This window comes from Pantoea conspicua (genome assembly GCF_002095315.1).
Taxonomy (GTDB): Bacteria; Pseudomonadota; Gammaproteobacteria; order Enterobacterales; family Enterobacteriaceae; genus Pantoea; species Pantoea conspicua.
Map to the genome: position 1 here is coordinate 1 of NZ_MLFN01000026.1, position 53,597 is coordinate 53,597.

Sequence of the window (53,597 nt, forward strand, 5' to 3'; positions counted from 1 at the left end):
AATACAAAGAGGATGAGAATTTCTGCGGGAGATTGGGGTAGGGTGCAGAGGGACAGCGTAGCTGTAAGTTCGAGCCTGCGAAGGGAATATGGTCAGATGGGAAAGGCGCTAATGCCATCCATGGCCGCTCGGCCCGCGCGATTACGCACCTCATCCCTGAGGTGCGCCCGTAAACGGGCCAACGCTTTGCGTTGTTCAAAAACGCTCCCGGCGTTTGTGTCCCTGGCGCGGGACGCTTTCCTCCTCTGACCGTATTCCCTGCGCGTTGAGCATTTGCATTGCGAGCAGATTGACTCTGGTTTGGGCTAGCAGCCGTCTGGAGAGCTAATGTAAGTACCTGATGTGTCTGCTTCCTGAAGTGAAGCCTGCCCAAGGGTAAAAGCGTGTCTGCGCGTTGAGCCTGTTCATTGTAGCCAGATTCATCTCTTTTCATTTCGCCAGCAGTATGAGCAGGATCGGCAGCGTCGTGAATTGCCGACAAATAAGTCATTGTTTTTATTGCGTTCACAGTCAGTTCATTTTAATTGTCTCTATTTAGAGACAGAGAAAGTCACCGATGTCGCTGGACACCTACACTTCCCGGCAGGTCTCCCGGAGGAAGCTTTCAGTTAATTCTTTAACCTGCTGATTTATTGATGTTTTAAAAATAATCATAAACCTGGCATGAATTATGCAATAATGAATTTGTAGATGCTCATTCCACCTCTTATGTTTGCTGATGCAACATAAACCTGGGAATGATGCAGAGCCAATTTTTAGGTACCTGTTGTCTGCCTGCCTGTATCGCGTAAGTCTTACAGGGTTAACGGACACCACGTTGAGTCAGGTACCTCCCGGTTGTCTTACCGACCTGATCTTACACCTGCCAATGGCAGGTGTTTTTTTATCTGCGCTTTACTGCCGACGGGTGGTAAATGACGGGCACAAAAAAGCCGGGCAGGCCCGGCTTTCATACTCCGTTAAACCCGATCAGGCGCCGGGATTATTCTTCAGCGTCAGCAGTAACCCTTCACGACGCATTTTCGCCGCTTCTTCCGGACGATGCAGACGATCATACACATCCGCCAGCCAGGCGTAGTCGAACGCATCAGGACGTTGCGCCAGTGCCTGCTGCAGCGCCTCGGCCGCCTGTTGCCATTCGCCATGACGCATCAGTAACTGACCCAGCGTGCTGTGCAGCAGCGGCGTCGCACCGTGTTGTTTGATCTGCTGGCGTAACGCTTTCTCCAGCGCTTCCGGATTGCCGCTCTTAATGCGCGGCATCAGCAGCACCAGCCGATCGTCATAGTGACGTTTCAGCCCTTCCAGCACGATTGACTGCGCGGTATCGTGATCGTCACACTCAATCAGGTGGTCAGCCATCGCCACCTGCAGCGTCGTTTCCTGGCGGGTTTTACGGCTCAGATTGCCCCACCAGCGCTTCAGTCCATCGCTACCCTGGTCGGCCATCGCCTGACTCATCAGGCCCAGCCAGGCCTGCTGCTGCAGCGCAGCGCGGTGTTCATCATCACCCACCTGCGCTTTCTGCATCGCCGGCAGAATATCCAGCAGGGCGCTCCAGCCGCCGGTACGGATATAAGCCTGTTCGGCCAGACGCAGCACTTCAGGATGACGCGGGGCGACTTCCAGCAGGCGATCAATACTGTGACGGGCGGCGTGATCTTCGTTACGCGCCAGCTGAATGCGGGCGCGGGCAATTTCTACCGGGATGGTATTACTGTCTGACAGCTCAGCCGCCCGCTCCAGATGCTGATTGGCGCGAGCTTCATCACCACGCTGTTGCGCCGCTTCCGCTGCCAGCAGGTAGTTAGCGACTGGCACATCAGCATGATCGGCATCCTTAGAGAGCAGCTTTTCAACCTGACGATGGTCGCCTTCTGCCAGCTTCATCAGCGCCGACTGGGTATGACGCTGGGCGCGACGACGTTTACGGCCGGTAAACCAGCCACGGGTACGGGCACCGGTACGCAGCACGCGACGCAGCAGCCACTCCACCGCCAGAATCACCAGCAGGCTGATGATCAGGATAATCACCAGGCCGGTGACGCTGGTTTCGATATTCCAGTTGTCGGTCTGAATCAGCACATAGCCCTGATGACCGGCGATCATCGGTCCCAGCACCACGCCCGCAATCAGCAGGATAAAGAGGATAAATACCTTAAGCATGCTTAGCCTCCCTGCTGATTAGCTGCGGCAGAGGGTTGCGCTAACAGGTTCCGCACGCGGGTTTGCATCAGCTGCTCAAGTAACGGCTGGCTTTCCAGATTATCTGGCAGATCCATATTGATGCTCTGCTGGCTCAGCTCATCCAGCTGGGCAAGAAACGCTTTGGTGGCGGCATCATTGGTGTCGTACCAGGCGCGGACCCAGGCAGAGACGGTATCGATCGACTGTTTGTAGATTTCGTCCTGATGGCGCGGAACCGCCTGGGCGGCGATCAGCAGGCGGGAGCGAATGTTCTCACGCAGATAAACATCCTGATTAGGTGCCAGCAGCGGTTGTGCGGTATTGTCGCGGCGACGGATGGTAATGAAGTCATCCATAAAATTGTGCCAGCTCTTCACCAGATTCTGCCGCCATTCGCGTACCGAACCTGACAGTTCACCGCCGTCGCTATCCATCGGCGCATCGTCGCTGTCGTTATCGGCCAGACGCAGGTTATCGACGTTGTTCGACAGCTGATTCAGCTTCAGGATCACACCGTCATAATCGACCTGAGTGACCGAAGAGAGGGTGCTGATATCCTGGGTCAGGGCGCGACGGACATTCATCACGCTCGGGTCGTTCATATCGGCCAGACTGGCATCGGCGCTTTTCAGCAACGCGGCGGCAGTGGTGACATCCTGATCGCTCCACAGTTTGCGACCCGCCAGCTTCACCAGATAATCGGCCTGCGCCAGCAACCAGCTGCGGACATCGTTGCCTGAAATCACGGCGACTTTTTCACGCAGCGTTTCCAGTTCTTTTGCCGATGCGCCCTGTTGTGCCTCGGCTTTTTGCAGGGCCGTTTCGGTGCTGCTCAGCTGTTGAGTGAGCTGCTGCTTATCGCTGCTGGCCTGCTGCTGGAGCGCGCTAAGCTGCTCGCTCAGGCGCTGGTTGGTCTGTGCCTGTAAATCAGCCTGATGTTTCCCATTAAGGTATAAACCCGCACCAATTGCCAGCGCAATGACGATCGCAACCGCACCCAGCACCATGCCACCGTTTTTTGTTTTACGGGGTGGGGGGGTGTTAAGGGTCGCAGAGCGGTCAACCGCTGGGGTGGTTTCTTCAACCATGGCGGAGGAGTCTTTTTGTTCCGTCATATGTGGCACATCCCATTGTTAAAGTTCAGCGTAACGCGCGCAACAGCGCATCGTTATCGGCACCATCGGCTACCTGAATATCCTGCCAACCCAATCCTGCGGCCAGGGTAGCCAAACGTTCACTGACGACAATCAGTCGGCAGTTGAGCAGCCATTCCTCACGATCAACTGCGGGGAATAGCGAAAACAGCTGTTGTAACATTTCACCGCTGGTGACCACCAGCACTGAGACGCCGCGATCGCGCCATCTCCGGCCTTCTGTCGCGCCGTTGTACTGTTTCTGACAGCGCTGATAACAGGCCGCAAATCTTACCTCTGCGCCCCGCTGAGTTAATGTTTCCGCCAGCAGTTCACGCCCAGGGTCGCCCCGTAAAATAAGTGCACGTTTATGGGCAACCTGCTGCAGCGTGTTTAACCGGATCAGCTCTTCACTGGTTTCCTGCGCGTGTGGCCAGGTCACCTGATGACCACTGGCGGTATGAAACGCCAGTGCAGTAGAGCGACCAATTGCATAATAGTCCAGCCCGGCGGGCCACGCTGTGACAGCGTGCTGAGCGTAGTGGATAACCTGCTGTGAAAGGATAAAAACCAGATCGCCAGGCTGCAGCTCCGCTAACTTTTGCGGCAGCTGAGGCAGATCGACGCCCGGCGCGAACTCAATCAGCGGCAGGCTCCAGGCCTGCTTACCCAGCGCATGCAGACGTAACACCAACTCTGCTGCGGCGGGTTCCGGACGCGTCACCAGGATCGTCATGCCGGCGGTTGCCCTGATAGACCTCTCGCAGGATTTCACGCGCGCCGCCGTTCAGCAGTTCATCCGCGAGTGAAACACCCATCTGTTCGGCCTGAGTACGCGGTCCACGGCGCTCGCCGCTGACCATTACGCTGCCATCCGGTGCGCCGACCATGCCACGCAGCCAGAGCTCATCGCCTTCCAGCACGGCAAAACTGCCGATAGGCACCTGACAGCCACCCTCTAAGCGGGTGTTCATGGCACGTTCCGCTTTGACGCAGACGGCAGTATCATCGTGGTTTAATGCCTGTAACAGGCTGATTAAGGTGCCGTCATCTACACGGCATTCAATGCCGACCGCACCCTGGCCGACCGCGGGCAGTGAAATCTCGGCGGGCAGCGCCTGACGGATGCGATCTTCCAGGCCCAGACGCTTGAGACCGGCGACGGCCAGGATAATGGCGTCATATTCACCGGCATCGAGTTTGCCGAGGCGGGTACCGACATTACCGCGCAGCGATCGAATCACCAGATCCGGGCGACGCGCGCTGATCTGGCACTGACGGCGCAGGCTGGAGGTTCCGACCATCGCACCGTGCGGCAGAGCATCAATCGAATCATAATGATGAGAAACGAACGCATCGCGCGGATCATCGCGCTCGCAAATGGTGACCAGGCCCAGACCCAGCGGGAAATCGACCGGCACATCTTTCATCGAGTGCACCGCCATATCGGCACGGCCGTCCAGCATGGCCTGTTCAAGCTCTTTGACAAACAGCCCTTTGCCGCCCACTTTAGCCAGGGGGGTGTCAAGGATAATGTCACCTTTGGTGACCATCGGCACCAGCTCAACGCGCAGGCCAGGATGGGCACTCATCAAACGTTGCTGTACATAATGTGCCTGCCATAAGGCCAGCGGACTTTGTCTTGTAGCAATTCTGAAAATTTTGTCTAACATGCTGTTAACCATTTTGATCGTTCACTGAATATCCTATCATCTATGAGGGAATGCTGTCAGTTTCAACGGATTGAAAACGGCCTGCTCGCTAATTAGGCCCGATTTATCAAGCGTTAACTTTGATACCGGTGCTGAAAAGGCGGGAAGCCAGTAAGAACGTGCTAAACTGTTAAGTAGCGCAACTTTCTTTACGGTCAATCTGCCGGGTGTTAGATTGATCACGTTTCCAGCAATAATCTGCCCACTTTTACACTTTATAAGCGGCAGATGGTGGAAACAGGGTGCTTAAACACTGGGACAATCAGGCGAAACGTCTTGTACCTCTACATTGAGACACTGAAACAGAGACTGGATGCAATCAACCAGCTGCGCGTCGATCGTGCACTGGCTGCCATGGGACCCGCCTTTCAGCGCGTCTACAGTCTGCTGCCAACCTTATTACATTATCAACATCCGCAGATGCCGGGTTACCTTGAAGGTAGCGTTCCACATGGCATCAGCTTCTTCACGCCTGATGAAAATCAGCGTCAGCTGCTGGCCGATTTGACCGGCGACAGCGACCTGCGTCTGGCGGATGCGCCAAAAGGCGAAATGCCGATCACCGCCATCTATTCGATGGGCAGCACCTCGTCGGTCGGTCAGAACAGTGTGTCGGATCTCGACATCTGGGTCTGCCATCAATCCTGGCTGGACAATGAAGAGCGCCTTAATCTGCAGCGTAAATGTACCATGCTGCAGAAGTGGTGCGTCTCCATGGGTGTGGAAGTGAGCTTTTTCCTGATCGATGAGAACCGGTTCCGCCATAACGAAAGCGGTAATCTGGGCGGTGAAGATTGCGGCTCGACGCAGCACATCCTGCTGCTGGATGAGTTTTATCGTACTGCGGTGCGCATGGCAGGTAAACGCATCCTGTGGAATATGGTGCCGGGCGAAGAAGAGCACCATTACGACGACTACGTGATGTCGCTGTATGCCAAAGGCGTGTTGACGCCGAATGAGTGGCTCGATCTGGGCGGCCTTGGCACGCTGTCGGCGGAAGAGTATTTCGGTGCCAGCCTGTGGCAGCTCTATAAAAGCATCGACTCACCGTACAAAGCGGTGCTGAAAACCCTGCTGCTGGAAGCCTACAGCTGGGAATACCCGAATACGCAACTGCTGGCAATGGACATCAAACAGCGTCTGCATGACGGCGAAATCATCTGCTTCGGACTTGACCCCTATTGCATGATGCTGGAGCGCGTCACCCATTATCTGACCAGCGTGGACGATCAGCCACGTCTCGATCTGGTGCGCCGCTGCTTCTATCTTAAAGTGTGCGAAAAACTCAGCACCGAAGAGCATCAGCACCGCACCGGCTGGCGGCGTGAAATTCTGCTGCAGCTGGTGAAAGAGTGGGGCTGGGATGAAGAGAAAATTGCCATCCTGGATAACCGCGCTGAGTGGAAAATCGAGCGGGTGCGTGAAGCGCACAATGAACTGCTGGATGCGATGATGCAGAGTTATCGCAATCTGATCCGCTTTGCCCGCCGCAACAATTTAAGCGTCAGCGCGAGTCCGCAGGATATCGGTGTGTTGACCCGTAAACTGTACGCCGCGTTTGAAGCACTGCCGGGCAAAGTGACCCTGGTGAATCCACAGATTTCGCCCGACCTCTCTGAACCGAATCTGACCTTTATCCATGTGCCGCCTGGCCGGGCCAATCGCTCTGGCTGGTACCTGTATAACCAGGCTCCGGATATGGATTCGATCATCAGCCATCAGCCGCTGGAATATAACCGTTACCTGAATAAGCTGGTGGCGTGGGCGTGGTTTAACGGTCTGCTGACCCGCAAAACCCGACTGCATATTAAAGGCAATGAGATCTGCGATCTGGCGCGCCTGCAGGAGCTGGTCAATGACGTTTCCAGTCATTTTCCGCTGCGCCTGCCGGCACCGACGCCGAAAGCGCTCTACAGTCCGTGTGAAATTCGTCACCTCGCGATTATCGTCAATCTGGAGCACGATCCGACCTCGGCGTTCCGCAATCAGGTGGTGCATTTCGACTTCCGCAAGCTGGATGTGTTTAGCTTCGGCCAGCAGCAGCAGTGCCTGATCGGCAGTATCGACCTGCTCTACCGTAACTCGTGGAATGAGGTGCGTACGCTGCACTTCAGCGGCGAACAGGCGATGATCGAAGGGCTGAAAACCATCCTTGGTAAGATGCATCAGGATGCCGCGCCGCCCGATACGGTCGAAGTGTTCTGCTACAGCCAGCATCTGCGAGGCCTGATCCGCACCCGCGTGCAACAGCTGGTCTCGGAATGCATTGAGCTGCGACTCTCCAGTACGCGTCAGGAACCGGGGCGCTTTAAGGCGCTGCGCATGGCGGGCCAGACCTGGGGACTGTTCTTTGAACGCATGAGCGTGTCAGTACAGAAGCTGGAAAACGCGGTTGAATTTTACGGTGCCATCTCCAATAACAAGCTGCACGGACTGTCGATCAAGGTGGAAACCAACCAGACGCCGCTGCCGCCAGTGGTTAATGGCTATGCCAGCGAAGGCATCATCCAGTTCTTCTTTGAAAACACCACTGATGAGCGGGGTTTCAATATCTACATTCTGGATGAGACCAACCGGGTAGAGGTTTATCATCATTGTGAAGGCAGCAAAGAGGAGCTGGTGCGTGACGTCAGTCGCTTCTACTCCTCATCGCACGATCGTTTCACCTACGGCTCAAGCTTTATCAACTTCAACCTGCCGCAGTTTTATCAGATCGTGAATACTGGCGAACGTTTTCAGGTGATTCCGTTCCGCAGCCAGACGCTAACCCAGCTGTGCGCTTCACAGCCTGACAACGACAACGGCGACTATCAGCCGCGCTATCAGGTGCATTGATAGCGATCGGCCACCTGCCTTCGCAGGCGGCCGTCAACTTCTGTCCTGACACTCTGCTCACGCTATTTGCGGGCATTTCCTGTTGCTTTTCCAACTTCAACTGCGATGATAAGCATCCAGGTAAAGGACATGAAGAGCATAAAGAATGAAGAAAGTGATAAGCCTGTTGGCGATGGCGCTGGCCGTGACCAGCCTTGCCGGTTGTGGCCTGAAGGGGCCGCTCTACTTCCCGCCAAAGGACCAGCCAAAGGACCAGCCGAAGAAACAGCAAGCGCCGACTGAACGCCAGAAAGCTGACGCATCCAAAGCGGATGTGAACGGTCTGGTGACCGGCGATTCGAGCGCGCAAGCGAACTAATATCATGGCTTATCCGGCGGAGCAAAAAATGCAGTTCTCCAAAATGCACGGTCTCGGCAACGACTTTATGGTGGTCGATGCGGTGACGCAAAACGTCTTTTTCTCGCCGGAACTGATCCGCCGGCTGGCCGATCGCCATCTGGGGATCGGTTTTGATCAACTGCTGATTGTTGAGCCGCCTTACGATCCCGATCTCGATTTCCACTATCGCATTTTCAATGCCGATGGCAGTGAAGTCGCCCAGTGTGGCAATGGCGCGCGCTGTTTTGCCCGCTTCGTTCAGCTGAAAGGGCTGACTAACAAAAGCGACATCCGCGTCAGTACCCAAAATGGCCGGATGGTGTTGAGCGTCACGCCGGACGATCAGGTTCGCGTCAACATGGGCGAGCCCAATTTTGAGCCGCAGCAGGTGCCGTTTCGCGCCAATAAAGCCGAAAATCTCTATCTGCTGCGCGTTGCCGAACAGACGGTGATGCTGGGCGCGGTCTCAATGGGCAACCCTCACTGCGTGATTCAGGTCGAAAGTGTGAAAACCGCGCAGGTTGAACTGCTGGGCCCGATTCTGGAAAGCCATGAACGCTTCCCGGATCGCGTTAACGTCGGCTTCATGGAAATCCTCAATCCGGAACATATTCGTCTGCGGGTGTATGAACGCGGCGCAGGGGAAACGCAGGCGTGCGGCAGCGGTGCCTGCGCTGCTGTTGCCTGCGGCATTCAGCAGGGCATTCTGGCGCCTAAAGTGCGCGTTGATCTGCCCGGTGGAACGCTGCATATCGCCTGGAAAGGGGCGGGTCAGCCGCTCTATATGACCGGACCCGCCACACACGTCTACGATGGGTTTATTCATCTATGAAAAATATCGAAGAGCAGACTGACACTACCGTTCTGCTGGACGATCAGGCCGTCAGCGATTATCTGCGGCAAAATCCCGATTTCTTCATCCGCAACGCCCGCCAGATTGAACAGATGGCGGTGCCGCATCCAGTGCGCGGCAGCGTGTCACTGGTTGAGTGGCACATGGCGCGGCAGCGTAACCATATTCAGCAGCTGGAAGAAGAGATCACCCTGCTGATGGAGCAGGCGACCGCCAATCACGAGCTGTTTGATCGCTTGCTGGCGCTGCAAAGCCATCTGGCGGCGGCCGATTCGCTGCAGGAGATGCTTAATCGTCTGCACCGCTGGGCGCGTGAACTCGGCCTGGCCGGTGCTAACGTGCGCCTGTTCAGTGATAAATGGCAGCTCGGCGCGCCCTCTGATTTCTTCCAGCTTAGCCTGTCGCGTCAGGCATTTGAGCCGCTGCGGATTCAGCGCTTCGGCAATCAGCAGCACTATCTGGGTAATATTAATGGCCCGGAATTACTGCTGCTGTTGCCGCAGGCCAAAGCGATCGGTTCGGTTGCGATGTCCCTGATGGGTGAAGCCGGCGATCTGGGCGTGCTGATCTTCAGCAGTCGCGACAGCCAGCATTATCAATCCGGCATGGGGACGCTGCTGTTGCAGCACCTGTCGCAGATGATGCCTGATTTGCTGACCCGCTGGGTTGAACGCGCATGAGCAGCACGCTGCAGGAGGCCGTTGACGGATTTCTGCGCTACCTGAAAGTGGAGCGCCAGCTCAGTCCGCTGACCCAAAGCAGCTATGCCCGCCAGCTGGCGGCGCTGGTGGCCATCGCCGATGAGATGAAGCTCAGTAGCTGGGCGCAACTGGAGCCAGCGCAGGTGCGCAGCATGGCCGCGCGCAGTCGTCGCGCCGGCCTGGCCGCCAGCAGCCTCGCGTTACGCCTCTCCGCGCTGCGCAGTTTTCTCGACTGGCAGGTCAGCCAGGGTTTACTCAGCGCCAACCCGGCTAAAGGGGTGATGACGCCGCGTAAGGCGCGCCATCTGCCAAAAAATATTGATGTGGATGACGTCAACCAGCTGCTGGAGATCGATCCCAGCGACCCGCTGGCGGTGCGCGACCGCACCATGCTGGAAGTGATGTACGGCGGCGGACTGCGTCTCTCTGAACTGGTGAATCTGGATTGTCGCCACGTCGATCTTGATTCCGGCGAAGTGTGGGTGGTGGGTAAGGGCAGCAAAGAGCGACGTGTGCCGATTGGCCGCACCGCTGTCAGCTGGATCCAGCACTGGTTACCGCTGCGAGCAGCCTTTAACGCTGAAGATGACGCGTTGTTCCTCTCTACGCGCGGCAACCGGATATCGACGCGCAACGTGCAAAAGCGCTTCGCCGAATGGGGCATTAAGCAGGGCGTCACCAGCCATATTCATCCGCATAAACTGCGTCACTCCTTTGCGACTCATTTGCTGGAGTCGAGTGGCGATCTGCGCGCCGTGCAGGAGCTGCTGGGTCACGCCAACCTCTCGACCACCCAGATTTATACCCATCTCGACTTCCAGCATCTGGCTTCGGTCTATGATGCTGCGCATCCCCGGGCCAAACGAGGAAAGAACGAATGAAGTTTTATCGTCCGCTGGCTGCCATCAAAGCGATCACCTTCGACCTTGATGACACGCTGTATGATAATTATCCGGTGATCCGCCGGACCACCGCTGAGTCATATGCGGCGTTGCAGGCCTTTCATCCGGCGCTGCGCGATTTTACGCCGCAGGCCTATCAGGCGCTGCGTGATGAGTTGTTACAGCGTGAGCCGGAGATCTATCACGACGTGTCGGAATGGCGTCGGCGTTCTGTTGAGCTGGCGATGCTGAATATTGGCTTGTCGGCTGCTGAAGCGACGGCGGGTGCAGAGCAGGTGATGGCGGTGTTTCATCAGTGGCGTAGCCAGGTTGAGATGCCGGATGAGACCCATCAGACGCTGAAAAAACTGGCGGAAAAAGTGCCGCTGGTGGCGGTCACCAACGGTAATGCCTGTCCGGAAAAAATGGGGCTGGCCGATTACTTTCAGTTCACATTGCGGGCTGGACCGGATGGTCGCGCGAAGCCGTGGCAGGATATGTATCAGCGGGCGGCGCAGCGGCTGAACATTGCGCCACAACACATTCTGCACGTTGGCGACGATCTCACCACCGATGTGGCGGGTTCGCTGCGTTGTGGGATGCAGGCCTGCTGGATTAACCTGCGCCAGGGCAACCTGATGCAGATCGCGGATGCGCGCCTGCTGCCACACGTCGAAATTTCGCAGTTGGCATCACTCACCTCACTGCTATAATGGCTGTAAATTTATCCAGTCGTCTTCCTCATTTTCGCGCTGCGGTTCTGATGGTCGCCGGGTGTTAACCCGCCGGCTGCATCAACCGGCTGCCGCAACGCGCGGCCTGACATCAGGCGGACCAGACCGGACGACGACGCTTCTCTTCTTTGGTAAACGGGGCTTATGGACGTTTCTGAACTGCTCGACGGTTTGAATGACAAACAGCGCGAGGCCGTTGCGGCTCCGCGCAGTAACCTGCTGGTGCTGGCAGGCGCGGGCAGCGGCAAAACGCGGGTACTGGTGCATCGCATCGCCTGGCTGCTGTCGGTCGAGAACTGCTCGCCTTACTCGATCATGGCGGTAACCTTTACCAACAAAGCGGCAGCCGAGATGCGTCACCGTATTGAGCAACTGATCGGCACCAGTCAGGGTGGTATGTGGATCGGCACCTTCCACGGCCTGGCGCACCGCCTGCTGCGTGCGCACCATCTGGACGCTAACCTGCCGCAGGATTTTCAGATCCTCGACAGCGAAGACCAGCTGCGCCTGCTCAAGCGCCTGATCAAATCGATGAACCTGGATGAGAAGCAGTGGCCAGCGCGTCAGGGCATGTGGTACATCAACGGCAAAAAAGATGAAGGCCTGCGGCCAAAGCATATCGAAAGCTACGGTAACCCGGTCGAACAGACCTGGCTGCGCATCTATCAGGCCTATCAGGAAGCCTGTGATCGCGCCGGTTTAGTCGATTTTGCTGAACTGCTGCTGCGCGCACATGAGCTGTGGCTCAACAAGCCGCACATTCTTAATCACTATCGCGAACGTTTTACCAACGTGCTGGTGGACGAGTTCCAGGATACCAACAACATTCAGTATGCGTGGATCCGTATGCTGGCGGGTGACAGCAGCCGGGTCATCATCGTCGGTGATGACGATCAGTCTATCTATGGCTGGCGCGGCGCACAGGTTGAGAATATTCAGCGCTTCCTGCAGGACTTTCCTGGCGCGGAAACCATCCGTCTGGAGCAAAACTATCGCTCAACCAACAACATTCTGAAGTCTGCCAACGCCCTGATCGCCAATAACAACGGGCGTCTGGGTAAAGAGCTGTGGACCGACGGCAGCGATGGCGAGCCTATCTCCATCTATTGCGCCTTTAACGAGCTGGACGAAGCGCGTTTTGTGGTAAACCGCATCAAGACGTGGATGGAAAATGGCAACGCGCTGAACGATTGCGCCATTCTTTATCGCAGCAACGCCCAGTCGCGCGTGCTGGAAGAGGCGCTGCTGCAAAGCAGTATGCCGTACCGGATTTATGGCGGTATGCGCTTCTTCGAACGTCAGGAGATTAAAGATGCGCTTTCCTATCTGCGTCTGATGGCCAACCGCAATGATGATGCAGCGTTTGAGCGCGTAGTGAATACCCCGACGCGTGGCGTCGGCGATCGTACGCTCGACGTGGTGCGTCAGACCGCGCGTGAACGGCAGATGACGCTGTGGCAGGCGACGCGTGAACTGCTGCAAACCCGGGCGCTGGCGGGTCGGGCTGCCTCGGCGCTGCAACGCTTTTGTGAACTGGTTGATTCGCTGGCCACTGAAACCGCAGAGTTGCCGCTGCACGTCCAGACCGATCGGGTGATCAAAGATTCCGGCCTGTGGCTGATGTATGAGCAGGAGAAAGGCGAAAAAGGTCAGGCCCGTATCGAAAACCTTGAGGAACTGGTGACCGCCACGCGCCAGTTCAGCTATCAGGATGAAGATGAAGACTTAATGCCGCTGCAGGCCTTTTTATCGCACGCGGCGCTGGAAGCAGGCGAAGGCCAGGCGGACAAATGGCAGGATGCGGTGCAGCTGATGACGCTGCACTCGGCAAAAGGGCTGGAGTTCAGTCAGGTGTTTATCGTCGGGATGGAAGAGGGGATGTTCCCGAGCCAGATGTCGCTGGATGAAGGCGGCCGGCTGGAAGAGGAACGTCGTCTGGCTTACGTTGGCGTCACCCGTGCGATGATCAAGCTGACGCTGACCTATGCCGAAACCCGCCGATTGTATGGTAAGGAAGTGTATCACCGGCCCTCCCGTTTTATCGGCGAACTGCCGGAAGAGTGCATTGAAGAGGTGCGCTTACGCGCCAGCGTCAGTCGTCCGGTGAAGCACCAGCGGATGGGCGCGCCGGTGAGCAAAAACGACAGCGGATTCGCGCTCGGCCAGCGGGTTCACCACGCAAAATTTGGTGAAGGCACCATCATTAATCTGGAAGGCAGCGGTGAGCACAGCCGGCTGCAGGTGGCCTTTCAGGGGCAGGGAATCAAGTGGTTAGTGGCGGCTTACGCCAAACTGGAAACCCTTTAGCTGCGGTTGACGACTTTTTCGTCTCAGCGTAACATGCGCCCACTATTATCATGAGAGGACAATGCCTTGGACACGCCCAGTCGATGCTGGCTCACTAACCTGGATAACAGGAATAACATCTAAGGCTACCTCTCTACGCGGGTAGCCTTAGCGGTTATCAGCGACCTCCCTTTCCTAATCCCGTCGCCCGAGTCAGCACTGATTTACCCTTGAAACTCTGTTTCCGTGTTCAGGTTGCCCGTTCCGCTTTGCGGAACGGCGAACGGTCTTGTCCCATTTAGTCTGCAATGGGGAGTATTGCTATGCTGAGCGCATTTAAACTGGATCACAGCCGCCTGACGCGTCTGGAGCTGGAAGACGAAAACGACAAACTGACCACCTCCGTCTGGGTCGATCTGATCGAACCGGAAGAGGGTGAGCGTGACCGGGTGCAATTGGAGCTGGGCCAGAGCCTGGCAACCCGACCTGAGCTGGAAGATATCGAGGCCTCAGCACGTTTCTTCGAAGATGAAGATGGCCTGCATATTCACTCCTTCTTCTTTTATGAAGATGCGGAAGATCACGCCGGTAACTCCACCGTGGCGTTCACCATTCGTGAAGGCCGTCTCTACACCCTGCGTGAACGGGAACTGCCGGCGTTTCGGCTCTATCGTATGCGTGCCCGTAACCAGACTCTGATTGACGGTAATGCGTTCGAACTGCTGCTCGACCTGTTTGAAACCAAAATTGAACAGCTGGCGGATGAGATCGAAAATATCTACAGCGCACTGGAAAAACTCAGCCGGGTGATTATGGAAGGCCAGCAGGGCGAAGAGTACGATCTGGCGCTGTCCCGCTTAGCCGAACTGGAAGATATTGGCTGGAAGGTGCGTCTGTGCCTGATGGATACCCAGCGCGCGCTCAACTTCCTGGTGCGCAAAGCGCGATTGCCGGGCAATCAGCTGGAGCAGGCGCGTGAAATCCTGCGCGATATCGAATCGCTGCTGCCGCACAACGAGTCGCTGTTCCAGAAGGTAAACTTCCTGATGCAGGCGGCGATGGGCTTTATCAACATCGAACAGAACCGCATCATCAAGATCTTCTCGGTGGTCTCTGTGGTGTTCCTGCCGCCGACGCTGGTCGCCTCCAGCTACGGCATGAACTTTGAGTTTATGCCCGAACTGAAGTGGAGCTTTGGTTATCCGGCCGCCATCGGCCTGATGATTCTGGCGGGTCTGGCACCCTATCTCTACTTTAAACGCAAAAACTGGTTATAAAGCACGCAACGGGCCGTCTGATACGGCCCGTTTTGCTGGTCCCGCTCTGCATTTCTGCGTAATCTACTCCCCTCTTTTTACAAATTATTAACTTCTTATGGACGCTCTCTCGTTGCGCGCGCAGTGGACACTGCTGTTATTAAGCTCGGTGCTGTTGGGCGGCGTACTGCAATTTTTTCACCTGCCCGCCGCGCTGTTACTGGGGCCGATGATTGTCGGCGTGGTGATGGGGCTGTCAGGCGCCACGCTACGGATTGATAAACGGCTGTTTCTGCTCGCTCAGGCGATACTGGGCTGCATGATTGCGCAAAGCCTGTCGCCTTCGATTCTGACGCCGCTGATTCAGGACTGGCCGGTGGTGCTGGCGGTGCTGCTGCTGACGCTGGCCGCCAGCGGGCTATCTGGCTTTCTGCTGGTGCGCTTCAGTCATCTGCCCGGCCCGACCGGCGCATGGGGATCGTCACCGGGCGGCGCCTCAGCAATGGTGGCAATGGCCGGTGACTTCGGTGCTGACGTGCGGCTGGTGGCGTTTATGCAGTATCTGCGGGTGCTGTTTGTCGCGACGGCGGCCGCGATGGTGGCGCGAATCGGGCTGGGCGATGCAGCCCACAGCATTTCGACGATCTGGTTCCCACCGCTGAATCGCGGTTTTGCGGTGACGCTGGGGGTCATGCTGATAGGGGCGTGGCTCGGCACCCGGCTGCGTATTCCTTCTGGTGCCTTATTGCTGCCGGCGCTGGCCGGCGCGGCATTGCACAGCAGCGGAATAGCAATTTTGCAGGTCCCGGAATGGCTACTGGCGCTGGCTTACGCGCTGATTGGCTGGAGCGTCGGGCTGCGCTTCACCCGACCGGTCTTTTTGCTGGCATTGCGTACGCTGCCGCAGATGCTGGCGTCGATCTTTGGATTGATGCTGCTGTGTGGTGGGCTGGCGTGGATGCTGACGCGGGTACTGCATATCGATCTGATGACGGCGTACCTCGCCACCAGTCCAGGCGGGCTGGACACGGTGGCGATTATTGCTGCCGGCACCCAGGTCAACATGGCGTTTGTGATGGCATTACAGACGCTGCGGCTGTTCACCATTCTGCTGACCGGCCCGGCAATGGCGCGCTTTATCTCACGCTATGCGCGCCCGACCACGGAATGAAAATGCCACGGCATCACAGACAAACACCAGCAGTGCCAGCCAGATAAAGCCAAAGGTCACCATTTTGTCTGGCGTAATGGTCTCGCCGTAGAACACCACCGCCAGCACGAACATCAGCGTCGGGCCAAGATACTGAAAGAAGCCGACGGTGGAGAGACGCAGGCGACTGCAGGCGGCGGCGAACAGCATCAGCGGAATGGTGGTCACAATACCGGCTGCAACCAGCTTCAGGTTCAGGCTCAGTGGGTTGGCGGATAAATGGCTGGTGGCGCTGTCGGCAAAGCCAAACAGGTAGATGGCCGCCAGCGGAAACAGCCACAGGGTCTCAATCAGCATCCCGCTCTGCGCATCCACCTGAATCTTTTTGCGCAGCAGGCCATAAAAGGCAAAGCTCAGCGCCAGACCCAGCGCGATAATCGGCAGCGAACCAAATTGCCAGAGCTGCACCAGCACGCCAACGGTAGCCAGCAACACTGCCAGCCACTGTAAGCGGCGAAAGCGCTCCCGCAAAAACAGCATGCCGAACACCACGTTAATCAGTGGGTTGATAAAGTAGCCGAGGCTGGCCTCCAGCATATGCTGGTTATTCACTGCCCAGATGAACAGCAGCCAGTTACCGCCGATAGTGAGTGCGGTGAGTGCCAGCAACAGCACTTTTTTCGGCTGGCGCAGCACGCTGCGCACGCCTGGCCAGCTGCGGGTCAGGGAGATCAGGATCAGCATAAACAGGGCTGACCAGATCACCCGGTGCGTCATGATTTCGGTTGCCGGAACATTTTTTACCAGTTTGAAATAGGCCGGGGCGATTCCCCAGATAAAGTAAGCACCCAGAGCAAAGCCAACACCCTGGCGAGTTTGTTGCGTGTCCATGTCTGTCCTGTTGTGAGGCGAAATTAGCCGATCAGATAAGTGGCGGTTGCCGTAGCGATATAATCACCCTGCTGGTTGTGTAATTCGACGCGGGCCACAGCGACTTTGTTACCGGCACGCAGCAGACTGCTGGTGGCGGTAAAGCGTTCGCCGCGTCCCGGACGCAAATAGTCAACGCGCATATCGATGGTGCCCATGCGGGAGAGACGCTGACGCAGCTCCTCTTCGCTGATGCTCTGCTGGCGGGTCAGGGCATTGCTGACGCACACCATGCCCGCCGCGACGTCCAGCACGGAGGCGATCACTCCGCCATGCAGAATCTGCTGGGCAGTGTTGCCGACCAGCATGGTTTTATTGGCGAAACTGATTTCGGCATAGTCGGCATCCAGCCGCGTCAGCTCCAGACCTAACGCCTGATTAAACGGCATGTGATAAACGAAAATTTCGCCAACCAGACGGCGAGCATCCTGCTGCGTCAGCACGAGTGATGACATGATGAAGTGTCCTGAAAATTCGGGCCAGAGGGCGCGTAATGTTAATGAGATGTGTATTCTATGCCGCGCGCGAGGGGGTTTCCAGTTTAAGAAATCAGCTCTCATCTTCACTGCCATTTGTGTGTAGAATGGCCTGCTTTTTAATACACCCTTTCGGTACTTTTTACTACGCAGCGCTCACCGGAGAATTTTATGCGTAAGCATCGCGCCTTGCTGGCGGCTATGGTATTACTTCCTGCACTGGCGCAGGCGGACGAAGCTCAGGTTAAAGAGGTTCATGACGCGCCGCAGGTACGTGGCAGCATCATCGCTAACCTGCTGGAGAAGCATGATAATCCCTTTGTTCTCTATCCTTACGAGAACAACTATCTTCTCTATACCTATACCAGCGATCTTAATAAAGAGGCGATCTCCTCCTATAACTGGGCTGAAAATGCCCGTAAGGATGAGGTAAAATTTCAGCTCAGCCTGGCGTTCCCGCTGTGGCGCGGTATCCTGGGCGATAATTCGGTGCTGGCTGCCTCGTATACGCAGCGTTCCTGGTGGCAGTTGTCGAATCGCGGTGAGTCATCCCCGTTTCGTGAAACCAACTATGAGCCGCAGATTTTCCTTGGCTGGGCGACCGATTACTCGTTCGCGGGCTGGACCCTGCGTGATATTGAAGTGGGTCTGAACCATGAATCCAATGGCCGTAGCGACCCCACTTCACGTAGCTGGAACCGCGTCTACACGCGTCTGATGGCGCAGAACGGCAACTTCATGGCGGAAATCAAACCCTGGTACCGCATTCCGGAAGGGGAAAGCAGCGATGATAATCCCGATATCACTAAATATATGGGTTACTACCGCGCCAAATTGGGTTATATGGTCGGCGATAGCATCTTCAGTGTGGAAGGCAACTATAACTGGAACAGTGGTTATGGCGGCGCGACTTTTGCCTGGAGCTATCCGATCTCGGAACATGTTCGCTTCTATACGCAGGTATTTAGCGGCTATGGCGAATCGCTGATCGATTACGACCATCGTCAGACCCGTCTGGGTGTCGGCGTAACGCTGAACGATTTGTTCTAATCATTTACGTAAGACAGGAATAGCGTGGCAACCTCGGCAGTCCTTAATCAGGAAGCGCTGGCGCAGCAGGTATTGCAGGATACCTTCGGCTATCAGCAGTTTCGTCCCGGTCAACAGACAATCATTAACCAGGCGCTGAGCGGGCGCGACTGTCTGGTGGTGATGCCGACCGGCGGCGGTAAATCACTCTGCTATCAGATCCCGGCGCTGGTACGCGACGGGCTGACGCTGGTGGTTTCGCCGCTGATCTCGCTGATGAAAGATCAGGTGGATCAACTGCTGGCCAACGGCGTGGCGGCGGCCTACCTCAATTCCACCATGACGCGTGAGCAGCAGCAGACGGTGATGGCGGATTGCCGCACCGGTCGGGTTAAGCTGCTCTATATCGCGCCAGAACGCCTGATGATGGATAACTTCCTCGAAAATCTGGCGCACTGGCAGCCGGCCATGCTGGCGGTGGACGAAGCGCACTGTATTTCCCAGTGGGGCCACGATTTCCGTCCGGAGTATGGCGCGCTGGGGCGGATGCGTCAGCGCTTCCCGGACCTGCCAGTCATGGCGCTGACCGCTACCGCCGACGAAACCACCCGCAACGATATCGTCAACCTGCTGCATATGCAGGACCCGTTGATTCAGATCAGCAGTTTTGACCGCCCCAATATTCGCTATACGCTGGTCGAGAAATTCAAACCTACCGAGCAGTTGCTGCGCTACGTGCAGGATCAGCGCGGTAAGTGCGGCATCATTTACTGCAATAGCCGGGCGAAGGTCGAAGACACCGCCGCACGACTGCAAAGCCGTGGATTGAGCGTCGGTGCCTACCATGCCGGGATCGACAGCGAACAGCGCGCCCGGGTGCAGGAGGCTTTTCAGCGCGACGATCTGCAAATCGTGGTCGCCACGGTGGCATTCGGGATGGGCATCAACAAGCCCAACGTCCGCTTCGTGGTGCATTTCGATATTCCGCGCAACATCGAATCCTACTATCAGGAAACCGGGCGAGCAGGGCGTGATGGCCTGCCTGCCGAGGCGATGATGCTCTACGATCCGGCGGATATGGCGTGGCTGCGCAAATGTCTCGAAGAGAAAGCGCCAGGTCCGCTGCAGGACATTGAGCGTCATAAGCTCAACGCGATGGGGGCTTTTGCGGAAGCGCAGACCTGTCGCCGCCTGGTGCTGCTCAATTATTTTGGTGAAGGCCGGCAGCAGCCGTGCGGAAACTGCGATATCTGTCTCGATCCGCCCAAGCGCTACGACGGTCTGGTTGAGGCGCAGAAAGCGCTCTCCGGTATCTATCGCGTCGGCCAGCGTTTTGGCATGGGCTATATTGTCGAAGTGCTGCGTGGGGCCAATAACCAGCGCATTCGCGAGCTTGGGCACGACAAACTGCCGATTTACGGGCTGGGCAAAGATCAGAGCCATGAGCACTGGGTCAGCGTGTTACGTCAGCTGATTCATCTGGGACTGGTCACGCAAAACATCGCTATGCACTCGGCGCTGCAGCTGACCGAAGCGGCGCGACCGGTATTGCGTGGCGAAGTGCCGCTGATGCTGGCGGTGCCGCGTTTGATTACCGCTAAGCCAAAGAGCAGCAGTCCGGCGAAATTTTACGGCGGCAACTACGATCGCAAACTGTTCGCCAAGCTGCGTAAGCTGCGCAAAGCGATTGCGGATGAAGAGAATATTCCGCCATACGTGGTGTTCAATGACGCCACGCTGATCGAAATGGCCGAGCAGATGCCGGTCAGCGCCTCAGAGATGCTCAGCGTCAATGGCGTCGGCCACCGTAAACTGGAGCGCTTTGGTAAACCTTTCCTGGTGATGATTAAAGAGCATCTTGATGATGAAGAGTAAAGGATACTGCATATGCTGATGTTATTCGCTACCGTAGCGCTGGTCCATCTGGTGGCACTGATGAGCCCCGGCCCCGATTTCTTTTTCGTTTCGCAAACTGCCGCCAGCCGTTCCCGCAAAGAGGCGATGATGGGGGTACTGGGTATTACGCTCGGCATTGTGGTCTGGGCGGGTGTGGCGCTGATGGGCCTGCATCTGATTCTGGAGAAAATGGCCTGGCTGCATCAGATCATCATGGTCGGTGGCGGCCTTTATCTGCTGTGGATGGGCTGGCAGCTGATGTGTTCAGCGCGTCAGCGTCACAAACAGCCGCAGCAGGACGAGCCGGTGGTTGAGCTGCCGAAACGTGGCATGAGCTTTATCAAAGGGCTGCTGACCAACCTGTCGAATCCGAAAGCGATCATCTACTTTGGCAGCGTATTTTCCCTGTTTGTCGGTGACGATGTCGGTGCGGCTGAGCGCTGGGGGCTGTTTTTACTGATTATCGGTGAGACCTTTGCCTGGTTCGCGCTGGTTGCCGCTATCTTCGCGATGCCGTGGATGCGCAATAAATATCAGCGGTTAGCCAAGTGGGTGGATGGCTTGGCAGGCGTGCTGTTTGCCGGCTTTGGTATTCATCTGATTATCTCCCGTTAAGCCCTGTTTCATTCCGTTATGCCGGAGTGCGCCTGGCGCATCCGGCATAAGCTGCACGTCTTATCCCGCTGTCATTTCATCTGACTGACGGCTGTCACACCCGGCGCATGCCGCTGGAACCGCAGATAAATATTCACCATTCGTTAATTTAAGAAATCCTCACCTCCGGTAAGGTCGTATCGACGGACTATTTTTTCATGGAGAGGATGATGAGAGTGAACACCGCATTACTGCTGGTAGTGACGGCCTGTCTCAGCGCCTGCGCCTCGCACGATGCTGCCGATTACCGCACCTCTGAACCGGTTAAAGTGGATAACGTGTCGGTTATCCTGGCGCAGGGAGATCCTGCATCAGGTCAGCCGCAGGGTGAATGGATTAGCCAGATCTCTGCAGCTTTTCGCAGTACCCCCTATCAGGCGAATACGCTGCCAGTCTCACCCGATACCCCTGAAGCGCTGGTGATCAATTTCAATGGTGTGGATTGTTTCACGCTGCTGGATTACGTGCAGGCGCTGAGCCGCAGCCACGATCGCGCCAGCTTTGAGGCTAACCTGATTCGAACCCGCTACGTTGACGGTGAGGTGAGCTACCTGAAGCGCCGCCACTTTTTCTCCGACTGGTTCGCTGACAGTCCGCGCAATGCCAATGACATCACCCGCACCCTCAGCCCACAGGCGGTGACGGTAGTGAAGCAACTCAATCGTCAGGCCAACGGAACAGAACGGGTACCGGGCCTGGGTGTAATTTCACGCCACATTACCTACATCCCGGCCCGGGCGATCACACCTCAGGTGCTGGAGCAGATCCAAACCGGCGATTATGTGGGCGTTTACGCCACCCGTCAGGGGCTGGATGTCTCCCATGTGGGGATTGCTGTCCGGCATGATGGCCAGTTGTGGTTCAGGAACGCCTCCTCACTGGCCGCCAATCGCAAAGTTGTCGATGCGCCATTCAGGGAATATATGCGTTCAAAACCGGGCATGATGGTATTGCGTGCGGTGCCACTGACAGCGCCGTAGCGGAGAAGGGGAAGAAGGGATAATCTTTCGCGCCGACCTTAGTGCGTCGGCGCGTCAGGGATTAAGCGATTTTTCTGGCGCTGGCCAGCAGCGCACCCACCGCCATAAACAGCCCGCCAAAAATACGGTTCATCAGCTTCATCTGCTTCGGCCCTTTGATCCAGCCTGCAATGCGCGTCGCTAACGTGGCGTAACCAATCATCACGATAATATCGACCACCACAGTGGTGACGCCCAGTACCAGGTACTGCATCAGCAGCGGCTGGTGTGGCTGGATAAACTGCGGAAACAGCGCGGCAAGAAAGACAATACTTTTCGGGTTGGTCAGGTTGACCAGCACCGCGCGCTTAAACAGGCGACGGCGTGGCATCGCTTTAGCCACTGCATCGAGATCGATACCGCCCGCTGACCGCCATTGCTGAATACCGAGCCACACCAGATAGGCGGCACCGGCCCATTTCAGAATTTCAAACGCCAGCAGTGACTGGGAAAACAGCGCACCCAGACCGATACCTACCAGCACGATGTGCAGCGCCAGTCCCACCTGCAAACCGGAGATAGACGCCACCGTGCCGCGATAACCGTGGCTGATGCCGGTACTCATAGTGTTGATGGCGCCGGAACCGGGTGACAGGCTCAGGATTGTGGTGGTCAGCAGATAGGTCAGCCACCATTCGATGGTCATGGGTTGCGCTCTCTTTGGCGGCAGAATTGTGACACAATACGCCAGAAATAAGCGCGGCGCTATGGTCGACGCATTGCATTAAAGACTCTTTTTCCGGTCATCAGGGGGGCGAATGAATCAACACAAAGCCAGTTGGTTGCGACGAGAAAAAGCCTTTGCTGCCTTTGCCACCGGGCCGCTGCTCGACTTCTGGCACCGTCGTGAGGAACGTGAATTTATCGGCGTCGGTAATCTCACCCTACGCTATGTGCGTTTCACCTCACCGCAACACCAGCGTGTCATTCTGATCGTGCCTGGCCGCATTGAGAGTTACATAAAATATCCTGAGCTGGCGTACGATCTGTTTCATTGTGGTTTCGACGTGGTCATTCTCGATCATCGCGGTCAGGGCCGATCCGATCGTCTGCTGGAAGATTCACACCGTGGCCATGTGGCTGAATTTACCCACTACGTCGACGATCTGGAAACGCTCTACCTGCAAGAGATTGTCAGCGGTCACTACCAGCAGCGTTACGCGCTGGCTCACTCGATGGGTGGGGCGATTTTAACGCTGTTTCTGGCGCGCCAGCCGCAGGCTTTCCATGCGGTTGCGCTGGTGGCACCGATGTTTGGCATTGCGTTGCCGTTGCCCTCTTTCCTGGCGCACCGGATCCTCGACTGGGCCGAGAAACGCCCGGCGCTGCGTGATGGTTATGCGCTGGGTACCGGTCGCTGGCGTGCGCATCCGTTTGGCATTAACCGGCTAACGCACAGCGCCGAGCGATATCGCCGCAGCCTGCGTTTTTATGCGGACGATCCAGCGATTCGCGTGGGTGGCCCGACTTATCACTGGGTGCGTGAAGGCATTCATGCGGGGCGCAACATCATCAGCCAGGCCGATAAAATCACCACGCCGCTGCTGCTGCTGCAAGCCAGTGACGATCGGGTGGTGGATAACCGCTCGCAGGATCTCTTTTGTGCTGCCATGGCGGCGGCAGGTCATCCATGCGAAGGAAATAAACCGCGCGTGATTAACGGTGCGCGTCATGAGATCCTGTTCGAAAAAGACAACATGCGCGCCGAAGCGCTTAATGCAGTGATCGATTTTTTTCATCGCATCGCTGACGTTCATTATCCGACTGGCTTCGGCCAGCAGAATCAGATACCCGAGGTTTTCATGTACCACATCGTTGCATCCGATTTGGATGGCACGCTGCTTTCTCCCGAACATCGCCTGACCCCTTTTGCACGTGAAACGCTACAACAGCTGGTCGCAAAGGATATTCATTTCGTGTTCGCCACCGGTCGCCATCATATTGATGTCGGACAGATGCGCGACAGCCTGGCTATCCCGGCGTATATGATTACGTCAAATGGCGCGCGGGTACACAACGCGCAGGGCGAGCTGGTGTTCAGCCATAATCTGGATGAAGACATCGCGAATGACCTGTTTGGTCTGCAGTATCATCACAGCGATATTCTGACTCACGTCTACCGTGATGATGAGTGGTTTGTCAGCCGTTCCCGCCCTGCTGAGCAGGATTACTTCCGTGAATCGGTATTCAACTATCAGGTCTATGAACCGGGCCTGTTGCCGACTGATAACATCAGTAAGGTCTTTTTTACCTGTGAAGATCCTGAGCATCTGATCCCGATGGAGCAGGCGATTGAAGCGCGCTGGGGCGATCGGGTCAACGTCAGTTTTTCATTGCCGACCTGCCTCGAAGTGATGGCGGGTGGCGTATCGAAAGGCCATGCGCTGGAGGCCGTGGCGAAGCAGCTGGGCCATACGCTGCATAGCTGTATTGCCTTTGGTGACGGCATGAATGATGTTGAAATGCTGAGCATGGCGGGTAAAGGATTCATCATGCACAATGCGCATCAGCGGCTGAAAGACCGGTTGCCGGAGCTGGAAGTGATCGGCTCCAATGCCGATGATGCGGTGCCACAGACGCTGCGTGCGCTCTATCTTTCCTGAGGATGCCGCGTAAAAAAAAGGGCCGGTTAACCGGCCCTTTTTAATTGCCGTCAGGCCAGTTTTTGCTTGTGTTTATGCTCGCTGACCATGGTGAGCAACAGCAGGATCACCGCCAGGACGCAGCCGACAATCATCACCAGAAAACCGCCGTCCCAGCCAAAGTAGTCAACGGTGTAACCGACAATGGCGCTGGCCGCAACCGACCCCCCCAGATAACCAAACAGGCCGGTAAAACCCGCGGCGGTGCCAGCGGCTTTCTTCGGTGCCAGCTCCAGGGCGTGCAGACCGATCAGCATCACCGGACCATAAATCAGGAAGCCAATCACGATCATACAGGCCATATCAACGCCAGGATTGCCCGCCGGATTCAGCCAGTAAATCACCGTGGCGATCGTGACCAGCGTCATAAAGAACACGCCGGTGGCCCCGCGGTTACCCCGAAACACTTTGTCCGACATCCAGCCACATAACAGCGTGCCCGGAATACCGGCATACTCATACAGGAAGTAGGCCCAGGAGGACTTATCCAGCGTAAAGTGTTTCACCTCTTTCAGATAGGTGGGCGACCAGTCGAGAATGCCGTAGCGCAGCAGATAAACAAAGACGTTCGCCAGCGCGATATACCACAGCAGTTTGTTAGGCAGTACATATTTCATGAAGATCTGCTTAGCACTTAACTCCTCTTCGTGACTGGCATCGTAGTCTGGCGGATAGTCATTTTTGTACTCTTCGATTGGCGGCAGGCCACAGGACTGGGGCGTGTCGCGCATCAGGGCAAACGCGAAGAGCGCAATCAGGATGGCACCAAAGGCAGGCATATAGAGCGCCGCTTTCCAGTCGTTGAACCACGCCATACCAAGCAGGAACAGCAGCGGTGGCAGCCCGCCGCCGACGTTATGGGCGCAGTTCCACACCGAAACAATGCCGCCGCGCTCCTTCTGTGACCACCAGTGCACCATAGTACGTCCGCACGGTGGCCAGCCCATGCCCTGGAACCAGCCACAGATAAACAGCAGCACGAACATCACCATAATGCTGGAGGTGGCCCAGGGCACGAATCCCATAAACAACATCACCGCAGCGGCCAGGATCAGTCCAGCCGGCAGGAAGACGCGCGGATTCGAGCGATCGGAAACCGAGCCCATGATGAATTTCGAGAAGCCATAGGCGATTGAAATGCCGGACAGGGCGAAACCGAGATCGCCACGCGAAAAGCCTTGCTCTACCAGATAGGGCATCGCGAGCGCGAAGTTTTTTCTGACCAGATAGTAGGCGGCATAGCCGAAAAAGATCCCGATGAAAATTTGCCAGCGCAGGCGACGGTAGAGCGGATCGACGCGATCCGCTGCCACCTGCGGCTGACGAGGTGCAGGTTTAAAAATACTCAGCATCAGTGAGGCCCTCCAGGGCACATTATGGTTTTTTACATTCCCAGCGGTGGGGTCAAAAAAAGACAAAAAGAAATGGCGACGTGATGTTCCATTTCGCGCAAAGAATAAAATTAGTGACCTGACGTTACTGTGATGCGTGACACATTTGTTACAGTTTTATTACAGCGGAGAGCGAAAGTGATCACCATATGGTTTATTTCGCGCATTTGGGGAGAAAAGTCGCCAACAGGAGAGGGGAATGTTACAGCGGCGTTGATCTGTTGCAGCGGTAGCAGTTTGTTTGCGCTAAAAGTAATCGGATGTAAACCAGATAGTACAGCCGATCGGCAGCACATTGTTTACACTGACGCTCTGTTAACTTCGGGATTGTTACCGTGTTCTTATTGATCATTACCACTATTCTGTGGGCTTTTTCGTTCAGCCTGATTGGCGAGTATCTTGCCGGCCAGGTGGACAGCTGGTTCTCTGTGCTGATGCGCCTGGCGCTGGCCGCGATAGTCTTTTTGCCTTTCCTGCGCTGGCGTGGTTACCGTCCCTCAACCCTGCTGCTCTATATGCTGGTAGGAATGTTGCAGTTAGGGGTGATGTATCTGCTGAGCTTTGAAGCCTATCTCTACCTCAGCGTGTCGGAATTCCTGCTGTTTACGGTGATGACGCCGCTCTATGTGACGCTGATCTATGACCTGATCAGCCGCCGTCCGCTGCGGATCGGCTATATCTTCAGCGCGCTGCTGGCGGTCGCCGGGGCGGCCATTATCCGCTATGACAAGGTCAGCGATAATTTCTGGGTTGGCCTGCTGCTGGTGCAGCTGGCGAATATCTGCTTTGCTGCCGGTATGGTGGGATACAAGCGTCTGCAGGAGACCCGTCCGATGCCGCAACACACCGCATTTTCCTGGTTCTATCTTGGCGCAGTAGCGATTGCGGTCATCGCCTGGTTCATCTGGGGCAATCCGCAGAAACTCCCGACCACCTCGCTGCAGTGGGGCATTCTGGTCTGGCTGGGCGTGGCCGCGTCGGGTCTCGGCTACTTTATGTGGAACTATGGCGCGACTCAGGTTGATGCCGGCACGCTGGGCATCATGAATAACATGCACGTTCCCGCTGGACTGCTGGTTAACCTGGCGATCTGGCAGGAGAAGCCGCACTGGCCGAGCTTTATCGCCGGCGCGCTGGTGATCCTCGCCTCGCTGTGGGTGCATAAGCGCTGGGTGGTGGGGCGCAGTGACCGATCATAAACAGGGCTGCAACAGGGGTGCGGCCTCCCGCACTGGCGCGTCCGATCGCGAAGGGATCTCACTTCCCTGTGCATCGGCCATCTCATCCCTGGCCAGGACGCTTCGCTCTTCTGACGCGCCAGCCCTGGAGGCGTGACAGCATCATCGCGGTTAAACCCTGGGTTCAGAGCGAACATGAAAGAGGAGAGGGCGGGCCGGGAACTCAAGCGTCCGCCCGCTTGCGGGCGAGCCTCACGGATGAGGCGAGTAAACCGGCGGCCGAGGCTCCAGGGATGCATTGACGCCGACTTTACGCAGCAGCGCTCTATTGCCGACGGGATGGCACGATATCAGGCAGGCTTCCCACTCTTCGGACGCTGAATCATCGCCAGACCTTTCAGGAAATTACGCAGAATCTGGTCGCCGCATTCACGATAATTTTTGTGGTCAGGCTTGCGGAAAATTGCACCGACTTCCGCCTGCGAAACGGTGAAACTGGCGCGTTTCAGCACCTCTGGAATATCTGTGGTTTTCAGATCAAAGGCGATGCGTAACTTCTTCATAAAGATGTTGTTATTCATCTTGCGCTCAATGGAAGGGGCTGGCATCTCTTCACTTTTGCCACGACGGTAAAAAATCAGGCCGTTGAGGAAGTAGCCCATCAGCACATCGGGGCAGGGGCGAAACGCGGCATCTTCATCTTTTTTCAGCCACGCCTGGATATCCGTCTGCGGGACTTCACACTGCGCCAGCGCAAAAATTTCCACCATTTTGGCATCGCTCAGATCGAGCATATAGCGCACGCTGCGCAGAATATCGTTGTTAGTCATGGTGAGATCTTCTCATGGTCAGTCGACAGGCTGCGCATTATAGGGGATTTTACGGTTGCTCGCGCAGGTTTGTACCTCGTGACTTACCGCTGCAATAACGCGCCAGGCTGCAGTGCATCGCGAACAAAGGGCAGATGTTCGCAGGCATGCTGGCGGGCAAAGCGGATAAAGGCTTCCAGCACCGGCTGACGCTGCTCGCCATCCCGCACCGCGGCATAAAGACGGCTCCACAGCCCGTCGCCCAGCGTTTTGGTCACCACCAGTCCCTGCTTCTCAAAACTCTCCACCACCCAGTGCGGCAGCGCTGCAATGCCCATCCGCGCCGAGACCATCTGGATCATCAGCAGGGTGTTATCGACGTTTTTCAGCGCCGGGCTGACGCCTGCCGGTTGCAGAAAGTGACGCCAGATATCGAGGCGCTGACGCTGTACCGGATAGATCATCAGCACCTCGTCGGCCAGATCCTCGGGGGCGATATGTTCAACCTGCGCCAGCGGATGATCCGGTGCCAGCACCAGACGGACTTCAAAATCAAACATTGGCGAATAGAACAGCCCGGAACGCGCCAGGATATCGGAAGTCAGCACCACATCCAGCTCGCCCTGCTGCAGTGCAGGCTGGGGATCAAAAGTGACGCCTGATTTGAAATCCATCACCACCTGCGGCCAGCTCTGACGGAAATTATCCAGCGCCGGCGTCAGCCACTGGATGCAGCTGTGGCACTCAATCGCCACCCGCAGGGTGGTCTGCTGTGGCTCATGGCAGGCCTGCAACGCCTGCTGGATCTGCGGCAGCACCTGTTCGGCCAGCTGCAGCAGAATGTCGCCCTGTGGCGTGAAGCGCAGCGGCTGACTTTTGCGCACGAACAGGCGGAATCCCAGCCGCTGTTCCAGATCGCTGAACTGGTGAGACAACGCCGATTGCGTCTGATGAAGCTGGGATGCCGCCGCCGCCAGCGAACCTGTATTACGCAGAGCCTGAAGCGTCCGCAGGTGCTTGAGTTCGATCATGAGAGTCCTTCACATCGAAAATGAACATATTGCGCTTGAGGAACATACAGTACCCGCAGATTATAGCGGTGTAAACATCTGGACGGCTAAACATCTTTGGCTGTCAGCCAAAGTGAAAGATTATCTGGAGAACAGCGAATGACAATCCTCAACCATACCCTCGGTTTTCCCCGTGTTGGCCTGCGTCGTGAACTGAAAAAAGCGCAGGAGAGCTACTGGGCCGGTAACAGCAGCCAGCAGGATTTGCAGGCGGTGGGCCGTGAGCTGCGGGCGCGTCACTGGCAGCAACAGAAAGAGGCGGGTATCGATCTGCTGCCGGTGGGTGATTTCGCCTGGTACGATCATGTGCTGACCACCAGCCTGATGCTGGGCAACGTGCCGGCGCGTCATCAGAATAAAGACGGTTCGGTTGATCTGGATACGCTGTTCCGTCTGGGCCGTGGCCGGGCACCCAGCGGTGAGCCTGCGGCGGCGGCCGAGATGACCAAATGGTTTAACACCAACTACCACTACATCGTGCCAGAGTTCACCCAGGGCCAGAGCTTCAGACTGGCCTGGACCCAGCTACTGGAAGAAGTCGACGAAGCGCTGGCGCTGGGCCACAACATCAAGCCGGTGCTGCTGGGACCGGTGACGTATCTGTGGCTGGGTAAGGTGAAAGGCGAGCCGTTTGACCGTCTGTCGCTGCTTAACGATATCCTGCCGGTCTACCAGCAGGTGCTGGCGGAACTGGCGAAACGTGACATCGAATGGGTTCAGATTGATGAACCGGCGCTGGCGCTGGAGCTGCCGCAAGCGTGGCGTGAGGCGTTCAAACCCGCCTTTGATGCGCTACAGGGGCAGAGTAAACTGCTGCTGACCACCTATTTCGACAGTATCGGACAGAACATTGAGGTGATTCGTGAACTGCCGGTGCAGGGACTGCATGTCGATCTGGTGCATGGCCGGGATGATATTCAGCAACTGAATCAGCAATTACCGGCCAGCTGGTTGCTGTCGCTGGGGGTGATCAACGGACGTAACGTCTGGCGCGCCGATTTGAGCCGCTGGTTTGCGCGTCTGCAGCCGCTGATCGCTCAGCGCGCGCAACTGTGGATTGGTTCCTCCTGTTCGCTGCTGCACAGTCCGATCGATCTGAGCGTGGAGACCCGGCTGGATGAGGAAGTAAAAAGCTGGTTCGCCTTTGCGCTGCAGAAATGCACCGAGCTTTCGCTGCTAACCCAGGCACTCAACCACAACGATGCCGTTTCACTGGAGGCCTGGAGCGCGCCGATTCGTGCCCGTGCTCACTCCAGTCGCGTGCATAACGCCGCGGTCAGTCAGCGTTTGCAGGCCATCACGCCGCAGGACAGCGAGCGTCACAGCCGCTACAGCGAGCGGGCAAAACACAGCGTCAGCGGTTTAATCTGCCTGCCTGGCCAACCACGACTATCGGTTCTTTCCCGCAGACGCCGGACATTCGCGGCCTGCGTCTCGATTTCAAACAGGGCCGCCTCGACAGTCATCATTACCGCACCGGCATCGCTGAACATATCAGACAGGCGATCACAGAGCAGGAGCGGCTGGGACTGGATGTGCTGGTGCATGGCGAAGCGGAACGCAACGATATGGTTGAATACTTCGGCGAGCATCTGGATGGGTTTGTTTTCACCCAGAATGGCTGGGTACAGAGCTATGGCTCGCGCTGCGTGAAACCGCCGGTGATCATCGGTGACGTCAGCCGGCCGGAAGCGATTACCGTTGAGTGGGCGAAGTATGCCCAGTCGCTGACCGACAAACCGGTGAAAGGGATGCTGACTGGCCCGGTGACGATTCTGTGCTGGTCTTTCCCGCGCGAAGATGTGTCGCGTGAAACCATCGCGAAACAGATTGCACTGGCGCTGCGTGATGAAGTGGCCGATCTGGAAAAAGCCGGTATTGGCATTATCCAGATTGATGAACCGGCGCTGCGCGAAGGGTTGCCACTGCATCAGTCTGACTGGGCAGCCTATCTGAGCTGGGCGGTGGAGGCTTTTCGCCTGAATGCCGCGGTGGCCCGGGATGAAACCCAGATCCACACCCATATGTGTTACTGCGAGTTTAACGACATCATGGATTCTATCGCTGCGCTGGATGCGGATGTGATTACCATTGAAACCTCGCGCTCCGACATGGATCTTCTGGCGTCGTTTGAACACTTTGACTATCCGAATGAAATCGGTCCGGGCGTCTACGATATTCATTCACCTAACGTACCGAGCGTCGAGTGGATGGAAGCGCTGTTACGCAAAGCGGCGAAGCGTATCCCGGAAGCGCGTTTGTGGGTGAATCCGGACTGCGGGCTGAAAACACGCGGCTGGACCGAGACGCGACAGGCGCTGGCAAACATGGTGACGGCGGCGAAGAAGCTGCGTGATGAAACAGCATAAAAACGGGTCAGAACGGCGAGGCTGATACGATATCGGGGCGCACAGGCGCCCCTTTTTTTGCTTATTGCGACGCGACGCCATACTGCCTGAACCAGGCCAGCATCCGCGCCCAGCCATCACTGGCTGATTCGGCATGGTAGCTCGGACGGTAGTCAGCATTAAACGCATGTCCGGCGTCGGGATAGACGATGATCTCCGCGGTGGCATTGGCAGCGTGCAGCGCCTGACGCATCTGCTCAACACTCTCCAGTGGAATCCCCTCATCCTGGCCACCGTATAAGCCTAAGACCGGGGCGCTAAGATCGACGGCGACATCGATAGGATGCTTCTGCTGCTTCATGGTGCGATCGCCGAGCAGTCGTCCATACCAGGCGACGGCCGCGCGCAGCTGCGGATTGTGTGCCGCATAGAGCCAGCTGATGCGGCCGCCCCAGCAGAACCCGGTAATACCCATGCGCCGGATATCACCGCCGTTACGCGCCGCCCAGTTGGCAGCATGATCAAGGTCGGACAGCACCTGTGTGTCGGGGACTTTGCTCACCAGCTCGCTGAACAGGGTTGGAATATCGTGGTAATCGTTGGGATCGCCTTCGCGGAAGTAGAGTTCCGGGGCGATAGCCAGATAGCCTTCCAGCGCCAGACGGCGGCAGATATCACGGATGTGCTCATGTACGCCAAATATCTCCTGCACCACCAGCACCACCGGCAGCGGACCTTCGGCGGATTTCGGTCTGGCATAAAAGGCGGGCATGTTTTCGCCCTGGCTTGGCACTGAGGTCTCACCGGCGTGAATCGCCGGACTGTCGGTAATAATGGTGGTGGAAGCGGTGGGCAGAACGGCAGGCGCAAAGGTCCCTGCCGCGGCTTTTTGTGTCATATTATCACTGGTTTTCATTATTCTCTCCGTGCAAGCAATGGCGCAATCACGTAACTATAGCCTGGCTGGATACCGTGCGAGCCAGGCGTCGGGTAACAGAGTCAGCAGCGGACAATACCATCCACCTCTTTAACATTGTGATGATGTCGACACAGCCCCGACGAACGCAATGTCAGCGAAACCGATATGATATTGTGATAAGCATCACATTGTTTTTAGTGATAAATGTAACTTTCATTTTCTTCGGTGAATGCTGTCACATATTTATTGGGCGCGCTGACGTAGAGTGACGCGCTATCTTCCCTTAACAGGAGTCTGAAATGACACAGTCTGACGTTTTCCATCTGGGCCTGACGAAAGCCGATCTGCAGGGCGCCACCCTGGCGATTGTACCCGGCGATCCGGAGCGCGTGAAGAAGATTGCCGGACTGATGGAGGATGCCACGCATCTGGCCTCACACCGCGAATTTACCAGCTGGCTGGCTAAACTGGACGGCAAACCGGTGGTGGTCTGCTCAACCGGCATCGGCGGGCCTTCAACCTCTATTGCGGTTGAAGAGCTGGCGCAGCTTGGCGTACGCACCTTCCTGCGCGTGGGCACCACCGGCGCTATCCAGCCACACATCAATGTCGGTGATGTGCTGGTAACCACCGGGTCAGTGCGTCTCGATGGCGCCAGCCTGCATTTCGCGCCGATGGAGTTCCCGGCCGTGGCCGACTTTGCCTGTACCACGGCACTGGTAGCGGCGGCAGAAGCCTGCGGCGCGAAGACCCATATCGGCATCACCGCCTCCTCTGACACCTTCTATCCGGGCCAGGAACGCTATGATACCGTCTCTGGCCGCGTAGTCAGTCGCTTCAAGGGATCAATGAAAGAGTGGCAGGAGATGGGCGTCCTCAACTATGAGATGGAATCCGCTACACTGTTAACCATGTGCGCCAGCCAGGGGCTGCGAGCTGGCATGGTGGCGGGCGTGATCGTTAACCGTACCCAGAAAGAGATCCCGGATGCGGTGACGATGAAACAGACCGAAAGCGATGCGGTAAAAATTGTGGTTGAAGCGGCCCGCCGCTTGTTATAACCCTTACTGTCAGGCAGCAGGTTAACGGGCCAGACATAAGGCCTGCCTGCTGCCGGATAGCTCCGGCGCAGCCTTTCAACGGAATCTGAGAGTGCCCGATGCGCAAGACTATTCCCGTTCGTCGTCCCGCCGTTAACCTGAATCCCGTTGCGCTCAATGCCCGTCTTGAGAGCAGTGCCGCACAGTTTCGCGCCGCCATGCAGCAGGGCGATTATGCGCAGGCTGCCCGCTACTGCGAAGAGGTGCTGCGCTATCAGCCCCATCAGATGCAGGTACTGAGCGACTACGCGCTCTGTCTGATGCGTCTCGGTCAGCATCACAAAGCCTACAAAACCTACCAGAAAATTTATCAGTCACCGCCGGCGGTGCGCACCAGCGCGTCAGACACCTGGCTGGATGGCCTGACAGAAGTGTGTGGCTGGCTGGATAAGCAGGATGAGGTGGCGCGTTACGGCCTGGAATCGTTGCAGCAAGCGGACGCCCGTTTTCGGCAGGGCACGCGGGTTGCGTTTCCCGCTGCGCAGCCCGAGCCGATCGACCTCAGCCAGCCGCAGCAGAATGTGATCGCCTTCAGCCTGTACGGCGACCAGCCGCGCTACTGCGAGACCCTGATCAAAAACGTGGAGGTGACGCCCGAGCTTTATCCGGGCTGGCTGTGTCGCATCTATCTGGATGACAGCGTGCCACAGCATGTCTGGCAACGGCTCGATCAACCGCACGTTCAACGGGTCGATATGTCCCGGGAAAAAACGCTGTTCCCGACGCTGTGGCGCTTTCTGGTGATGGACGATCCCGGCGTGAAACGCTTTATCGTCCGCGATGCCGACTCGTTGCTCTCCGAGCGTGAGGTGGCGGCGGTCAATGCCTGGCTGGCATCGCCTTACTGGTTCCATCATATGCGTGACTACTTCTCCCATACCGAGCTGCTGCTGGCAGGCATGTGGGGCGGCTGTCACGGTGTTTTTCTGCAGGTCGAACAGACAATGCGCGAATTTATTGCGCAATACCGCGGTAGCGAACGCTTTACCGATCAGTTTTTTCTCAAGACGGCGCTGTGGCCAACGGTGCGTGAAAGTGTTCTTAACCATGATGAACTGTTTCATTTTCATCAGGCGCAGCGTGGCCAGCACATCCACCGGTGCGCTGGCAGATGCCGCGATTTCACGTCGGCAGCAATGTTGGCTTTGCCAGCCTGACCGGCCCATCCCATGCCGCCAACGGTGCCCGTCAGCATATAGAAATTAGCGGTGACGGCAAAAGCTGGCACTACCCGGCCCAGGTAAAAAACGGTCAATGGCTGCTGCCCATGCCCTATTTCCTGATTGAGGAGTGGCAGGCCGGAAAGCTGTCGGTGACCGTGCGGTAAGTGTTTGAGTGCCGGTAAATATATCTGGACATTCATACAGTGCGACTCTACCTTTTCCCTCAGCAGCTTGAGTCGCGGGGAAATCATGGATCAGCATATCATTATCAGCCTCTGCCTGGCGCTCGCCGGAGCAGGGATTGGCTGGATGCTGGCACAGTTACGTGCCGGGCATCAGGCCGCCAGTTTCTTAACTGAGCGCCGTCTGCTGGAAGAGGCGCAACAGCGCCAGCAGCAGCAGATGGAACAGCTTCAGCAGCAGGCACAGCAGCGTGAACAGGAGTTACGCCAGCTGCATGGCGCACTGAGTGGCGCCAATGAACGTCTGCAACAGCTCGACTACTGGCGCAACGAAAGCGAACAGCTTAATCGGGAACTGCGCAACCAGCTGGAGGTTAACAGTGCTCAGGAAGCGGAACTGCGAGAAGTGACCATCCGCCTTGAAGAGACCCGCTTCGCTGCCGAAGCGAAGCAGCGTCTGCTGACCAACAGCGAGCAACGCCTCAGCGCCCAGTTTGAAAATCTTGCCAACCGTATCTTTGAAAACAGCGGCCGCCGCGTCGATGAGCAGAATCGCCAGAGCCTGGACGGGCTGATTGGCCCGCTGCGTGAACAGCTGGATGGCTTCCGGCGTCAGGTGAATGAGAGCTTCGGCGCAGAAGCGCGTGAACGGCATACCCTGACCCACGAAATCCGTCAGTTACAGCAGCTCAACGCGCAAATGGCGCAGGAAGCGCTCAACCTCACCAAAGCGCTGAAAGGCGACAATAAGATTCAGGGCAACTGGGGTGAAGTGGTGCTCAGCCGGGTGCTGGAAGCCTCCGGGTTGCGTGAAGGCTATGAGTATGAAACCCAGGTCAGCATTCAGTCTGAGCAGCAGGGCAGGATGCAGCCGGATGTGATTGTTCGTCTGCCGCAGGGTAAAGATGTGGTGGTGGATGCCAAAATGACGCTGGTCGCCTACGAACGTTACTTCAATGCGGAAGATGAGGTTGAGCGTGAGCAGGCGATTCAGGAACATGTCAGCGCGATGCGCAGTCACATTCGCCTGCTGGGGCGTAAAGATTATCAACAATTGCCCGGTTTACGCTCGCTCGATTATGTGTTGATGTTTATCCCGGTCGAGCCAGCCTTTTTGCTGGCGATCGATCGCCAGCCAGAGCTGATTGGCGAGGCGCTGCAGCAAAATATCATGCTGGTCAGCCCGACCACGCTGCTGGTGGCGCTGCGTACCATTAATAATCTGTGGCGTTACGAGCATCAGAGTCGCAATGCGCAGCGTATCGCTGACCGGGCGACCCGGCTGTATGACAAGATGCGGCTGTTTGTCGATGACATGAGCGGCATTGGTCACAGCCTGGATAAGGCGCAAATCAGCTACCGTGAAGCGATGAAAAAGCTGGCCGAAGGGCGCGGCAACCTGATTGCGCAGACGGAAGGTTTTCGTGCGCTGGGGGTCGAGGTTAAACGTTCGATTAATCCTCAGCTGGTGGAGCGGGCAATGCCGGAACGTCCGGCTGCCGATGAGCAGGATCATGACGACGACACGGATGACAGTGACATGCGTGTGAGACGCCTCCACGAATAGTATGGGCGTAGCGTGCCTGACTTCCGTGACTCTGATACACTTCGGGAAGTATTGTTTGTGGAGCAGGTAAAACCGATGGCAGATGAATCACAGCAGGAAACCACCCATTTTGGCTTTCAGACGGTCGCCAAAAGCGAAAAAGCCGACAAAGTTGCGGATGTGTTTCACTCCGTAGCGGCAAAATATGACCTGATGAACGATTTGATGTCCTTTGGCGTCCATCGTATCTGGAAGCGTTTTACCATTGACAGCAGCGGTGTACGTCGCGGTCAGCGCGTACTGGATCTGGCCGGCGGTACCGGCGATCTGACGGCTAAATTTTCTCGCCTGGTGGGCGAAACTGGCCAGGTTGTGCTGGCTGATATCAACAGTTCGATGCTGAAGATGGGCCGCGAAAAACTGCGCAATCTTGGCGTGGTCGGTAACGTGAATTACGTCCAGGCCAATGCAGAAGCCCTGCCGTTCCCGGATAACTACTTCGACTGCATCACCATCTCCTTTGGTTTACGTAACGTAACGGAAAAAGAGAAGGCGCTGGCCTCGATGTTCCGTGTGCTGAAGCCGGGTGGGCGCTTACTGGTGCTGGAGTTCTCCAAACCGGTGATCGATCCGCTGAGCAAAGCCTATGATGCCTACTCATTCCATATTCTGCCGCGCATCGGGCAACTGGTGGCGCAGGACGCTGAGAGCTATCGCTATCTGGCCGAATCGATCCGTATGCATCCCGATCAGGAAACCCTGAAAGCGATGATGAACGACGTCGGGTTTGAAAATACCACTTACTCCAATATGACCGGCGGCATTGTGGCCTTACACCGTGGATTTAAGTTCTGAGTGAGATGGTAATGAAGCTAACGCCCTTGATTACCGCGGGCCTGGAAACAGCGCTGAACCGCATGTTGTATCGCGATCGCGGCCTGAAGGCGGCACGGCAGCGTCTGACCGGTAAGGTCCTGATGCTGCGTCTGAGCGAGTTTTCCCATCCGCTGGTGCTGGTGTTCAGTGATCAGCAGCTGGATGTGCTGGCTGACTGGCAGGACAACAGTGACTGCACGGTGATTACTTCGCTGAAAACGTTGCCGAAGCTACGCGACCGCCAGCAACTGACGCCGCTGATTCGTAGCGGTGAGTTGCAGGTGGAGGGCGATTTGCAGGTGGTGCAGCAGTTTTCTGCACTGATGGATCTGGCCGAGCTGGATCCGGCAGAGTACCTGGCACCGTGGGTCGGTGATATCGCGGCCCAGGGCATCAGTCAGGGCGCGCAGCGGGTATTTCGTCTGGTGAAAGGCGAAGTCGGGCGTCGGCAGGATGACCTCGGTCAGGTACTGACCGAAGAGTGGCGTGTCGCGCCGGGCTCGCTCGAATTAGCCTGGTTTTCTGAGGAGGTTGACGCGATGGAACGTTCGCTTGAGGCGCTTAATGCGCGTCTGGCGCAGCTGGAGGCAAAATGAGTTTTGGAGAGATCCGCCGTTTATATCTGATCATGAAGGTGTTTTTGTCCTATGGCCTTGATGAACTGATTCCTGACACGCGCCTTACCCTTCCGCTTCGTCTGTGGCGTCGCGGCATTTTCTGGTTACCTAATCTGCATCCGCACGAACCGACCGGCGCGCGTATGCGCATGGCGATGGAGCAGCTGGGTCCGGTCTGGATCAAGTTTGGCCAGATGCTGTCGACCCGCCGTGACCTGTTTCCGCCGGCTATCGCCGATCAGCTGGCGATTCTGCAGGATCGGGTTGCGCCGTTTGATGGCGTCAAAGCCAAAGCGCAAATCGAAGCCTCAATGGGCGCCCCGATTGAAACCTGGTTTGATGATTTTGACATCAAACCGCTGGCGTCAGCTCGATTGCTCAGGTTCACACCGCCACGCTGAAATCGACTGGCAAGAAAGTGGTGATCAAAGTCATTCGCCCCGATATTTTGCCGGTGATCAGAGCGGACATGAAGCTGATCTACCGCCTGGCGCGCTGGGTGCCGCGTCTGCTGCCCGACGGCCGTCGTCTGCGTCCGGTGGAAGTGGTACGCGATTATGAAAAGACCCTGCTTGATGAGCTGAACCTGTTACGCGAAGCCGCCAACGCCATTCAGTTACGCCGCAATTTTGAAGACAGCCGGATGCTTTACGTGCCGGAAGTCTATTCTGACTACTGCAGCGAAACCATGATGGTGATGGAGCGTATTTACGGCATTCCGATTTCAGACGTCGCCACGCTGGAACGCCACGGCGTTAACATGAAGCTGCTGGCAGAGCGCGGCGTGCAGGTGTTCTTTACCCAGGTTTTTCGCGACAGTTTCTTCCATGCTGATATGCATCCAGGCAACATTTTCGTCAGCTATGAGCATCCGGAAGATCCGCAGTACATCGGCATCGACTGCGGCATTGTCGGCTCGCTTAACAAAGAAGATAAGCGCTATCTCGCGGAAAACTTTATCGCCTTTTTCAACCGCGACTACCGCAAGGTGGCGGAGCTGCACGTTGACTCTGGCTGGGTACCGCCTGATACCAACGTCGAAGATTTTGAATTTGCGATCCGCACCGTCTGTGAGCCGATTTTTGAAAAGCCGCTGGCCGAAATTTCGTTTGGTCACGTGCTGCTGAATCTGTTCAATACGGCGCGTCGGTTTAATATGGAAGTGCAGCCGCAGCTGGTGCTGCTGCAAAAGACCCTGCTGTATGTGGAAGGTATTGGTCGTCAGCTCTATCCGCAGCTCGACTTGTGGAAGACAGCCAAGCCGTTCCTTGAAGACTGGATCAAAGATCAGGTCGGCCTGCCCGCCATTATTCGGGCAGTGAAAGAGAAAGCGCCGTTCTGGGCTGAAAAGTTACCGGAACTGCCGGAACTGTTTTATGACAGCCTGCGTCAGCATAAACTTTTGCGGCACAGCGTTGATAAGTTAGTGGGCGATCTCAATGCGCAGCGGACCCGGCATCATCAGGCACGCTATCTGTTTGGTGTCGGTGCCACCCTGCTGCTCAGTGGCACCGCCGTGCTGCTTTCACGACCGGACTGGGACCTGTTCCCGGCGGTGTTGATGGCGGCAGGCATCGTCTCATGGTTAATCGGCTGGCGTAAGACAAACTGATTGTCACTCCAGTCTAAAACACGGTAATGTCGCTGGCACAGGCCCGAATGAAAAGGGCGCTCTGTGGTGCATTACCGCATCGTTTTTCACAGAATATTAGAGGCTATCTCATGGGCGGTATCAGTATTTGGCAATTGTTAATTATTGCCGTGATTGTTGTACTTCTGTTCGGTACCAATAAATTACGTAATCTGGGTTCAGATTTAGGCTCCTCGATTCGTGGCTTCAAAAAAGCCATGGGCGACGAGGATGATAAAAAGGATCAACCGAAAGAGCAGGATGCTGACTTTAACGCCAAAACCCTGGCGGACAAACAGCAGACTTCGGCGACTAAAGAAGACGTTAAGAACGACAAGCAGGTGTAAACCGTGTTCGACATTGGCTTTAGTGAACTGGTATTGGTGTTCGTGATCGGGCTGATTGTACTCGGCCCGCAACGTTTACCGGTTGCGGTGAAAACCGTGGTCGGCTGGATCAGGGCGATTCGTTCGCTGGCAGCCAATGTGCAAAACGAACTGGCGCAGGAGCTGAAACTGCAGGAATTGCAGGACAGCCTTAAAAAGGTGGAAGAAGCGGGCCGCGGCACGCTATCGCCTGAGCTGAAAGAGTCGATGGAAGAGTTGCGTAAAACCGCGGATTCAATGAAACGCTCGGTCAGTCAGAGCATCGACATTGAAAAAGAGGAAGACGAAGCCAACACCATTCACTCACCCCAGCACAGCGCGCTGCAGCCTGTGACAAACCAGCCGGCATCCCGTCTGGCATCAGAAGAAACGGCACCGACGCCCGCGACGGCTGACCATCAGGCCAGCGCTCCGGCCCAGGCACCCGCACAGCAACCGGCTGCGGCCGGTGTTTTAGCCGGGAATCCGTCGCCAGCTTCGGTAGCCAGCGCCCCAGCCCAGGCGTCGGTCAGCGCTGACACCGTGCCGATGAACAAACCTGACACCACCACGCGCACTTCCGCCTCTCCCTCTTCTGCAAGTGATGAACGATAATGGCCGTTGAAGATACCCAACCGCTCATCAGTCATCTGATTGAGCTGCGTAAGCGTCTGCTGAACTGCATCATCGCCGTACTGGTGATATTCCTGGCGCTGATCTATTTTGCCAACGATATCTATCAACTGGTGGCGGCGCCGTTGATCAGTCAGATGCCGATTGGCTCCAGCATGATCGCCACCGATGTGGCTTCACCGTTCTTCACCCCGATCAAACTGACGATTATTGTGTCGGTGTTTCTGGCGGTGCCGGTGATCCTTTATCAGGTCTGGGCGTTTATCGCGCCTGCGCTCTATCGCCACGAACGTAAACTGGTGATGCCGCTGCTGTTTTCCAGCACCGTCCTGTTCTATGTCGGCGTGGCGTTTGCCTACTTTATCGTCTTCCCGCTGGCATTTGGCTTTTTCACCAAAACCGCGCCGGTTGGCGTTACCATGGCGACCGACATCACCAAATACCTCGATTTCGTCATGACGCTGTTTATGGCGTTTGGCGTGGCGTTTGAAGTCCCGGTGGCAATCGTGCTGCTATGCTGGACCGGCATTACCAGCCCGGACGATCTGAAAAAGAAACGTCCCTATATTCTGGTCGGGGCTTTTGTCGTCGGCATGTTACTGACGCCGCCGGACATTTTTTCCCAAACTTTGCTCGCTATTCCGATGTACTGCCTGTTTGAAGTCGGCGTATTCTTTTCCCGATACTATGTGGGGAAAGGCCGCCGGGTACAGGATGAGGAACATAACACCGAATCCTGACGCGATCTTCAGGTTCCGCTCTGGCGGGCAGAGATCAATCCGAACCGCCCTCCGGGGCGGTTTTTGTTTAGTAAACTGTGGGAAAAATTATGTTTGATATCGGTGTAAACCTGACCAGCACGCAATTCGCCTCCGACCGGCCAAAGGTGGTTAAACGCGCGCGCGAAGCGGGCGTCACCGGAATGTTGATTACCGGCACCAATGCGCTGGAGAGCCAGCAGGCTCAGAAACTGGCTGAAGATCAGCCGGGCTTCTGCTGGTCCACCGCGGGCGTCCATCCACATCACGCCAGTGAATGGTCAACAGAGATCGCCAGCACGCTGCGCCGGCTGGCGGAGAAACCGGAAGTGGTCGCCATCGGCGAATGCGGGCTCGATTTTAACCGCAACCTGTCAGCCCATGAGCAACAGGAGTATGCGTTTGAGGCGCAGCTGGCGCTGGCAGCAGAACTGAATATGCCGGTCTTTCTGCACTGTCGCGAAGCCCATGCACGCTTTGCGGCGATCGTGGCGCCCTGGCTGCCAAAACTGCCGGGTGCGGTGATCCACTGCTTTACCGGTACGCGCGAAGAGCTGGAAGGGTGCCTGGCGATGGGGTTATCGGTGGGGATTACGGGCTGGGTCTGCGATGAACGCCGCGGACTTGAACTGCGTGAAATGCTGCCGCTGATTCCGGCTGACAAACTGCTGCTGGAGACCGATGCGCCCTATCTGCTGCCGCGCGATATGCGCCCGCGGCCAACCTCTCGTCGTAATGAACCCTGCTTTTTACCGCATATTGTGAATCAGGTGGCGACATGGCGTGGCGAGAGTAGCGAGGCGCTGGCGGCCCGCGTCGATCAGAATGCGCGTACGCTGTTCAGGCTGGCTTAAATCTTGCGGAACTGCTTGTTATCCACGCTGCGCATCACTTGCTTATTCAGCAGGTTGAGCAGCAGGATCGAACGGGTTTCGCCATCCGGTTCGGCAAAGATGGCGCGCAGTCCTTCAAACGTCCCTTCGGTGATGACCACTTCATCACCGATTTGTGGCGTTTCAGGATCGAGCATAATCTGCGGTACGTCGGTTTCCAGCGCTTCGATCACCGCTGGCGGCACCGTGGCGGGCGTGGTGCCAAACCGCACAAAATGACTGACGCCTCGCGTACTGCTGATGGTGGTGGTATGAATTGCTTCCGGATCGAATTCAATAAACAGATAGTTAGGAAACAGCGGTTCACTCACCGTGGTGCGTTTACCGCGCACGATCTTTTCCAGAGCGATCATTGGGCTAAGGCAATTCACTTCTTGCCGCTCCAGATGCTCCTTCGCGCGCAATAGCTGACCACGTTTGCAATAGAGTAAATACCAGGATTCCATAACTGCTCCCATCGAATGGACGCTAAGAATAGCAAACCTGCTGTCAGAGTTATAGCGCATCGGGCAGGGGAAAAGCGCACCGTGCAGAAAATAAACTGAGACTTTTCTTAAGATGCCGGATAGCAACAGAAAAGGCGATTGGAAATTGACGTTTCACCCTGCTCTGTATCAGACTCGATGGCCATCATACCGGCGAAAAGGATCATCTGATGGAACTCTTTTTGTTAAGCAACGGCAAGCTGGCGGATGATGCGCCGCTGCTGGGTTATGCACAACCGCAGTTACACGCCATGATTGCCCGACGCGCTATCCGTTCGGCGATTCTGATCCCCTACGCCATTATTCGTGGTGATCATACGCAGCGCGCCGCCGATCTCAGTGCATCGCTGGGTATTCCGGTGCGCACCGTTGACGCTTTTGCCTCGCCCGCTGATGCCATCGCCCAGGCGGAGCTGATTCTGGTCAGCGGCGGCAATACCTGGTTACTGAATCAGATGCTGCATGAACAGGGGCTGATCGTGGCGATACAGCGCGCGGTGCGTGAACGGCAGGTGCCGTACGTCGGCTGGAGCGCCGGCTGTAATGTGGCGACGCCGTCGATTCGCACCACCAATGATATGCCGGTGCGGAGCAGCGTGGTGTTGCCTGCGCTGGGGCTGTTCCCGGTGCAGATCAATCCTCATTACCTGGATGCCAGCGCCAGCGGTCATATGGGCGAAACACGCGACGAGCGGCTGGCGGAGTTCTGCGCCGTTAATCCAGCAGAGTCGGTGATTGCCCTGCGTGAAGGCAGTTTCCTGCATCTGCATGACGATCGGCTACGCTATCACAGTGTGCGCAACGAAGACTTTAAGGTGTTTCGCCACGGCGAGCCGATTGAGGCTTATCACGATACCCGCGCGTTGCAACCGCTGGTGCCTTTTCGTTGTGATTAAGGTTGCCGCATAAACCTCAACACAACCGCATAATCAGCCCTATAATGGCCGATTCACTCTGGCCGGAAAGCTAAAGCCGCATGAAATATCACGATTTAAGAGACTTTCTCGCGCTGCTCGAACAGCGTGGTGAGTTAAAAAGAATTAAGCAATCGATTGATCCCATCCTGGAAATGACCGAAATCGCCGACCGCACGCTGCGTGCCGGCGGCCCGGCGCTGCTGTTTGAAAACCCGAAAGGGTATGACATGCCGGTACTGTGTAACCTGTTTGGCACGCCAAAGCGCGTCGCCATGGGAATGGGTCAGGAAGAGGTGAGCGCACTGCGGGAAGTAGGCAAACTGCTGGCCTTTCTGAAAGAGCCGGAGCCACCAAAAGGTTTTCGCGATCTGTTCGATAAGATGCCGCAGTTTAAGCAGGTGCTCAACATGCCGACCAAACGGCTGCGCAATGCGCCCTGCCAGGAAGTGGTGTTCAGCGGTGATGAGGTCGATCTGTCGCGTATTCCGGTGATGAAATGCTGGCCGGGCGATGCCGCGCCGCTGATTACCTGGGGTCTGACCGTCACCCGCGGTCCGCATAAAGAGCGACAGAATCTTGGTATTTACCGCCAGCAGGTGATCGGCAAAAACCGTCTGATTATGCGTTGGCTGTCGCACCGGGGCGGCGCGCTCGATTTTCAGGAGTGGAGCAAAGCGCATCCGGGCGAACGTTTTCCTGTCTCGGTGGCGCTCGGTGCCGATCCCGCTACCATCCTCGGTGCGGTAACGCCGGTGCCGGACACGCTGTCAGAATATGCGTTTGCCGGTCTGCTGCGTGGCAACAAAACCGAAGTGGTGAAATGCCTGTCGAACGATCTCGAGGTCCCCGCCAGCGCGGAGATCGTGCTGGAAGGCTACATTGAAGCGGGCGACATGGCACCGGAAGGGCCTTACGGCGACCACACGGGCTACTACAATGAAGTAGATAGCTTCCCGGTGTTTACCGTAACGCACATTACCCAGCGACATCAGGCCATCTATCACTCCACCTATACCGGCCGTCCGCCGGATGAGCCCGCCGTGCTGGGTGTGGCGTTGAATGAAGTACTGGTTCCGATTCTGATTAAGCAGTTCCCGGAAATTGTCGATTTTTATCTGCCGCCGGAAGGTTGCTCCTACCGGCTGGCGGTTGTGACCATCAAAAAGCAGTACGCGGGTCATGCTAAACGGGTAATGTTTGGCGTCTGGTCGTTTCTGCGGCAGTTCATGTACACCAAATTTGTTATTGTGTGTGACGATGATGTTAATGCGCGTGACTGGAATGATGTGATCTGGGCAATTACCACCCGTATGGATCCGGCACGTGACACCGTTTTAGTGGAAAATACGCCGATCGACTATCTCGATTTCGCCTCACCGGTTTCCGGACTGGGGTCGAAGATGGGGATGGATGCCACTAACAAATGGCCGGGCGAAACGCAGCGCGAATGGGGCACCCCGATCGTGAAAGATCCTGCGATTACCGCGCGCATTGACGCTATCTGGGATGAGTTAGGTATTTTTGATCAGCCGCCACAGCGTTGATGGCGAGCACAACCATAAAGACGACCCGACAGAGGGAACGCATGACAACGTTAAGCTGTAAAGTAACTTCAGTTGAAGCGATTACCGACACGGTGTATCGCGTTCGCCTGATTCCGGAAGCGGATTTCAGTTTTCGCGCGGGACAGTATCTGATGGTGGTGATGGATGAGCGTGATAAGCGCCCGTTCTCACTGGCCTCAACGCCAATGGAAAAGGATATCATTGAGCTGCATATCGGTGCGTCCGATCTCAACCTGTACGCGATGGCGGTGATGGATCGTATTCGTGACGATCGTCAGATCACCGTCGACATGCCGCACGGTGATGCCTGGCTGCGCGAAGAGAGCAGCAAACCATTGATTCTGATCGCGGGCGGTACCGGCTTCTCCTATGCCCGTTCTATTCTGCTGACCGCGTTAGCGCAGCAGCCGGAGCGTGATATCGCTATCTACTGGGGCGGACGTGAGCTGAAGCATCTGTACGATCTGGATGAGCTGGATGCACTGGCGGTGAAACACCCCAACCTCAAGGTGATCCCGGTGGTCGAGCAGCCGGACGCGGGCTGGCAGGGCCGGTCGGGCACGGTGCTTACCGCGGTGATGCAGGATTTCACCACGCTGAGCGAGCATGAGATCTATATTGCTGGACGTTTCGAGATGGCTAAGATCGCGCGCGATCGCTTCTGTGCCGAGCGCGGTGCGCTGGAGTCGCAGATGTATGGTGATGCTTTCGCCTTCATCTGATCGACGACAAGCGGAAAGAAAAAACCCGCCCATCTCGGGCGGGTAAATCGGACAAAGAAGTGACCCAACGTATTACAGACGCTCGAATACGGTGGCGATACCCTGACCTAAACCAATGCACATGGTCGCCAGACCAAACTGCGCATCGCGTCGCGCCATGATGTTAAGCAACGTGGTACTGATACGCGCCCCGGAACAGCCCAGCGGGTGACCCAGCGCAATGGCACCGCCATTCAGATTGACCTTCTCATCCAGCCGATCCAGCAGACCTAAATCTTTTATGCAGGGCAACGTTTGTGCTGCAAATGCCTCATTGAGTTCAAACACGTCAATATCATTGACGCTCAGACCAGCACGTTTCAGCGCCAGCTTGCTGGCTGGAACCGGGCCGTAGCCCATGATCGACGGATCGCAGCCGACTACCGCCATACTCCGGATACGGGCGCGTGGCGTCAGTCCCAGTTCACGAGCGCGGGATTCGCTCATTACCAGCATCGCGGCCGCGCCATCAGACAGGGCTGACGAGGTGCCCGCCGTCACGGTGCCATTGACCGGATCAAACGCCGGCCGCAGTGCTGCCAGACCTTCGGCACTGGTCTCTTCGCGGATAACCTCATCGTAATCGTAGCGTTTAAGAATGCCGTCGCTGTCGTGACCAGCAGTGGCGACGATCTCCGATTTGAAATCACCGCGCTGGGTGGCCTGCCAGGCGCGCTGGTGCGAGCGCAGGGCAAATGCATCCTGTTGTTCACGGCTGATATGATGCATACGCGCCAGCATTTCGGCAGTCAGCCCCATCATTCCGGCTGCTTTGGCGACGGTGCGGCCAAGACCCGGATGAAAATCGACGCCGTGACTCATCGGTACGTGACCCATGTGCTCCACGCCGCCAATCAGGCAGTTGTGCGCATCGCCGACCATAATGGCGCGCGCCGCGTCGTGCAGTGCCTGCATCGATGAGCCACACAGGCGGTTGACGGTAGTCGCCGGAACCGAGTGCGGTATTTCGGCCAGCAGCGCGGCGTTACGCGCGATGTTAAACCCCTGTTCCAGCGTCTGCTGTACGCAGCCCCAGACAATGTCATCCAGCGAGGCAGGATTGATTGCCGGATTGCGGCTCAGCAGTTCACGCATCAGATGGGCGGAAAGATCCTCGGCACGTACATGACGAAAAGCACCGCCTTTTGAACGTCCCATCGGCGTGCGTACCGCATCGATAATCACCACATTTTCCATATTCTTGCCCTCAGGCGCTTTTCAGCGCGGCTTCGTCAATTGGTTTGGCGGCGGGATACCAGCTCTGATGCTGATGTGCTTTTTGCACCAGCAGTTCAGGCAGTTCATACAGGCCGCCGAGAGCGCTGTAGCGCCGGGCCTGATCGACCACATTACTGTTGCCTAAGGTGTCGAGGTAGCGGAAAGCGCCGCCGCGGAAGGGCGGGAAGCCGAGACCGTACACCAGTGCCATATCCGCTTCGGCCGGTGAGGCGATGATCTTCTCCTCCAGGCAGCGCACCACTTCATTCAGCATCGGCAGCATCATGCGATTCAGGATCTCTTCATCGCTGAAGACCCGCTTAGGCTGACAAACCTGTTGCAGCAGTGTATCGACCTCGCTGTCTGCCACTTTTTTCGGTTTGCCCTTTTTGTCGGTTTCCCAGCGCCAGAAGCCTTTGCCATTTTTCTGACCGAAACGACCGGCCTCAAACAACATATCGATCGCATCGCGATAGTCGTGCTTCATACGCTGCGGGAAACCTTCCGCCATCACGCTTTGCGCATGATGTGCGGTATCAATGCCAACCACATCCAGCAGCCACGACGGTCCCATTGGCCAGCCAAACTGTTTTTCCATCACTTTATCAATCTGACGGAAGTCAGCACCGTCACGCAGCAGCAGGCTGAAAGCGGCGAAGTAGGGGAACAGCACCCGATTGACGAAGAAGCCGGGGCAATCATTGACCACAATCGGGGTTTTACCCATTTTGCTGGCCCAGGCCACCACTTTGCTCAGAGTCGCTTCACTGGTTTTCTCGCCACGCACCACTTCGACCAGCGGCATACGCGGCACCGGATTGAAGAAGTGCATGCCGCAGAAATTCTCCGGACGCTGCAGCGCCTGGGCCAGCTGGCTGATGGGAATAGTGGAGGTATTGGAGGCCAGGATGGCATCGTTACGCAGATGCTGTTCGGTTTCAGCCAGCACCCTGGCTTTGATCAGCGGGTTTTCGACTACGGCTTCTACCACCACGTCGGCATGCTCGAAACCGGCGTAATCCAGCGTGGGCTGAATGGTCGCAATCACGCTGGCCAGTTTGTTGCCGTCAATTTTGCCGCGCTCCAGCAGCTTATTTAGCAGCTTGCTGGCTTCGTTCATGCCGAGCATCAGCGCCTGTGGATTGATGTCCTTCATTCTGACCGGCACACCTTTCCACGCTGACTGATAGCTGATGCCACCACCCATAATGCCCGCACCCAGTACGGCCGCCTGCGTTGGCGCACCGCTTTCGCTGCCGCGTTTTTTCGCCAGCCCTTTAACATATTGATCGTTGAGGAAGATACCGACCAGCGCGCGCGCTTCGTCAGACTGGGCCAGCGGCACAAAAGCGGCATTTTCCAGTTTCAGCGCATCGTCACGGCCAAGGCTGGCGGCCGCTTCAATGGTTTTTACCGCCATCAGCGGTGCCGGATAATGTTTGCCTGCAGTCTGCATCACCATACTTTTGGCCAGGGTGAAGCTCATTGCGGCTTCAATCGGACTCAGTTTCAGCGGTGCCAGTTTCGGTGCCCGACGCGCACGCCAGCTGCCATCGAGCGCCGCGGCCTTCAGCATGGTGATCCCCGCCTCGCGCAGTTTATCGCGTTCCACCACCGCATCGACCAGACCGAGTTTAAGCGCCGCGTTTCCGTCGACGTCTTTACCGGCAGCAATAATCTCCATGGCGCTATCGGCCCCTAACAGGCGTGGCAGACGCACGCTGCCGCCGAAGCCCGGCATGATACCGAGTTTCGTTTCCGGCAGGCCGATGCGGGCATCGGCCGTGGCGACGCGCAAATCGGTGGCCAGTACGCATTCACATCCGCCCCCCAGCGCATAGCCATCGATGGCGGCGAGGGTCGGCACCGGCAAATCTTCCAGACGGTTAAAAATGCTGTTGGCGTAGCTCAGCCACTGACTTAGTTTTTCGGTCGGCGCGTCAAACAGCGAGAGGAACTCGGTGATGTCAGCGCCGACAATGAAGGCCGGTTTAGCCGAGCTGAGCAGCACGCCGCGCAGGTCAGGCTGCTGCTCCAGTACCTTAATGGCTTCGCCCAGGCTGGCGACGGTTTGCGTATCAAGCTTATTGACCGAGCCAGGGGCATCAAAAACCAGCTCGGCGATGCCATCGTCCAGCCAGCGAAGAGAAAGGTTAGCGCCTTGGTAGAGCATGTGCGTCTCCTGAAACCGCGGAAAAGTGATCTGGTCATACCAGATGATCGAGAGTGTGGGAGTGATGTTAATTTTTTGCAAACGGCTCTTTGCTTATTTGCTAACAAGATCACAGCCGCTCTCAACGCGGCATCCGATTAAGGGGTATGCTAAACTGCGGCCATTTCGCGACACTGGAGAGACGTCAATGGATTCACTGAAGACCTTGTATCACGCGCATATCGCCACGTTGCAGCAACGGGCGCAGCAGGTGCTGGCACACAATAAACTGGACGCGATGCTGATCCATTCCGGTGAGTTGTTGACGGTGTTTCTGGATGATCACACCTATCCGTTCAAGGTCAATCCGCAGTTTAAAGCCTGGGTGCCGGTGACACAGGTGCCGAACTGCTGGTTGTGGGTTGATGGCGTAAATAAACCAAAGTTATGGTTTTACTCGCCGGTGGACTACTGGCACAACGTTGAGCCGCTGCCGGAGAGCTTCTGGACTGAGGATATTGAGGTCATCGGCCTGAAAAATGCGGATGAGATTGCGCAGCTGTTACCCGCTCAGCGTGAGAACGTCGCCTATATCGGCCCGGTAACTCCACGGGCAGCGCAACTTGGCATCAGCACCGGCAATATCAATCCCAAAGCGGTGATCGATTTCCTGCATTATCATCGCAGCATCAAAACCGAATATGAACTGGCGTGTATGCGTCAGGCGCAGAAGCTGGCGGTGGCCGGACATCGCGCCGCCAAAGAGGCCTTTTCTGCGGGTTTAAGCGAATTTGATATCAACCAGGCTTATCTGACCGCTACCGGCCACCGCGATACCGATGTGCCTTACGGCAATATCATTGCGCTGAATGAACACGCGGCGGTGCTGCACTACACCCGCCTGGATCATCAGCCGCCGGCAAAGCGCCACAGCTTCTTAATTGATGCGGGTGCCGAATACCTTGGCTATGCCGCAGATCTCACCCGCAGTTACGCGGCGCAGAGCAGTTCGCTGTATGCCCGGATGGTTGAGGCGATGAATGCAGAAGAGCTGGCGCTGATCGCCACGCTGAAGCCGGGCGTGCGTTACACCGATTATCATCTGCAGATGCATCAGCGTATCGCGAAGATGCTGCTGAGGTTCGAGCTGGTGCAGGGTATCAGCGAAGAGGCGCTGGTGGCGGAAGATTTGACCGGCCCGTTTATGCCGCATGGATTAGGCCATCCGCTCGGCCTGCAGGTGCATGATGTCGCCGGTTTTATGCAGGATGAGCAGGGCACCCACCTTGCGGCGCCGTCGCAATATCCTTATCTGCGCTGCACCCGCGTGCTGCAGCCCGGCATGGTATTAACCATTGAGCCAGGCTTCTATATTATTGATTCTCTGCTGGCGCCGCTGCGTGAAGGCCGCTTCAGCCAGCATTTCAACTGGCAGGCTATTGATGCGCTTCGACCTTATGGCGGGATCCGTATCGAGGATAACGTGGTGATCCATGCGCATCGCGTTGAGAACATGACCCGCGACCTGCATCTGGCCTGATGGACGCTTTTGATATTCCCGCTGTGGCTGTCAGCATCAGTGAGGAGACCATCAAAAAGAGCCGCTTTATTACGCTGCTGGCCCACACCGACGGCGTTGAGGCGGCGCGTGCGTTTGTCCAGCAGGTTAAAAATGAGCATCCCGCTGCCCGGCATCACTGCTGGGCCTGGGTGGCGGGTGCGCCAGATGATTCACAACAGCTGGGCTTCTCTGACGATGGCGAGCCGTCGGGTACCGCAGGTAAACCGATGCTGGCGCAGTTGATGGGTGCCGGTATCGGTGAAATCACCGCGGTGGTGGTGCGCTATTACGGAGGCATCATGCTGGGCACGGGCGGATTAGTGAAAGCGTATGGCGGCGGCGTGCAGCAGGGCCTCAGGCAACTGGCGCGACAGCGCAAAGTGCCGATGAAACAGTTTACGCTGCAATGCGACTATGCGCAGCTCAGCGATATCGAACGGCTGGTGCAGCGCGTCGAAGGCAAAGTCACCGACAGCCAGTACCAGGACCGCATCGTACTGACACTGGCTCTGCCTTATGGACAAATCGACGGATTCCAGCAAAATCTGTCAGACTTTAGTCGGGGCGCGTTATCGCTTATCCCGCTCACACCTTGATGTTCTTCTCTTTTATTTAAAGGAACGGCTGAATGCATTTTCGCGCCATTACCCGCATAGTCGGTCTGCTGGTGATCCTCTTTTCAGTGACGATGATTTTGCCCGGCCTGGTCGCATTAATTTATCGCGACGGTGCCGGTCGGGCCTTTAGCCAGACCTTTATGATGGCGCTGGTGATCGGCTCGCTGCTGTGGTGGCCAAACCGCAAACAGAAGACCGAGCTCAAGCCACGCGAAGGATTTCTGATTGTGGTGCTGTTCTGGACGGTGCTGGGCAGCGTGGGGGCGATGCCGTTTATCTTTGCTGAACAGCCGCACCTGTCGGTGACCGACGCATTCTTCGAATCGTTCTCTGGCCTGACGACCACCGGTGCCACGACCCTGGTCGGGCTCGATTCGCTGCCAAAGGCGATTCTGTTCTATCGACAGATGCTGCAGTGGCTCGGCGGAATGGGAATCATCGTGTTAGCGGTAGCGATATTACCGATACTGGGTGTCGGGGGAATGCAGCTCTATCGCGCGGAGATGCCGGGACCGCTGAAAGATAACAAAATGCGGCCGCGCATTGCCGAAACAGCCAAGACCCTGTGGTTGATCTACGTTCTGCTCACGGTGGCCTGTGCGCTGGCCTTGTGGCTGGCGGGGATGCCAGCCTTTGATGCGATAGGACACAGCTTCTCGACCATCGCCATCGGGGGCTTTTCCACTCACGATGCCAGTATCGGCTACTTTAATAGCGGCACCATTAATACCATCGTGGCGGTGTTTCTGCTGATCTCCGGCTGTAACTACGGTCTGCACTTTGCCATGCTGAGTGGCCGTAATCTGCGCGTCTACTGGCGTGACCCGGAGTTACGGATGTTTATCGGCGTCCAGCTGACGCTGGTGTTGATCTGCACGCTGGTGCTCTGGTTCCACAATGTCTACGCCAGTGGCTGGCAGACGCTGAACCAGGCGTTCTTCCAGGTGGTTTCTATGGCGACCACTGCCGGCTTCACAACCGACAGCATCGCACGCTGGCCGCTGTTCCTGCCAGTGCTGCTGCTCTGCTCCGCCTTTATTGGTGGCTGCGCCGGTTCAACCGGCGGTGGCCTGAAGGTGATCCGCATCCTGCTGTTGTGCAAGCAGGGTAACCGGGAGCTTAAACGGCTGGTCCACCCGAATGCGGTTTACACTATCAAGCTGGGCAACCGGGCGCTGCCGGAGCGTATCCTCGAGGCGGTCTGGGGATTCTTCTCCGCTTATGCGCTGGTGTTTCTGATCAGTATGCTGGCAATCATCGCCACCGGGGTAGATGACTTCTCGGCCTTTGCTGCCGTCGCCGCCACGCTGAACAACCTCGGACCCGGTCTGGGCGTAGTCGCGGATAACTTCACCTCAATGAATGATGTGGCGAAGTGGATATTGATCTCCACCATGCTATTCGGGCGTCTCGAGGTCTTTACCTTGCTGGTGCTGTTCACGCCGACCTTCTGGCGTGAGTAATTAATAAGGATGCTGAAATGAAAGCGCTGATTCTCTACTCGACCCGTGACGGACAAACGCAAAAAATCGCCTCTTATATTGCTGAGCAGATCGGTCAGCAGCAAAACTGTGATGTGATGAATATCCAGGATGCCACTTCGCCTGACTGGGCACAGTATGATCGGGTGCTGATTGGCGCTTCGATTCGCTACGGCCATTTCCACCCGGTAGTCGACAAATTCGTTAAGCAGCACCTGCACGAATTGCAGCAGCGCACCAGTGGCTTCTTCTCGGTGAACCTGACGGCGCGCAAACCCGAGAAGCGTTCTCCGGAAACCAATGCCTATACCCAGAAATTCTTAACACAGTCGCCGTGGCAGCCAGATTGCTGTGCGGTGTTTGCCGGTGCGCTCTATTATCCGCGTTATCGCTGGTTTGATCGCATCATGATTCAGCTGATTATGCGAATGACCGGTGGCGAGACCGATTCTACTAAAGAAGTGGAGTACACGGATTGGCAGCAGGTCAGCCGTTTTGCCAATGATTTTGCACAGTTACCAGGCAAATCGTAGCGAAATAACGCGATCTGGTGAAAATTACTTCGAACGATAATCTTTTTGCAATAAACGCTTGTCAGCCCGCGCGAAC

At 56.6% G+C, this 53,597-nt stretch carries 44 protein-coding genes and 5 pseudogenes; 35 read left to right on the plus strand and 14 right to left on the minus strand.

Features of this window, described 5'->3' with window-relative positions:
• Window positions 1-969 precede the first annotated feature (969 nt).
• The 4 genes and pseudogenes from hemY to hemC all read right to left on the minus strand — a co-directional run.
• Complete coding sequence (gene hemY / locus HA41_RS10740; RefSeq protein ID WP_094120782.1) at window positions 970-2,166, minus strand: protoheme IX biogenesis protein HemY; 1,197 nt, start codon at window positions 2,164-2,166, stop codon at window positions 970-972.
• Window positions 2,167-2,168: 2 nt separating this feature from the next.
• The gene (gene hemX, locus HA41_RS10745) at window positions 2,169-3,302 is read right to left on the minus strand and encodes a uroporphyrinogen-III C-methyltransferase (RefSeq protein ID WP_094120783.1); all 1,134 of its coding nucleotides are present in this window, start codon (window positions 3,300-3,302) and stop codon (window positions 2,169-2,171) included.
• Window positions 3,303-3,327: 25 nt separating this feature from the next.
• On the minus strand, window positions 3,328-4,056 hold the full coding sequence (hemD, locus tag HA41_RS10750; RefSeq protein WP_094120784.1) for a uroporphyrinogen-III synthase: 729 nt from the start codon (window positions 4,054-4,056) through the stop codon (window positions 3,328-3,330).
• A gap of 7 nt (window positions 4,057-4,063) precedes the next feature.
• Window positions 4,064-4,993, minus strand: a pseudogene (hemC, locus tag HA41_RS10755) (hydroxymethylbilane synthase); the annotation flags it as partial.
• 315 nt (window positions 4,994-5,308) lie between these two features.
• Between hemC and HA41_RS10760 the strand changes: the two are divergent.
• From HA41_RS10760 to HA41_RS10800, 10 genes are all read left to right on the plus strand, one after another.
• On the plus strand, window positions 5,309-7,867 hold the full coding sequence (locus HA41_RS10760; RefSeq protein ID WP_094120785.1) for a class I adenylate cyclase: 2,559 nt from the start codon (window positions 5,309-5,311) through the stop codon (window positions 7,865-7,867).
• A 145-nt stretch (window positions 7,868-8,012) separates the two neighbouring features.
• Window positions 8,013-8,225 carry an LPS translocon maturation chaperone LptM gene (gene lptM, locus HA41_RS10765; protein ID WP_094120786.1) on the plus strand — a complete coding sequence of 71 codons (213 nt, stop codon included), beginning with the start codon at window positions 8,013-8,015 and terminating at the stop codon, window positions 8,223-8,225.
• Window positions 8,226-8,253: 28 nt separating this feature from the next.
• Window positions 8,254-9,078 carry a diaminopimelate epimerase gene (dapF, locus tag HA41_RS10770; protein ID WP_094120823.1) on the plus strand — a complete coding sequence of 275 codons (825 nt, stop codon included), beginning with the start codon at window positions 8,254-8,256 and terminating at the stop codon, window positions 9,076-9,078.
• Window positions 9,075-9,779, plus strand: coding sequence for a DUF484 domain-containing protein (locus HA41_RS10775; RefSeq protein WP_094120787.1), 705 nt, complete (start codon window positions 9,075-9,077; stop codon window positions 9,777-9,779). The genes dapF and HA41_RS10775 overlap by 4 nt, the downstream gene beginning before the upstream one ends.
• Window positions 9,776-10,681, plus strand: a complete 906-nt coding sequence (gene xerC, locus HA41_RS10780; RefSeq protein ID WP_094120788.1) for a tyrosine recombinase XerC — start codon at window positions 9,776-9,778, stop codon at window positions 10,679-10,681. The genes HA41_RS10775 and xerC overlap by 4 nt, the downstream gene beginning before the upstream one ends.
• On the plus strand, window positions 10,678-11,394 hold the full coding sequence (yigB, locus tag HA41_RS10785; RefSeq protein WP_094120789.1) for a 5-amino-6-(5-phospho-D-ribitylamino)uracil phosphatase YigB: 717 nt from the start codon (window positions 10,678-10,680) through the stop codon (window positions 11,392-11,394). The genes xerC and yigB overlap by 4 nt, the downstream gene beginning before the upstream one ends.
• A gap of 165 nt (window positions 11,395-11,559) precedes the next feature.
• Window positions 11,560-13,722, plus strand: a complete 2,163-nt coding sequence (gene uvrD / locus HA41_RS10790; protein ID WP_094120790.1) for a DNA helicase II — start codon at window positions 11,560-11,562, stop codon at window positions 13,720-13,722.
• A 66-nt stretch (window positions 13,723-13,788) separates the two neighbouring features.
• On the plus strand, window positions 13,789-13,845 hold the full coding sequence (ysgD, locus tag HA41_RS21690; RefSeq protein WP_353846917.1) for a YsgD/CorL family protein: 57 nt from the start codon (window positions 13,789-13,791) through the stop codon (window positions 13,843-13,845).
• A gap of 179 nt (window positions 13,846-14,024) precedes the next feature.
• Entirely contained in the window at window positions 14,025-14,978 is a 954-nt protein-coding gene (gene corA / locus HA41_RS10795) for a magnesium/cobalt transporter CorA (protein ID WP_094120791.1), read from the plus strand.
• Between the two features lie 97 nt (window positions 14,979-15,075).
• The gene (locus tag HA41_RS10800; RefSeq protein WP_094120792.1) at window positions 15,076-16,128 is read left to right on the plus strand and encodes an AbrB family transcriptional regulator; all 1,053 of its coding nucleotides are present in this window, start codon (window positions 15,076-15,078) and stop codon (window positions 16,126-16,128) included.
• Here HA41_RS10800 and rarD read toward each other — a convergent pair.
• Together rarD and HA41_RS10810 are read right to left on the minus strand one after the other, a co-directional pair.
• Window positions 16,099-16,998: an EamA family transporter RarD gene (rarD, locus tag HA41_RS10805; protein WP_094120793.1), complete on the minus strand. Its 900-nt coding sequence runs from the start codon at window positions 16,996-16,998 to the stop codon at window positions 16,099-16,101. The genes HA41_RS10800 and rarD overlap by 30 nt on opposite strands.
• A gap of 23 nt (window positions 16,999-17,021) precedes the next feature.
• On the minus strand, window positions 17,022-17,492 hold the full coding sequence (locus HA41_RS10810; protein WP_094120794.1) for a thioesterase family protein: 471 nt from the start codon (window positions 17,490-17,492) through the stop codon (window positions 17,022-17,024).
• A 192-nt stretch (window positions 17,493-17,684) separates the two neighbouring features.
• Here HA41_RS10810 and pldA point away from each other — a divergent pair, with 192 nt between their 5' ends.
• The 4 genes from pldA to HA41_RS10830 all read left to right on the plus strand — a co-directional run bounded on the left by pldA (window position 17,685) and on the right by HA41_RS10830 (window position 22,072).
• Window positions 17,685-18,563, plus strand: coding sequence for a phospholipase A (gene pldA, locus HA41_RS10815; protein ID WP_094120795.1), 879 nt, complete (start codon window positions 17,685-17,687; stop codon window positions 18,561-18,563).
• Between the two features lie 24 nt (window positions 18,564-18,587).
• The gene (gene recQ / locus HA41_RS10820) at window positions 18,588-20,417 is read left to right on the plus strand and encodes an ATP-dependent DNA helicase RecQ (protein WP_094120796.1); all 1,830 of its coding nucleotides are present in this window, start codon (window positions 18,588-18,590) and stop codon (window positions 20,415-20,417) included.
• Between the two features lie 12 nt (window positions 20,418-20,429).
• Window positions 20,430-21,053 carry a threonine export protein RhtC gene (gene rhtC / locus HA41_RS10825; protein ID WP_094120797.1) on the plus strand — a complete coding sequence of 208 codons (624 nt, stop codon included), beginning with the start codon at window positions 20,430-20,432 and terminating at the stop codon, window positions 21,051-21,053.
• Window positions 21,054-21,262: 209 nt separating this feature from the next.
• On the plus strand, window positions 21,263-22,072 hold the full coding sequence (locus HA41_RS10830; RefSeq protein ID WP_094120798.1) for a DUF1460 domain-containing protein: 810 nt from the start codon (window positions 21,263-21,265) through the stop codon (window positions 22,070-22,072).
• A 61-nt stretch (window positions 22,073-22,133) separates the two neighbouring features.
• On the opposite strand, the gene rhtB is transcribed toward HA41_RS10830, so the two are convergent.
• On the minus strand, window positions 22,134-22,757 hold the full coding sequence (rhtB, locus tag HA41_RS10835) for a homoserine/homoserine lactone efflux protein (RefSeq protein ID WP_094120799.1): 624 nt from the start codon (window positions 22,755-22,757) through the stop codon (window positions 22,134-22,136).
• Window positions 22,758-22,869: 112 nt separating this feature from the next.
• Between rhtB and pldB the strand changes: the two are divergent.
• Both pldB and yigL read left to right on the plus strand, forming a co-directional pair.
• Window positions 22,870-23,847: pseudogene (pldB, locus tag HA41_RS10840) on the plus strand (lysophospholipase L2); the annotation flags it as partial.
• A gap of 66 nt (window positions 23,848-23,913) precedes the next feature.
• Window positions 23,914-24,714, plus strand: a complete 801-nt coding sequence (gene yigL / locus HA41_RS10845; protein WP_094120824.1) for a sugar/pyridoxal phosphate phosphatase YigL — start codon at window positions 23,914-23,916, stop codon at window positions 24,712-24,714.
• A gap of 50 nt (window positions 24,715-24,764) precedes the next feature.
• Here the strand turns inward: yigL and glpT are convergent, their stop codons facing one another.
• A complete protein-coding gene (gene glpT / locus HA41_RS10850) occupies window positions 24,765-26,105 on the minus strand; it encodes a glycerol-3-phosphate transporter (RefSeq protein WP_094120800.1) in 1,341 nt (446 codons plus the stop codon).
• A gap of 374 nt (window positions 26,106-26,479) precedes the next feature.
• Here glpT and HA41_RS10855 point away from each other — a divergent pair, with 374 nt between their 5' ends.
• Entirely contained in the window at window positions 26,480-27,343 is an 864-nt protein-coding gene (locus tag HA41_RS10855) for a carboxylate/amino acid/amine transporter (protein WP_094120801.1), read from the plus strand.
• A 329-nt stretch (window positions 27,344-27,672) separates the two neighbouring features.
• On the opposite strand, the gene HA41_RS10860 is transcribed toward HA41_RS10855, so the two are convergent.
• Complete coding sequence (locus HA41_RS10860) at window positions 27,673-28,152, minus strand: YehS family protein (RefSeq protein WP_094120802.1); 480 nt, start codon at window positions 28,150-28,152, stop codon at window positions 27,673-27,675.
• An 83-nt stretch (window positions 28,153-28,235) separates the two neighbouring features.
• Complete coding sequence (gene metR / locus HA41_RS10865; protein WP_094120803.1) at window positions 28,236-29,162, minus strand: HTH-type transcriptional regulator MetR; 927 nt, start codon at window positions 29,160-29,162, stop codon at window positions 28,236-28,238.
• Window positions 29,163-29,300: 138 nt separating this feature from the next.
• On the opposite strand from metR, the pseudogene metE reads away from it, so the two are divergent.
• Window positions 29,301-31,570 (plus strand): annotated as a pseudogene (metE, locus tag HA41_RS10870) (5-methyltetrahydropteroyltriglutamate--homocysteine S-methyltransferase).
• Between the two features lie 61 nt (window positions 31,571-31,631).
• Here the strand turns inward: metE and HA41_RS10875 are convergent.
• The gene (locus tag HA41_RS10875; protein ID WP_094120804.1) at window positions 31,632-32,465 is read right to left on the minus strand and encodes a dienelactone hydrolase family protein; all 834 of its coding nucleotides are present in this window, start codon (window positions 32,463-32,465) and stop codon (window positions 31,632-31,634) included.
• A gap of 302 nt (window positions 32,466-32,767) precedes the next feature.
• On the opposite strand from HA41_RS10875, the gene udp reads away from it, so the two are divergent.
• The 10 genes and pseudogenes from udp (at window position 32,768) to tatD (ending at window position 42,192) form a co-directional block, all read left to right on the plus strand.
• Complete coding sequence (gene udp / locus HA41_RS10880) at window positions 32,768-33,529, plus strand: uridine phosphorylase (protein WP_094120805.1); 762 nt, start codon at window positions 32,768-32,770, stop codon at window positions 33,527-33,529.
• Window positions 33,530-33,627: 98 nt separating this feature from the next.
• Window positions 33,628-34,895: pseudogene (locus HA41_RS10885) on the plus strand (tetratricopeptide repeat protein).
• Between the two features lie 85 nt (window positions 34,896-34,980).
• Window positions 34,981-36,480: a DNA recombination protein RmuC gene (rmuC, locus tag HA41_RS10890; protein WP_094120806.1), complete on the plus strand. Its 1,500-nt coding sequence runs from the start codon at window positions 34,981-34,983 to the stop codon at window positions 36,478-36,480.
• Window positions 36,481-36,555: 75 nt separating this feature from the next.
• Window positions 36,556-37,314 (plus strand): bifunctional demethylmenaquinone methyltransferase/2-methoxy-6-polyprenyl-1,4-benzoquinol methylase UbiE, encoded by a 759-nt coding sequence (gene ubiE / locus HA41_RS10895; protein WP_094120807.1) that lies wholly within the window; start codon window positions 36,556-36,558, stop codon window positions 37,312-37,314.
• A gap of 11 nt (window positions 37,315-37,325) precedes the next feature.
• Window positions 37,326-37,931 carry a ubiquinone biosynthesis protein UbiJ gene (gene ubiJ / locus HA41_RS10900; RefSeq protein ID WP_094120808.1) on the plus strand — a complete coding sequence of 202 codons (606 nt, stop codon included), beginning with the start codon at window positions 37,326-37,328 and terminating at the stop codon, window positions 37,929-37,931.
• Window positions 37,928-39,564 (plus strand): annotated as a pseudogene (gene ubiB, locus HA41_RS10905) (ubiquinone biosynthesis regulatory protein kinase UbiB). Before ubiJ ends, ubiB begins: the two are co-directional and overlap by 4 nt.
• A gap of 110 nt (window positions 39,565-39,674) precedes the next feature.
• A complete protein-coding gene (gene tatA, locus HA41_RS10910) occupies window positions 39,675-39,929 on the plus strand; it encodes a Sec-independent protein translocase subunit TatA (RefSeq protein WP_094120809.1) in 255 nt (84 codons plus the stop codon).
• A 3-nt stretch (window positions 39,930-39,932) separates the two neighbouring features.
• Window positions 39,933-40,562 carry a Sec-independent protein translocase protein TatB gene (tatB, locus tag HA41_RS10915; RefSeq protein ID WP_094120810.1) on the plus strand — a complete coding sequence of 210 codons (630 nt, stop codon included), beginning with the start codon at window positions 39,933-39,935 and terminating at the stop codon, window positions 40,560-40,562.
• Window positions 40,562-41,320: a Sec-independent protein translocase subunit TatC gene (tatC, locus tag HA41_RS10920; protein ID WP_094120811.1), complete on the plus strand. Its 759-nt coding sequence runs from the start codon at window positions 40,562-40,564 to the stop codon at window positions 41,318-41,320. The genes tatB and tatC overlap by 1 nt, the downstream gene beginning before the upstream one ends.
• A gap of 89 nt (window positions 41,321-41,409) precedes the next feature.
• Window positions 41,410-42,192 (plus strand): 3'-5' ssDNA/RNA exonuclease TatD, encoded by a 783-nt coding sequence (gene tatD, locus HA41_RS10925; RefSeq protein ID WP_094120812.1) that lies wholly within the window; start codon window positions 41,410-41,412, stop codon window positions 42,190-42,192.
• Here the strand turns inward: tatD and rfaH are convergent.
• Window positions 42,189-42,677: a transcription/translation regulatory transformer protein RfaH gene (rfaH, locus tag HA41_RS10930; protein WP_094120813.1), complete on the minus strand. Its 489-nt coding sequence runs from the start codon at window positions 42,675-42,677 to the stop codon at window positions 42,189-42,191. The genes tatD and rfaH overlap by 4 nt on opposite strands.
• A gap of 209 nt (window positions 42,678-42,886) precedes the next feature.
• On the opposite strand from rfaH, the gene pepE reads away from it, so the two are divergent.
• The 3 genes from pepE (at window position 42,887) to fre (ending at window position 45,920) form a co-directional block, all read left to right on the plus strand.
• Complete coding sequence (gene pepE, locus HA41_RS10935) at window positions 42,887-43,612, plus strand: dipeptidase PepE (RefSeq protein WP_094120814.1); 726 nt, start codon at window positions 42,887-42,889, stop codon at window positions 43,610-43,612.
• Window positions 43,613-43,692: 80 nt separating this feature from the next.
• Complete coding sequence (gene ubiD, locus HA41_RS10940; RefSeq protein ID WP_094120815.1) at window positions 43,693-45,177, plus strand: 4-hydroxy-3-polyprenylbenzoate decarboxylase; 1,485 nt, start codon at window positions 43,693-43,695, stop codon at window positions 45,175-45,177.
• Window positions 45,178-45,218: 41 nt separating this feature from the next.
• Entirely contained in the window at window positions 45,219-45,920 is a 702-nt protein-coding gene (fre, locus tag HA41_RS10945) for an NAD(P)H-flavin reductase (protein WP_094120816.1), read from the plus strand.
• Between the two features lie 72 nt (window positions 45,921-45,992).
• Here the strand turns inward: fre and fadA are convergent, their stop codons facing one another.
• Window positions 45,993-47,156: an acetyl-CoA C-acyltransferase FadA gene (gene fadA / locus HA41_RS10950; protein ID WP_094120817.1), complete on the minus strand. Its 1,164-nt coding sequence runs from the start codon at window positions 47,154-47,156 to the stop codon at window positions 45,993-45,995.
• Window positions 47,157-47,166: 10 nt separating this feature from the next.
• Entirely contained in the window at window positions 47,167-49,350 is a 2,184-nt protein-coding gene (gene fadB / locus HA41_RS10955; RefSeq protein WP_094120818.1) for a fatty acid oxidation complex subunit alpha FadB, read from the minus strand.
• A gap of 187 nt (window positions 49,351-49,537) precedes the next feature.
• On the opposite strand from fadB, the gene pepQ reads away from it, so the two are divergent.
• From pepQ to hemG, 4 genes are read left to right on the plus strand one after another with little or no spacing between them, the layout of a single operon-like run.
• Complete coding sequence (gene pepQ / locus HA41_RS10960) at window positions 49,538-50,869, plus strand: Xaa-Pro dipeptidase (RefSeq protein WP_094120819.1); 1,332 nt, start codon at window positions 49,538-49,540, stop codon at window positions 50,867-50,869.
• Complete coding sequence (locus HA41_RS10965; protein ID WP_094120820.1) at window positions 50,869-51,486, plus strand: IMPACT family protein; 618 nt, start codon at window positions 50,869-50,871, stop codon at window positions 51,484-51,486. Before pepQ ends, HA41_RS10965 begins: the two co-directional genes overlap by 1 nt.
• Before the next feature lie 32 nt (window positions 51,487-51,518).
• The gene (trkH, locus tag HA41_RS10970) at window positions 51,519-52,970 is read left to right on the plus strand and encodes a Trk system potassium transporter TrkH (protein ID WP_094120821.1); all 1,452 of its coding nucleotides are present in this window, start codon (window positions 51,519-51,521) and stop codon (window positions 52,968-52,970) included.
• Between the two features lie 17 nt (window positions 52,971-52,987).
• Entirely contained in the window at window positions 52,988-53,521 is a 534-nt protein-coding gene (gene hemG / locus HA41_RS10975; protein WP_094120822.1) for a menaquinone-dependent protoporphyrinogen IX dehydrogenase, read from the plus strand.
• Window positions 53,522-53,597 lie beyond the last annotated feature (76 nt).

What these genes read in the sequence shown, in the direction of transcription:
- hemY (WP_094120782.1), bottom strand. Translation starts at nt 2,166, where the DNA reads ATGCTTAAGGTATTTATCCTCTTTATCCTGCTGATTGCGGGCGTGGTG.
- hemX (WP_094120783.1), bottom strand. Translation starts at nt 3,302, where the DNA reads ATGACGGAACAAAAAGACTCCTCCGCCATGGTTGAAGAAACCACCCCA.
- hemD (WP_094120784.1), bottom strand. Translation starts at nt 4,056, where the DNA reads ATGACGATCCTGGTGACGCGTCCGGAACCCGCCGCAGCAGAGTTGGTG.
- lptM (WP_094120786.1), top strand. Translation starts at nt 8,013, where the DNA reads ATGAAGAAAGTGATAAGCCTGTTGGCGATGGCGCTGGCCGTGACCAGC.
- dapF (WP_094120823.1), top strand. Translation starts at nt 8,254, where the DNA reads ATGCAGTTCTCCAAAATGCACGGTCTCGGCAACGACTTTATGGTGGTC.
- HA41_RS10775 (WP_094120787.1), top strand. Translation starts at nt 9,075, where the DNA reads ATGAAAAATATCGAAGAGCAGACTGACACTACCGTTCTGCTGGACGAT.
- xerC (WP_094120788.1), top strand. Translation starts at nt 9,776, where the DNA reads ATGAGCAGCACGCTGCAGGAGGCCGTTGACGGATTTCTGCGCTACCTG.
- yigB (WP_094120789.1), top strand. Translation starts at nt 10,678, where the DNA reads ATGAAGTTTTATCGTCCGCTGGCTGCCATCAAAGCGATCACCTTCGAC.
- uvrD (WP_094120790.1), top strand. Translation starts at nt 11,560, where the DNA reads ATGGACGTTTCTGAACTGCTCGACGGTTTGAATGACAAACAGCGCGAG.
- corA (WP_094120791.1), top strand. Translation starts at nt 14,025, where the DNA reads ATGCTGAGCGCATTTAAACTGGATCACAGCCGCCTGACGCGTCTGGAG.
- HA41_RS10800 (WP_094120792.1), top strand. Translation starts at nt 15,076, where the DNA reads ATGGACGCTCTCTCGTTGCGCGCGCAGTGGACACTGCTGTTATTAAGC.
- rarD (WP_094120793.1), bottom strand. Translation starts at nt 16,998, where the DNA reads ATGGACACGCAACAAACTCGCCAGGGTGTTGGCTTTGCTCTGGGTGCT.
- HA41_RS10810 (WP_094120794.1), bottom strand. Translation starts at nt 17,492, where the DNA reads ATGTCATCACTCGTGCTGACGCAGCAGGATGCTCGCCGTCTGGTTGGC.
- pldA (WP_094120795.1), top strand. Translation starts at nt 17,685, where the DNA reads ATGCGTAAGCATCGCGCCTTGCTGGCGGCTATGGTATTACTTCCTGCA.
- rhtC (WP_094120797.1), top strand. Translation starts at nt 20,430, where the DNA reads ATGCTGATGTTATTCGCTACCGTAGCGCTGGTCCATCTGGTGGCACTG.
- HA41_RS10830 (WP_094120798.1), top strand. Translation starts at nt 21,263, where the DNA reads ATGAGAGTGAACACCGCATTACTGCTGGTAGTGACGGCCTGTCTCAGC.
- rhtB (WP_094120799.1), bottom strand. Translation starts at nt 22,757, where the DNA reads ATGACCATCGAATGGTGGCTGACCTATCTGCTGACCACCACAATCCTG.
- yigL (WP_094120824.1), top strand. Translation starts at nt 23,914, where the DNA reads ATGTACCACATCGTTGCATCCGATTTGGATGGCACGCTGCTTTCTCCC.
- glpT (WP_094120800.1), bottom strand. Translation starts at nt 26,105, where the DNA reads ATGCTGAGTATTTTTAAACCTGCACCTCGTCAGCCGCAGGTGGCAGCG.
- HA41_RS10860 (WP_094120802.1), bottom strand. Translation starts at nt 28,152, where the DNA reads ATGACTAACAACGATATTCTGCGCAGCGTGCGCTATATGCTCGATCTG.
- metR (WP_094120803.1), bottom strand. Translation starts at nt 29,162, where the DNA reads ATGATCGAACTCAAGCACCTGCGGACGCTTCAGGCTCTGCGTAATACA.
- HA41_RS10875 (WP_094120804.1), bottom strand. Translation starts at nt 32,465, where the DNA reads ATGAAAACCAGTGATAATATGACACAAAAAGCCGCGGCAGGGACCTTT.
- udp (WP_094120805.1), top strand. Translation starts at nt 32,768, where the DNA reads ATGACACAGTCTGACGTTTTCCATCTGGGCCTGACGAAAGCCGATCTG.
- rmuC (WP_094120806.1), top strand. Translation starts at nt 34,981, where the DNA reads ATGGATCAGCATATCATTATCAGCCTCTGCCTGGCGCTCGCCGGAGCA.
- ubiE (WP_094120807.1), top strand. Translation starts at nt 36,556, where the DNA reads ATGGCAGATGAATCACAGCAGGAAACCACCCATTTTGGCTTTCAGACG.
- ubiJ (WP_094120808.1), top strand. Translation starts at nt 37,326, where the DNA reads ATGAAGCTAACGCCCTTGATTACCGCGGGCCTGGAAACAGCGCTGAAC.
- tatA (WP_094120809.1), top strand. Translation starts at nt 39,675, where the DNA reads ATGGGCGGTATCAGTATTTGGCAATTGTTAATTATTGCCGTGATTGTT.
- tatC (WP_094120811.1), top strand. Translation starts at nt 40,562, where the DNA reads ATGGCCGTTGAAGATACCCAACCGCTCATCAGTCATCTGATTGAGCTG.
- tatD (WP_094120812.1), top strand. Translation starts at nt 41,410, where the DNA reads ATGTTTGATATCGGTGTAAACCTGACCAGCACGCAATTCGCCTCCGAC.
- rfaH (WP_094120813.1), bottom strand. Translation starts at nt 42,677, where the DNA reads ATGGAATCCTGGTATTTACTCTATTGCAAACGTGGTCAGCTATTGCGC.
- pepE (WP_094120814.1), top strand. Translation starts at nt 42,887, where the DNA reads ATGGAACTCTTTTTGTTAAGCAACGGCAAGCTGGCGGATGATGCGCCG.
- ubiD (WP_094120815.1), top strand. Translation starts at nt 43,693, where the DNA reads ATGAAATATCACGATTTAAGAGACTTTCTCGCGCTGCTCGAACAGCGT.
- fre (WP_094120816.1), top strand. Translation starts at nt 45,219, where the DNA reads ATGACAACGTTAAGCTGTAAAGTAACTTCAGTTGAAGCGATTACCGAC.
- fadA (WP_094120817.1), bottom strand. Translation starts at nt 47,156, where the DNA reads ATGGAAAATGTGGTGATTATCGATGCGGTACGCACGCCGATGGGACGT.
- fadB (WP_094120818.1), bottom strand. Translation starts at nt 49,350, where the DNA reads ATGCTCTACCAAGGCGCTAACCTTTCTCTTCGCTGGCTGGACGATGGC.
- pepQ (WP_094120819.1), top strand. Translation starts at nt 49,538, where the DNA reads ATGGATTCACTGAAGACCTTGTATCACGCGCATATCGCCACGTTGCAG.
- HA41_RS10965 (WP_094120820.1), top strand. Translation starts at nt 50,869, where the DNA reads ATGGACGCTTTTGATATTCCCGCTGTGGCTGTCAGCATCAGTGAGGAG.
- trkH (WP_094120821.1), top strand. Translation starts at nt 51,519, where the DNA reads ATGCATTTTCGCGCCATTACCCGCATAGTCGGTCTGCTGGTGATCCTC.
- hemG (WP_094120822.1), top strand. Translation starts at nt 52,988, where the DNA reads ATGAAAGCGCTGATTCTCTACTCGACCCGTGACGGACAAACGCAAAAA.